Raw genomic sequence first — 57,671 nt, 5'->3', positions numbered from 1 at the left:
CATTCGCTGACCACCGAATCCGCAATCATCCGCACCCTGGCGAAGGAAAGCGACTCCGAGACCGCGGACCGCCTCCTCGCCGAGTTGGCGCTGGTCAACGCCGAAGCCACGAAACGGCTCCGACAGCTGGTGACGAGCCTGAGCAAGTGGGAGACCGAGGCCTGCACCGGGGACTCCGCCACCTCTCGGGTCCGATTCCGCGCCGAGGCGGAGCAGCTGTCGATCGCGATCGAGGACGGGTGCGCGGCCGGTTCCGTTCCGCTGACCACCGAACTCTCCCCGCTGCCGACCCACGCGACCGGCACTCTGTCACACCATTTCCGGGCCGTGATGCTCGAGCTCGCCACGAACGTCATCCGCCACTCCGTTCCGGGCACCCCCGCCACCCTCGCGGTCGAAATGCGAGGTGAGCGCGGTGACCGGGCCGAACTGCTCTGCCGCAGCACGAACGAATCCCCGACCGCCCTGACCCAGGCGCCGCGGTCCCTGTCCCGCCGGGCCAAGGCCGTGGGCGGCGTCTGCCGGGTGGACGCGGATGATCGGAAGAGAACCGTCGTCGAGGTGGCCCTGCCGATCCGTTTCATCTCCCCGTCCGCACAGGCCACCTCTGCCGCCGACATGATAGACGTCGTCGATGACGACTTCGAGACCGGTGCAGTGACATCAAGCACCGAGGCACCAAATGACGTGGCTGCTGGTGATGAGTCGCCACATGTGCAGGCACCGTCTGCCGGTGCACCCACCACCGATCGCAGCGCCGATTCCGTGCCGGACACAGGCGGGGCGACCGACTACCGCAGCCAAGGTCGCCGCAAGAAGGGCGACCGCGACAAGGTCGACGCCTGATGACGGCGCGCCACCAGCCGACGCCATCCACGGGCGCGGAGGCAACCCCGCCAACCAACTCGTCGCTCAACCGGGACGACACCTTTGACCCCGCCGAGCGCACCGCCGCACTCACCTCCGTGCTTGTCGTCGATGACGATTCGTGGACGACACGAGCGGTGGCGGCGGCGCTCGATGATGCGGGTTCCTTCCGTGTACTCGACCCCGTGCACTCCGGCGAAGAGGCCATCGTCGCTTTCGACGCCGAGCGTCCCGACCTCGTCCTCATGGACGTCAATATGCCGCCGGGAATGAGCGGCGTCGATGCGACGGCGGCGATCATGGACCTCGACCCCGAGGCCCGCGTTGTGCTCCTGACGACCGTGTCGCCCGGTCCGGGAATCGCCCGCGCGCTCGAAGCCGGCGCACTCGCCGTGATCAACAAGACGGCCGGGGAGAGGGAACTCGTCTCGCTCGTGCGGGCCGCCTCGGCGGGGGAAAGCCCCGAACTGCTCAGAGGGTTGGCCGAGGACATCGTCATCAGCGGAGATGCCCTGCCCGACGCCCCCGACGCGGCACCGCAGCTGACCGCGCGCGAGCTGGAGCTGCTCACCCTGCTCTGCCAGGGCCACAGCTACGAGGAGATCGCGGCCGACCAGTCGGTGGCCATGTCCACCATGAAGTCGCATGCCCGCAACCTGCGCCTCAAACTGGGGGCGCGCAATCTCGCCCAGCTCGTCGTCCGCGCTCTCCAGTTCAAATTCTTCTCCCCGGAATGATCTGCCCCCGCGGAGGCGGCTGGCTGATTCGACTTAACCCCACCCCGCCGAGGCGGCTGACCCGTCCGCTACATCCCACCCCGCCGAGGCGGCCGGTTCCGTTGATGCAGGCCCTCCCGACCGTGGGCGCTCGTTGACTACAGTGGGAGCATGACCGACACCGCGAGTCCGCGACTGTCCCGACTGATCCGGGACACAGAGGGGTTCCTCCTGCCGCTGACCGAGGTGGCCGACGACGTCGCGGTCGCGCGAGTCGAATTCGGCTTCGACCTGCCAGCCGCGCCCGCCGAGGCGGCCGACCACGGCTCCTTGAACGGAACCGTCGTCCTCGTCACCGAACCGGTGCGCAGCCCTGCCGGACTCGACGCTGTGCTGACCGACTATGCGGGAGCCGCCGCCCTCGTCGTCCCGCCCGGAACGCACAGCCACCTCGGTGACGGGGTCGACCTGCGGGGGAGTGCGGGCCGGGCTCCGATCCTCCTCGAACGATCGCCGCATGTGACGTGGTCGGAGATCCTCGTCCATCTGCGACAGCTCATCGAAGGGGCGACGAGCGCCCTGGCCTGGCCCGATGTCGACGACCTCAGCGCCCTGGCCGCCGCCATCGCCGAAACCACGGGCGCGTCGATCACGATCGAGGACCCGGCCTCGCGAGTGCTCGCGCATGCCAACCTCGGCGACGAACTCGATGAGATCCGTCGCGAGACGATCCTGTCCGGGGCCATTCCCGACTGGCGGATCGCCGAACTCGAGGAATCCGGGTTCCTCGACACGATCCGCCGTTCCACCGATGTCGTCGAACGTCCCGCCGAAGGCACATCACCGGCCCGATCGGTCATCGCCCTGCGCAGCGAGGGCGAACTCATCGGGACGATCTGGGCGGCCTACCCGGCCGAGGTCGATCCCGAACCGCTGCGCGAGGTGCTGCGCGATGCCGCTCGCGCGGCCCTGCCAGTGATGCTGCGGACCCTGCGCCGGTCACCGTTCGAGAAGCGCATCCGCCGGGAGGCTCTCGGCGGGATCCTCGCCGGCTCGGCCGATCTCGGGCCGGCGGCGACCCTGCTGTCGCTGCCGTTCTCGGGCAGCTTCTGCGTCCTTGCCTTCACCGAGGTGGCCCCCGACCGAGAGCCCGTCCTGCGGTTCCATCTGCGGGCCGCCTTCGCCGATGCCGTGCTCGCGCACGTGAGCTCCGCCGGTGCCGCACACGCCGGACATGGTTCTGTTCCCGTCAGCCCGGCAGATGTCAGCATGGGTCGATCCGGAACCGGGGAGCGGGTCCGCCTCGCGGCATTGGTGCAGATGAGCGAGCCGATGAACGCCGATCAGGTGCGCGACCACGTCATCGCCGCTCTGCGCAGGTCCCTGCCGAAGTCGGAGACCCTGTGCTTCGGAGTCGGCGCCCCGGTCGACCGCCTCGATGCCGTGCACCGGTCGTGGACCGAAGCCGCATACGTCGTCGACGCCGTGCAGACCGTCACCGAGGCGGGTCCTGGCGCGGACGACGAGGACGTGGACCCGACCGCACAGACGAGTTCAGGCACACGCGCAAGTCCGAGTACTCGCGGCCGAATCGTCGGGGCGACCATCCGCGACGTGGCAGCGAGGGTCGTCGGTCTGCAGGTCGCCGATACGCTGCTGGCCGCAGATGAGCGCGTGATCGGCGGAGGGCCCGGACCGGCCGGCGGGCGAGCACTCGCCGGCCAGCGGGCTCTGTCGGGCGCCGGAGTGCTCGGTCCGGCGCAGGCACTGGCCGCTCACGACAATCGGCACAACGGCAGCCTGCTCGAGACCCTGCGCGTCTACTTCGCCACGGTCGGCAACTCGGCCGAGGCCTCCCGCCGACTGCATGTGCACACGAATTCGCTGCGACATCGCCTCGGCCGGATCGAGGTGATCACCGGTCTCTCAACGGCGGAACCGGCCGAGCGGCTCTGGCTCGAACTCTCCGTGCTCGTCCACGACCGGTCGTGAGAAACCTACAATCAGCTTCTGCGAACGTTGGCGAATTATCGTGCGTTCTTCGAGGTCAGCCGTCCTAAGGTGACAACAGATCTCGAACAAAGGACGTTATGCCCAGTCATCACCATGCGATTCCGAACCGTCGCGCCCGAGCAATCCGAACGATCGCAGAGAACAGCGCGTCGCCTCACCGCGCAGCCGCCCCGGCACAGTCGGCACATGCTTCCGCGCGGCCGGATTCGGCTCCGACACAGTTGGCACACGCCTCCGCCCCTTCTGACTCCGTTCCCGCGCTGACCGATGAGGCGGCCGTGCTCGGACTCATGGATCTCGACTGGGTCGACACCGCCTTTGACCGGCTGACCTCGGCATTCGCATCAGATCGCGAGGTGCTCCACGCAGTGGCGTGCAAGGCGGTGCCGCTGCCGTCGCTGCTGCGCCGATTCGCCGAGGCGGGAGCGGGCTGCGAGGTCGCCAGCCCCGGCGAACTCGAACTCGCACTCTCGGCCGGGTTCGCCCCCGACCGCATCGTCTTCGACTCCCCGGCCAAGACCTGGGCCGAACTGTGCCGGGCCGTCGACCTTGGCGTCTCGATCAATGTCGACAACTTCGACGAACTCTCGCGCCTCGACACGATCCTGGCGGAGCGTAACAGCACGGACGCCACGGCCGCCTCGGCGAAGATCGGAATCCGCATCAATCCGCAGTCGGGCACGGGCGCGATCGGCGCGCTGAGCACCGCCACCGAAACCTCGAAATTCGGTATCGGACTCGCCGACCCGGGCGCCCGCGAGGCCCTCATCGAGGCCTACCTCGCTCGCCCTTGGCTGAGCCAGATCCACGTCCACTCCGGTTCGCAGGGCATCAGCCTCGGCAAGGCCGCCGTCGGAATCCGCGCCGCCGTCGACCTCGCCGAGGAGATCAACTCGCGTGCCTCGACCAGGCGGATCACGCGCATCGACATCGGCGGGGGACTGTCGGTGAACTTCGACGGCGAGGACATCACCCCGACCTTCGCCGACTACCGCTCGGTGCTCGAAGAGGAGGTGGCGGGCCTGTTCGACTTCGACATCGTCACCGAATTCGGCCGCGCCCTCCTCGCCAAGGCCGGCACCATCCTCACCCGCGTCGAATACGCGAAGACCACCGGCGGGCGCCGCATCGTGATGACCCAGGCCGGTGTCCAGGTCGCCACCCGCACCGCCTATGCCCCGAACGACTGGCCCCTGCGGATCTTGCCGTTCACCCCGGACGGGAACCCCAAGACCGCCGAGGAGGCCGACACCGAGATCGTCCCGACCGACGTCGCCGGACCCGCCTGCTTCTCCGGCGACCTCCTGGCCCGGGATCGGATGCTGCCGCGTCTCGACGCAGGTGACCTCGTCGCCGTACCCGAGACAGGCGCCTACTACTTCTCGAACCCGTTCTCCTACAATCTGCTCCCGCGGGTGCCGATCTTCGGCTACCGCACCGCTCCCGACGGCGGCATCGAGTTCAGCCTCATCCGCCGCGGGCAGGCGATCGCTGAGATCCTCGCCGAGGCGGGCGAGACCGAACTGCGCCCGCTGAGCCCGGTGAACCGCGGGCTGAGCCCGGACGGCCGCCCGGTGAGTCCGCACGATTGCGAAACCGCTGCCGAACTTGCCCACGGCAGCTGATTTCGACTCGCCTGTGGCATCTGCACAGTGACCGGCAGGCATATTTGTGTGTTGTTGTGCCGTTTTCACGTCACTTCGAACGTAGAGTGATGGAGAACACATCTGCTCTGACCCGGGAGAACACCCAGATTCACCCAGGCCAGGGGAGGACAAGTGAATCACCGCACGAGAAGAAAGACGAAGATGCTCACCTCACACTCACTGCGCAGAGGCTGGCAACGGTGCCTGGCCGGCGTCGCCACACTCGCCCTTGCCGGATCGATGGCCGCCTCCCCGGCGCAGGCTGCCACCTCGGAGGCTCCGGCCTCGGAGAACGTGCTGCGGATCGCCACCGACGGTTTCATCGACTCTTTCAACCCGTTCACGTCTTTCTACCTCGTGCCGACGAACACCTTCCGGTATATGTACGAGAATCTTGTGGCCAACGACGCCAAGGACGGTTCGATCACCGAGGGGCTCGCCACCGAATGGAACACGGACTCCGAGGGCAAGGTCTGGACCTACACGATCCGTCCGGACATGAAATGGTCCGACGGTGAACCGCTGACCGCGAAAGACGTCGCCTGGACCTACAACCAGATGATGGAGAAGGAAGAGATGGCGGTGGCCAACGGCAGCCTCGTCGAGAACTTCGGCAAGGTCGAGGCCCCCGACGAGGGCACCGTCAAGATCACTCTGAAGAAGCCGCAGGCGAACAACCCCGGCCAGGAGATCCCCGTCGTGCCCGAGCACGTCTGGTCGAAGATCGACAAGCCCGGCGAATTCAAGAACGATGAGAAGTCCGTCGGCTCGGGGCCCTTCCAACTCGAGAGCTACGAGGCGAACAAGTCGATCACACTCAAGGCGAACCCGAACTTCTGGCGCGGCAAGCCGAAGCTCGACGAGATCCAGTACCGCTACTACACGAACTCCGATGCGCAGGTGCAGGCGATCCGCTCCGGCGAAGTCGACTTCATCACCGGGCTCAGCCCCGACCAGTTCACGGCGCTGGAGAACGCGGACAACGTCGAACTCAACGACGGCAACGGTCGCCGGTTCAACGGAATCTCCATCAACCCGGGCGTCGCCGACGCCACGGGCAAGGAATTCGGCACCGGCGATGAGGCGCTCAAGGACAAAAAGGTCCGCCAGGCAATCCGCGCCGGCATCGACACCGAGACCCTGCGCAAACAGGTCATGCAGGACTATGCGCAGCCGGCCACGAGCTTCATTCCCGCCGTCTACCCCGACTGGACACTCAAGTCCGACAACTCCGTCATCAGTGGATTCGACGTGGCCGAGGCGAAGAAGCTCCTCGACGACGCCGGTTGGAAAGAAGGATCCGGCGGCATCCGCGAGAAGGACGGTGAGAAGCTGCAGCTGCGCTTCCTCACCGACGCCGACGCGCCGATCGAACAGAGCACCGCGAAGTTCCTCAAACCGTGGATGAAGGACATCGGCATCGACCTGAAGAACGAGTCCTCTGACGTCGACACGGTGTCCGAACGCACCACCAAGGGCGACTACGATATGTACTTCACCGGCTGGTCGATCAATCCCGATCCCGACTACCAGCTGAGCATCAACACCTGCGGTCAGCGCCCCGACGCCGACGGCAACGGCGGCACCAGCCAGGACGGCTGGTGCAACAAGGAATTCGACAAGCTCTATCAGGCTCAGCACGTCGAGCTCGACCAGGCCAAGCGTCAGGACCTCGTGCAGAAGGCCCAGGCCATCCACTACGAGGAAGCCCCCTCGGTGACGCTGTGGTACCCGAACCAGCTCGAGGCCTACCGCTCCGACCGGTTCGACAACTTCACCAAACAGCCCAGCGACGGCGGTGCCATCGCCAACCAGGTCGGCTACTGGGGATATTCCTCGGTCGAACCCGTCAGCGAAGAGGAAGCCACCGGCGGCGGAATGGGCGCCGGAGGCTGGATCGGCATCGCGGCAGCGGTCATCGTCGTCCTGGGCGGAGGCGGCTGGCTGCTCAGCCGTCGCAAGAAGTCCGACGACCGCGAATAGTCCCCTCACCCACAGTCCGGGTGCCGCACCATCCGCACCACCTGCGGCACCCGGACTCACGGGCCAGTCCGCACCACCTGCGGCACCCGGGCCCACGGGCCCGTCCCCACCATCTGGAGCACCACAGTGAGCACACCCACCCACGATCCCCAGTCCGGGGATCGCCCTGACCGAGGACCGGGCACGGCGAACCCGGGCACCGACCCCACGAACCCCAGCCCCGCCTCGGCGAAGGGATCCGCGGCAACCGCCGACGCGAACCCCGCCGACCCGGCGAACCCCGCCACCGTCGATATGGACGAACCACCGGCCGGCGGATCGTTCACCCGCTACTTCCTGCGCAAGCTCGGCGGGGCCGCGACCTCGATGGTCCTCGTCATCGTGCTCGGCTTCTTCGCCTTCCGCATGCTGCCCGGCGACCCCGTGCTCAAGATCGCGAAGGAACGGCCGATGTCGCCGGCGCAGATCGCCGAACTGCGCAGCCAATACGGACTCGACAAACCCGTGATCGTCCAGTTCTGGGACTACCTCATCGGCATCGTCACCGGCGACCTCGGCGAGTCCTACGTGTACCGGAAGTCCGTGTCGGCGCTCATCGGCGAATACCTCGGCCCGACCCTGCTGCTCACCGCCACCGCGGCCGTCATCGCCATCGTCCTGGGCCTGTGGCTCGGACAGATCTCGGCCTGGCGTCGAAATTCCCTGTTCGACAAGCTCGCGTCCTCGACCTCGCTGATCTTCTGGTCCGTGCCGACGTTCTGGCTCGGCCTCATCCTGCTCATGATCTTCGGCGGCACCCTCCAATGGCTGCCCACCGGCGGCATGATCACCCCCGGCCTCGACCCTTGGTCACCGGCCGGAATCATCGACGTCATCAAACACCTCATCCTCCCCGTCGTCTCGCTCGTCGCAGTCGTCTATGCGCAGTTCCTCATGATCATGCGTGCCTCCCTGCTCGAGGAGATGAACGAGGACTACCTCACGACCGCCCGCGCAAAAGGACTCACCGAGGATGAGGTGCGCCGCCGTCACGCTGTGCCCAACGCGCTGCTGCCGACCGTCACCGTCGTCTTCCTCCACATCGGCGGGCTCATCGCCGGCGCGGTCACCGTCGAAGCCGTGTTCTCGTGGCCGGGACTGGGCAAACTCACCTTCGAAGCCATCCGCGGCCCCGACCTGCCGCTGTTGCAGGGCACCTTCGTCGTGTTCTCGGCGATCATCATCGTGATGAACCTCGCCGCCGACATCGTCTACCGATTCCTCGATCCCCGCGTCAGGAGGGCCTGATGAGCGCGAACACCCCCGCCGAGGCGGCCCCCGGCCCCTCATCGAACGAACCGAATCCGCGTGGTTCTGAGACACGGGGATCCACCCCCGTCGTCGACGGCGCGAAGCTCGTCCGCGAACGCCGCCTGAACAACGCGGAGAAGAACTGGGCGCTCTTCCGCTCCGACGTCCCGGCGCTCATCGGCGCCGTCGTGCTCCTCTTCTTCATCGTCATCGCGATCGCCGCACCGCTCATCGCCCCGGCCTCGATGCTCGATGTCACGAAGCAGCTCGACGTGCCGCGCTATGCCCCGCCGAGCCTCGACCACCCCTTGGGCACCGATGACCTGGGACGGGAGCTGTGGGTGCGCATCCTCTGGGGAGCGCGCGTGTCGATCCTCGTCGGCGTCGCCGCGACCGTCATGTCGATGATCATCGGCACCATCATGGGCCTGGCCGCAGGTCACTTCACGGGACTGTTCGGCGGCATCATCATGCGCATCGTCGACTTCTTCGTCGTCCTGCCGTCCCTGCTTCTCGCGATCGTGCTGTCCTCCGTGCTCGAGCGCGGTGTCTTCACGATCGTCGTCGCCATCGGACTGACCTCATGGGCGTCGACCGCACGGATCGTGCGCTCGCAGACGTTGAGCGTCGAATCTCGGCTCTACATCGAAAGGGCGCGCATCCTCGGTGCCGGACATTCCCATATCCTGTTCCGTCACCTGCTGCCTGCGGTGATGCCGCTCGTGCTCGCGAACACGACGCTGACCGTCGGTGGGGCGATCATCGCCGAATCGACGCTGTCGTTCCTCGGCCTCGGGGACACGTCGAAGGAATCGTGGGGCACGATCCTGAAGAACTCGATGGACGTGTCCGCGGCGACCTCCGGCTACTGGTGGTACGTGCTCACCCCGGGCATCGCGATTCTGCTCGTCGTGCTCGCATTCACGATGGTCGGGCGCGCTTTCGAGGCCATCATCAACCCTGCCCTGAGGAGCCGCTGATGACCGATCTTCATTTCGAGAACGTCTCGATCACCTACCGCTCCTCATCCGACCGCGGCGATGTCGTCGCCGTGCAGGGCGTCAGCCTCGACCTGCCCGCCGGTGCCACCCTGGGCATCGCAGGGGAGTCCGGGTCGGGGAAGTCGACCCTGATCATGTCGGCTCTGCGCCTGCTGCCGAAGTCGGCTCGCCTCGAGGGGCGGGTCCTCCTCGGCGGGCAGGACATCCGGGAACTGAGCTTCGGCCAGATCCGCGCGGTCCGGTGGGCACAGGCCTCGATCGTGTTTCAAGGAGCTCTGCACTCTCTCAATCCCGTCCGCGAGGTGGGAAGCCAGATCATCGAAGCCCTCGAGCATCACTCGAAGGGCACGTGGACGACTCCGCAGAAGCGCCGGGACCGGATGTTCGAACTCCTCGCCGAGGTCAACCTCGAGGCATCGAAGTCGAGCGCATATCCGCACGAGCTCTCCGGCGGGCAGAAACAGCGCATCATGATCGCCATGGCGCTCGCCTGTGAACCCGATATCATCATCGCCGACGAGCCGACGACTGCTCTCGACGTCATCGTGCAGAAGCAGATCCTGTCCGGCCTGGCCCGCCTCGTCGCCGAACGCGGAATCTCCCTGCTGATGATCAGCCACGACCTCGCCGTGCTCTCGGCCGTGTGCGCGAAACTCGCGATCATGCGTCACGGCCGCCTCGTCGAATACGGACCGAGCGACGAAGTGTGCCTGTCTCCGCAGGAGGACTACACGAAGCAGCTGGCCGGTGCGTTTCCGCAGATCGGGGACCCCGAATCCCGGCTGAATCCCCGAACACTCAAACCCGCCGAGGTGGTCCGGGCCGAACCATTCACCATGACGGATGAGGTAGTGCTCGAGGCGAAGGATCTCAGTGTCTCCTTCGACACCCGGCGGGGTCGTGAACGTGCGGTGCGCGGTGTGGACCTGCAGCTGCGGAAGGCGGAGATCCTCGCCGTCGTCGGCCAGTCCGGCTCGGGGAAGACGACTCTGGCACGGTCGCTGCTCGGTCTGCAGGAGGTGGAAGCGGGTTCGCAGCTGTCGTTCGCGGGCAAGGCTCTGCCGAAGAAGGCGAAGGAGCTGCGAGCATTTCGGCAGAAGGTGCAGATGATTCTGCAGGATCCGGCCGGATCGCTCAATCCCAAACGCAGCGTGTACGAGGCCGTGGTCGAGGGCCTGAAGGTGCAGGGGATCAAGGACCGGGAGTACGAGAGGGTCATCGGCGCGCTCGAAGCCGCCGAGCTCACCCCGGCCGAGGACTATCTCGAGTCGATTCCGCAGGAGCTCTCCGGCGGACAGCGGCAGCGCGTCGTCATCGCCGGCGCACTGGCTCTCGACCCGCAGGTGCTCATCGCCGATGAGCCGGTGGCATCGCTGGATGCCTCGGTGCGCGGGGAGATCCTTTCGCTGTTCCTCGCGCTGAAGAAGAACTTCGGGATGAGCGCGCTCATCATCACCCACGACCTCGGCCTGGCCTGGAACATCGCGGATACGGTGGCGGTGATGAAGAGAGGGGAGATCGTCGAATACGGTGAGGTCGACAGGGTGCTGTCCGATCCGCAGCACGAGTACACGCAGGAGCTGCTCGCCGCGGTTCCCCGATTGGGAAGTCAGAGTCTGGTGAGGAATGAGTGAGTCGGAGTTCGTTGAGTCCAGGCCCGACGATGCGCCCGGGTCTGCCGGCGCGGGGGAGCCGAGCCCCTATCTCGATTCTGCACCGCTGGCGCCCGGTGACACCGTTCGCCTCATTGCGCCGTCGGGACCCACCGACGAGGAGTCGCTGCAGCGGGCCATCGCCCAGCTGGAATCCTGGGGCTTCGACGTCGTGCCGGGGGCCAACGTCCGCAGCCGGCACCCGCGGGTGAAGTATCTGGCCGGCACGGACGCCGAGCGCCGGGCCGATCTTGTCGACGCGTGGTGCGATCCGGACACGGATGCGGTCATCGCGCTCCGCGGAGGGTTCGGAGCCATGCGCCTGCTCGACGGCATCGACTTCGACCTCATGCGCCGGCACATGCTGCGCAGGGACGGCCGTCCCAAGCTGCTCACCGGCTCCTCGGACATCACCGCACTCCACCAGGCCTGGGAACACCACCTCGGCGTCGCGACTCTGTTCTGCCCGATGGTCGGCAATGACCCGTTCAAGAACTCGACGGTCGTCCCCGACGAGGTGGCCTCGTGGCTGTTCCATCCCTGGGGCGGCCGCGAACTCGGCTTCCCCGCAGAGGACGTGACCATTTCGACCACTCAGGACCGTGCGACGGAGGGCACCGCTGCGGCGGAGCAGACCGCTGCGACCCGCCCGCTCAGCCGGGCGCAGACGTTGGTTCCGGGGTCGGCGAGGGGCCGCCTCGGCGGGGGAAATCTCAGTCTCATCGCCGCGGGGATGGGCAGTCCCGAGCTCATCGACGTGCGGGAACGACGCGAGCGTCGGGGGCCTGGCATCCTCATGCTCGAAGACGTCGATGAGGAGCTGTACCGGCTCGACAATCTCATGGTGCAGCTGGTCCGCGGCGGGTGGTTCACCTCGGCGGATGCGGTGGTGCTCGGCTCGTGGGAGGACTGCGCTTCCGTCCACGAGGTGGAGGCGCTGATGATCGACTACCTCGGCGGTCTGGGAATCCCGATCGTGTCTGAGATGGGCTTCGGCCACGATCCCGATGCGCCGAGCGCCCCACTCGGAATCGACGTCACGCTCAAGGCGGAGCCCGGGGAACGGCCGCGGCTGTGGGTGGATCGCGCGAATGGGCAGACATGAACGAAACGAGACTGACAGGAGCACGCTGATGAGCGAACTGAAATTCGATGGACTGCCCGGAGTGCGATTCAGCGCTCTGGCCTTCGACGTCGACAGTGGGGAACGGGTGTTCGCCCACAATGAGAACGACGAACTCGACACCGCCAGCATGGGCAAGGTCTTCCTCCTCCACACTGCCTTGCAGATGTACAAGGACGGCACGCTTGACCTGGAGGAACGCCTGCATCGGCGGCCTTCGGAGAGGGTCGACGAATCGGGGATCTGGTACATCATGGAGCAGGACGATCTGAGCATCTTCGACGTCGCTCTGCTCATCGGGGCGTTCAGCGACAACTTCGCCACGAACGTGCTCATCCGCAGGGTCGGGCTGGAGAATGTTGCGGATCAGGTGGAGAAGCTCGGGTACAGGAACTCGGGTCTGCACGACTTTCTGCGCTGGCCGCGCCCGGCCAAAGCGCCGCGGACACTGTCGACGGGCACGGCCGCGGAGCTCAGTGATTTCATGGCCAGGCACGCCAAGGACGAATTCTGGGACGAGTCGACGAACGAGGTCTTCCGGCGCTGGTTGGGAGCCGGCGCGGACACCTCGATGGTCGCCTCGGCGTTCGATCTGGACCCGCTCGCTCACTACAACTACCAGCGGGACGTGTGGGTGTGGAACAAGACCGGCACGAACGGGACGATCCGGGCCGATGCCGGGATCGTGATGACGCCTACGCGTCGCGTCGCCTATGCGGTGTTCGCGAACTGGGAACCGGGCACCGACCGCGTCGTCGACGTCATGCCGATCATGCGGCAGGCCGGCAACACGATCCACCGGTTCCTCTGACGTTGATTGATTCCCAAGACCCCTCGGCGCCGAGAGCCGTGGGGTAGTCTGGTGGGCGATGTCCGATACGATCTACCTCACAGGCGAAGCGAAGGCTCCGTCGAACAACCCGATCACCAACCAGTTCGGTCTGTTCTACGTGGCGTTCGAGATCCAGCCGGACACCCACCGAATCCTCGATGTGGACTGCACGGCGACGTTGGCTCTGACCCGGAACTTCATTCGGAGCCTGTTCGTCGATGCCGACATCACGGACCCTGGTCGACTGATAGAGCGCATCCAGCGCCGCTACCACGGATCCTCGCAGAAGGCGCTGATCACAGCAGTGAACAACGCCGCGAAGAAGTACCGCGAGGTCACCGCTTAGGCAGCGCCTTCGACCACCCCGATTGCCCGGGCCCTCACCGGACCGGATCCGATCGACAACTGCACATTGCTCCATCCCGGAGGCATCCTCGGTGCCGCCCGTGGCTCTGCCACTGGCCCAACCGGTGCTGCTGCCATCCGCGCCGTGCGGCGCAGCCAGATGCGGCACCGTCGGCTCTGCCTCTGCCGGGATGGACGGATTCAATGAGGAAGTGTCGTTAGTGATCACGGACGGTTTTCTATTCATCAGCCTGCTTCTGGCGATCTCCGCAGCGCTTGTCGTCGCGGACCGGAGCGGGCGCTTCAAGCTCTTCAAATATGTGCCCGGCTTCGTCATCCTCTACATCGTGGCGGCGCTGCTCAACACCTTCGGCGTCTTCGACCACGACGGCGGAGACATCACCGCGGTCGGTGACACCCTGCGCGAGGTCATGCTGCCGGCGATGATCCTGCTCATGCTGTTCAAGTGCGATATCCGACAGATCATCAAGCTCGGTCCCAAACTGCTGCTCACCTTCGCGGTGACCGCGGCGAGCATCATCGTCGGCTTCATCATCAGCTACCTCATCCTGCATTCCAGCCTCGACCCGGAAGCGTGGAAGGCCCTCGGCGCTCTCAACGCCTCGTGGACGGGCGGTTCGGCGAACATGGTCGCGGTGCAGGAGGTCGTCCAAGCTCCCGAGAATGTGTTCGGCTATGTCCTCATCGTCGACACGGTGCTCTACTCCTTCTGGCTGCTGCTCGTCTTCTCCTCCGTCACGGTCTCCGACAAGTTCGACAAGTGGACGAGGGCCGATATGTCGAAGCTCGACTTCACCGACAGGGTCTCGGCCGAGGAGGAGAAGCCGATGACGCTGTCATCGATCTTCGGACTCATCGGATTCGCACTTCTGGCCTCGGCCCTGGCGATTCGCCTCGGCGAACTGCTGCCCGAGGTCGGAGCGGTCATCGACGGCACCGCGTGGACGATCCTCATCGTCAGCGTCCTCGGCCTGGCCATCGGATCGACTCGGTTCGGCAAGACCGCCGGATCCAATGAGCTCGCGACGATCCTGCTCTACCTCATCATCGGCATCATCGCCTCGGGCTCGGACTTCACCTCCCTGGCCGAAGCGCCGCTCTACCTGGTGGCGGGCATCATCGTCCTTCTCGTCCACATCGCCATCATGCTCATCTACGCCAAGTTCACCCGGACCGAGCTCTTCAGCGTCGCCGTGGCCAGCACCGCGAATATCGGCGGAATCGCCTCGGCGCCGGTCGTCGCGGGAGCCTTCAACCGACAGCTCGTCCCCGTCGGTGTGCTGTTCGCGCTGATGGGAACGTTCCTCGGCACGTTCCTCGGCCTGTGGTCGGCCCAGATCCTGTCCGGGCTGGCATGATGAACGAACCGACCCCGCCCCGCCGAGGCGGCCGACCACCCCACCGCGTGCGTGCCGCTCCGTGCGCCCACCCCTGCACCGACCCAATCCGCCCGACCGGAAGGACCCGACCATGACCGCACCCAACACCGAATCCGCAGCCGGACCCGACACGGAATCCGCACCAGACGCAGCATCCGCACCCGCCGTCGACGTCTTCGACGGACACAACGACCTCGCCTGGTACCTGCGCGAGGAACGCGACTACAGCGTGGAGGGGCTCAACGACCCGGCCGTCTCGCCGTTCACCACGATGGATCAGCTGGCGGCCGGACACGTGGCCGCGCAGTACTGGTCCGTCTACGTTCATTCCTCGATCACCGGCGCCGACGCGATCAAGGCCACATGGGAGCAGATCGACGCGGTCCAGCGCGTCGTCACCGCCTACCCCGAACGACTCGCCTTCGCGCGTACTGCCGCCGATGTCCGCGCCGCCCGCGCTGCCGGTAAGGTCGCTTCCCTGATGGGCATCGAAGGCGGTCAGCAGATCGACGAGTCCCTGGCCGTGCTGCGGTCCTACGCCCGTGCCGGGGCCCGCTACATGACACTGACCTGGTCGACCACTCATTCCTGGGCTGACTCGGCCACCGACGAACCGGTCCACGGCGGCTTGAGCGACTTCGGCCGTGAGGTCGTGGCGGAGATGAACCGGATCGGCATGATCCTCGACCTCTCCCACGTTGCGCCCTCCGTCATGCAACAGTCCCTGGATCAGAGCACCCTGCCGGTGCTCTTCACCCACTCCTGCGCGTACGGCCTCAACCCGCACCCGCGCAACATCCCGGACGACATCTTGGACCGCGTGCCCGACAACGGGGGAGTGGCGATGATGACGTTCGTGCCCTCGTTCGTCTCGAATGCCCGCCGCGAATGGGTCGACGCCGGAGAACAGGGAACCGCCCCCGAGGTGACCGTGGCCCAGGTCGCCGACCACTGCGATTACGTTCGCGAACGGATCGGCATCGACCACATCGGACTGGGCGGCGACATCTGCGGAGTCGATGAGCTGCCGACCGGACTCGGTGATGCCGGCCAGTATCCGAACCTGTTCGCCGAGCTCGCCTCGCGCGGCTGGTCGCAGACCGACCTGCGCAAGCTCGGCTTCGACAATGCGATGCGCGTCCTCGACGCGCACGAGGATGCGTACACGGCGTTCCTCGGCTCGGCGGTCGACGCACCGTCCGCGGCCAACGCCGGTTCCGCGGCCAACGGCACGGCCGCCTCGGCGACGGGGAACGGCGGCGGCAACGTCGGTTCCGCAGGCAATGGTTCGGCCGCCTCGGCGGGGGCGGAATCATGACGCGGCTGCTCGTCATCGTCAATGACATCGAATCTCAGCCGGGACTGCTGACACGGTGGATGATCAGTGAGAACGTCGAATTCGATCTGCGCATCGGCGGGGTTTCGCCCCTGCCGGCGCCCTCGGAACTCGATGGCTATGACGGGCTCATCATGCTCGGCGGCGGGTACATGCCTGATGAGACGGATCGGGCCCCATGGTTGGCCGATGAGGCCGAACTCGTCCGCCGTGCCCTGGCCACGGATCTGCCGCAGTTCGGGATCTGCCTCGGCGGGCAGCTCATCGCCCACGTCATCGGGGGTGATGTGCGGGCTCAGACCGGGGCACCGGAGAAGGGTTACACGAGGATCGACACCACCGCCGAGGCGGCCGCGGACCCGGTGTTCTCCGCGATCCGACCGCGGACGTCGTTCGTCGAAAGCCATGTCGACCGCATCGTCGCCCTCCCCGAAGATGCGACCCTGTTGGCCACGAGCGAGACCTGCGAATTCCAGGCATTCCGAGTCGGCCGGGCGTGGGGGACGCAGTTCCATCCGGAGTCGACGCGGGCGAATATCGAGCGCTGGGATGCGGAGAAACTGCAGACTTTGGGGTTCGATAAAGATACCCTGTTGGAAGAAGCGATGGAGCTCGGGCCCGACAGCGAACGTGATTCGAAGGCCCTGTTCTCGGCGTTTCTCACGGTGGTTCGGAACTGAAGCTTGTGTGTCAGGCTCGTGACTGCGGCATACTAGGCGAGGCTCTGACCACAGTCAGGGTTGCCAGGTATGCGGCACAGCCGCCGCATTGGACACGGAGGAATCGTGAGCGACAAAGAACCCGCGACGACAATCGACCCCGGTGACGGACACCAGCCCGAGACCCTCAAGCGGGTCATGGGGCCGAAGCTGCTGCTTCTGTTCATCGTCGGTGACATCCTCGGAACCGGCGTCTATGCTCTGACTGGCAAGGTGGCCGGGCAGGTCGGCGGTGCCGGTTGGGCACCGGTGATCCTCGCCTTCCTCATCGCGCTGATCACCGCCTTCTCCTATATGGAACTCGTGACGAAGTATCCGCAGGCTGCGGGTGCAGCGCTCTATACGCACAAGGCGTTCGGAGTCCACTTCGTGACGTTCCTTGTCGCCTTCGCCGTCCTCAGCTCCGGAATCACCTCGGCATCGACGGCGTCGAATGTCTTCGCGGCGAACCTCGTGGCCGGCTTCGGTTGGGACGTCTCCGGCACAGGGGTGATGTGGATTGCGCTGGCGTTCCTCACCCTCATCGCGCTCATCAACCTCCGCGGAGTCGGCGAGAGCGTATGGTTCAACGTCGTCCTCACTCTCATCGAGCTGAGCGGTCTGCTGTTGGTCATCGTCGTCGGCTTCTTCGCACTCGGTTCGGGTGACGCCGACTTCTCTCGCGTGATGATCTTCGAGACCGAGGGCGACAAGAGCGTCTTCCTCGCGGTCACCGGTGCCACTGCGCTCGCCTTCTTCTCCATGGTCGGTTTCGAGGATTCGGTCAACATGGTCGAGGAGACGAAGGACCCGCGCGTCTTCCCGAAGATCATGCTCTCCGGCCTGACGATCACCGGCATCATCTATGTGCTGGTCTCCCTCGTCACCGTCGCGGCCGTGCCGATCGGCGTGCTCACCGAGAGCGAGACGCCGCTGCTCGAAGTCGTCCGCGAGGGTGCTCCGGGTCTTCCGATCGATACGATCTTCCCGTTCATGACGATGTTCGCCGTGGCGAACTCGGCCCTGATTAACATGCTCATGGCCAGCCGTCTGCTCTTCGGAATGGCCAAGCAGAACGTGCTCCCGCCCGTGTTCGCGAAGGTCTTGGCCGGCCGTCGCTCGCCGTGGGTGTCGATCATCTTCACGACGCTGATCGCCTTCGCGCTCATCTTCTTCGTGTCCACGATCCTGCCCGAGACGGTGACCGCGTCCCTGGGCGGCACCACCTCGCTGCTGCTCCTGGCGGTGTTCGCCGTCGTCAACGTCGCTGTGCTCATCCTGCGCAAGGACAAGTTCGGCAACGCCGAACACTTCAAGGCACCGACGATTCTGCCGTGGATCGGCGTCATCACCTGCGTGTTCCTCGTCGGTCCGTGGGCCCGCCTCGATGAGCTCATCCAGTATCAGATCGCAGCGGCGCTCGTCGGCATCGGCGTCGTCCTGTGGGCCGTGACCTGGTTCTGGAACCGTTCGACGAAGGGCACGAGCACCCGATTCCGCAATCCCGAAGAGCTGTCGTGAGCTCATCCACCCGCCGAGCCATGTCTGCATCGCCCGATATGCTGGGACGGTGGGTTCCCGGCCTGCGCGCTCGGTTCTGTACAGCTCAATCCAACGAAGGTGAAAAATGACAGTACTCGTCGGTTACGTCAACAATCCCGCCGGACACGCTGCTCTCGATGCCGGCATCGCGCACGCGAAGAAGGACGGCAAGGAGCTCGTCGTCGTCAATGCGTCACGGTCGGCGCAGCGCAGCGACTCCTACCGCCTCGGCGAGGGGGAGCTCAAATCCGTCAACAACTACCTGACCAGGGCGGACGTCGAGTTTCGCGTGCTGACCTTGGGCAGCGAATACGACCCTGCCGAGCAGATCCTCGACACCGCCAACGAGGTGGGAGCCGAACTGATCGTGCTCGGAACCCGGAAGCGCACCCCGGTCGGGAAGTTTCTGCTCGGGTCGACGATTCAGAAGGTCATCCTCGACGCCGAAGCCCCGGTGCTGTGCGTCAAAGCCGCGCACTGAGGGCTTGAGATAGCGAGTGCAGCGGCGTGCCCCGCGGCGACGGGTCATGCTGTGCGTGCTGTGCATGCGTGGCGTCTGCGTGGCCTGCGGAAGCGGGCCGCGCCGCAATAGCGCGACAGCTGCGGAGGTGGCCGACGAAATGGGTCACCCCGTGAATTCGTGACGCCTGCGCTTGCATTGCTACGGGCCGAAGCCAAGCTCGCTGCGCTGTCATGCACCCCCAGCGCGCACGTCTCAGCCGAGCCGCTCCATGATGAGGTCGGCGTTGACGTGGGCACCGGCCAGAACGCCGCTGGCGGTGCTGGCCACGACCATCGCCGACACGTCTGCGCTGTTGCCGACCGCCCAGACGCCGGGTACATCGGTCTGCCCCGCCATCTGTGTGGGGATATAGGTGCCCATTCCGCTCGGGTGAGCGACGACCTCGCCTCCGAGTTGGGCGAACAGTTCGGCGTTCGCTCGCGCATACGCACCGACGGTGAGCGCATCGCAGGTGCGAGCGTTCGCTCCGTCCGCAGATTCGTCGGCCGTCAGGGAAACGACGGTGTCGGACTCGGTGCGGGCCACCTCGGTGACGGTGGAATCGATGAACTCGATGCCGAGCGTCTCGAGCATTTCCGCCTGCTTGGAATCAGGAGCGGGCGCGTCGTGGCGGATGAAGCTGACGTCGTCGCTGAGCTGGGAGAACAGCATCGCCTGGTGGTACGACATGGCCGTCGTGCCGATGACCCCGATGCGCTGTCCGCGCACCTCGAAGCCGTGGCAGTAAGGGCAGTGCAGGACGGTCTCGCCCCAGCCTTCCGCGAGGCCCGGGATGTCCGGAAGTTCGTCGCTCAGCCCGGTGGCGATGATGATGCGGCGGGTCCTGACATCGACCCCCGCCGAGGTGGTCAGTTCGAACCGATACCGTGGAGCCGCCTCGGCGGGGTTGGGTTCCGAATCGATCGTGCGTGTTTTCTGCACGGTCGCGTCGATGAAGGTGACGCCGTACTCCTCGGCCTCGGCGCGGCCTTTCGCCACGAGATCCTGGGGCCGGATGCCTTCGTGGCCGAGGACGTTATGCGCGTGTGCGCTTGCGGAATTGCGCAGCTGGCCTGCGTCGATGACGACGACGGAACGCAGCGACCTGGCCAGGGCGATCGATGCGGCGAGACCTCCTGCGCCACCGCCGATGACGGCGACATCGTAGGAGTTCTGCACGGATTCGGCCGACGAATCGGGGGCAGATGGCTGGGAGTTCGCGGATGGGGCGTGGGTAGTCATGATTCTCCTGTGGGCTGATGGATGGTCGAAGCCTGGGTGGTGCTGGGATGGCACGCCGGTGCTGGACCGGCAGGAACCTCGGTGCCAGCCGTGCTCCGATTTCGGTGACTGTTCGAGTGTGCTCCCGACGCGCGCGCAGACGCAAAAGTGTTTGCAGAAATGGCAAATTCTGTCATGATGAGGGCATGGAAGAGTCAAGAGAGGCAGGGGAGCGTGCCGCTCATGTGACGGGTCGGATGTCGGAGATCCTCTCCGATGGTTCCGCCCCGGTCGGGGCGCAGGAAGCCATCAGGCAGTCGTTGGCCGGTGTCGGCGCTCGACTGCGAGGGCTGCGGCAGGAGCAGGGCCGCACCCTCGACGAGGTGGCCGAGCTAGCCGGAATGTCGACGAGCACACTGTCGCGCCTGGAATCCGGGAAGCGGAAGCCGAGCTTGGAGCTGCTGCTGCCGCTGGCCGGAGTCTATGGGCTCCCGCTCGATGAGCTTGTGGGGACCCCTCCGATCGGGGATCCGCGCATTCATATCTCACCGCGGAAGTTCCACGATCAGACCATCTTGCCGCTCAGTCGCGGAGCGATCGGAGTGCAGGCCTTCAAGCACATCGTCGACGGTCGGCAGACCCCGAAGCTCGGTGCGCTGAAGACCCACCCAGGGTTCGAATGGGTGTATGTGATCCGCGGTCGACTGACCCTCATCCTCGGCGATCGGACGATGGTCCTCAGCGCTGGAGAGGCTGCGGAGTTCGATACGCGCACTCCGCATTGGTTCGGGGCAGCCGATGACGGCGGGGTTGAGTATCTCAGCCTGTTCGGACCCGAAGGACAGCGCGTTCATATGAAGAGGTGAGTGGAGTTGCGGGCCGGCGCGGGCGCTCGTTGATGCGGTTGGGTGTTGGTTGTGCGTGCTCGCGTCAGTGGCGAGAAGTAGTCTTGGCCCACTTCGTCGACACCGTAGGTGCGAGGCCTCTCTTCTGGCCGTCGTCGGCGATCATTGTCAAACACGGCACTCCGACTGAAATCTCCATTTGACCAGCACAAATAGTACAAAATAGTAATTCAGAGAAAAAATCTCAACTAAATAGCACAGAACTATCGACTCTGTTCTATTTCTGGATTAGAATAGAGCCAAGCCGAAGACATCAACGATGATGAACGGATAAAGCGAAGATGGCTCTCATCCCCGACCGAAGGTACGACGAGCACAACGACCGCGAAGCAGGAAAGGCTTCGCAGGCACCACCCCCTCAATGTTCACCGCCCAGTGACCTCCCTCCAGCTGCCGCCGGCTCTTCTGCCCAGTCTGCCGACAGTGACTCCTCCAGGTCGACTTATCGGGAGCTGCTCGCTGAGGCCGGATTCGATCTGACCGGTCATCCTCTCGCCGACAGGTTCGACGGGATCGCCGACAACCTGACCGACGGCGAGGCGATCGCCGACCAATCTGGTGACGGACAGAATGACGCCGTCGAGGACAGCGGCGATGCAGTCGTCGACGGCGGCGCAGCTGCGGAAGGCGGCAGTCCGGCAACCGCTATCGAGGCTGACGCAGCGGCGCCTGCTCTTCCGAACGGCGATATCTACGCCGGGCATGGGCCCTGGTCGAGCAGGACGACGATGCCGGAGACCGAGGCAGAGGTCCAGGCATGCATCAAAGAGATCGAAGCACGCCAAAGCGCGTGGATGAAGGCAAAGCGCGAAGAACGCGAGGCACAGAAAGCTGCAGAGCGTGAGGAGTTCCTGAAGAAGAACCCGCAGGCCCGCGCAGAGGACGCAGAACTCGCACGTGAAAGAGCGGAGTGGAACGCCCAGGTTGAGCGGTACGAGGCGAAGAAGCGAGCGCAGAAAGAAGCCGAACGTATCGCTGAGGCAGAACGCGCGGAGCGACACAAGGCACTCGCCGAACGCTATGACTCCGAAGCTGACACGCATCCCCTGCTCGACGAGTTTCGCTGGTCAGACTTGAAGCACGCAGCCCCGGAAGTCACAGAAAGCATCTGCGCACTGCAGGGCCTGCTCGACGGGCTCCACGACTTCACCCGCCCCATGGGACCCGACGATGCGGTGACTCTTCTCGACGGTCTTGAGACCTTGAACCGTCTGACAGAGTCCCTGTCGGTCGTGACCCTCTCCGTGTTCGAACGTGTCGGCACGCCCCGCGACTACGGCGCGAAGACGACGAAGGCGCTGGTCCAACATCGGCTCAACCTTTCCGCACAAGAGGCCTACCGCCGCACTCAGCTCGCTGAGTGCCTGGGAAAGCGGACCAGCATCAGCGGGGAATCGATCGAAGCGCAGTTTCCGATTCTCGCAGCGGCCCTTCGTGAAGGAGTGCTCTCGGCAAACCAGGCGTCGACGATCTCCAAATGCTTGAAGAACCTGCCGGTGAACGTATCGGAGGACGACAAGATCAAGGCTGAAAGCCTGCTTGTCGAAAGGGCTCAGGCGGTTCGCGTCTGCGATATCCATGCGCTCTTCGAAGAGATCCTGGGCTGGATCGATCCCGACGGCCAGGAACCGAAAGAAGCGGCAGACCGGGACAGCTTCGCTGTCAACCTGCGCCAGGCGAAGGACGGAACGTGGACTCTCAAAGGTCGACTCGACGAGGAGACCGGTGGGATCCTCAACGGCCTGCTGACTTCGCGCATCAGAACCGATTCTCAGTCGGACGAGGACAGCTGCGCGAACGCGGCAGGAATCGATGCCGGCAATGCCGGTCGCTCGGGTCTTGCCGCTGACAACGGCAGCGAAAGCAACAGCGACTTCGATCAGGAAGTCGTCGACGCCTATACGGAGGTTCTGCGTGGCGACCGCGCGGACTGTCTCGACCCCACGCTCGACTTCACTCCGCCGCAGATCGGCGCGAATGGTGAGATCCCGCCGGGAGCCGGGGTGACACAGGACGGCTCACTGGTGGCGATGGCCGCTGAACAGCCGAGTGTCCGGCGTCGCATCTACGAGCGCTTCTCCAGCGTCATCGGCAGCATCGAAATGAATCGCATCAAGGCCGGGGCGGCGTACGCACTGGTCGTCACAGCCAAGGCAGAGGACCTGGCGAACCGGACCGGCAAGGCCGTCACGGGAGCCGAAGCGCCGTTCCCGATCGATTCCGCTGCTCTGGAAGGACTGAACGGATCGGTCTTCTTCCACCTCATGGGCGAGAAAGCGAAATCGTTGGCACTGGCGACAGAACGACGGTTGGCCACAGAGAAACAACTGGCAATTCTCGCCAGCCGTGACCAGGGATGTACGTTCCCCGGATGCGACACTCCTCCCGGCTGGTGCGAAGCGCACCATATCGTCCCATGGGCGCAGAACGGCAAGACCGACGTCAACAATCTCACTTTGGCCTGTTCAGCGCATCACCACCTGCTTGATTACACCGATTGGGACTGCAGAATGCTCATCGACGGTCGGCCCGCGTGGGTGCCACCGGCGACCATCGACCCAGCACAAGAACCGGTGCTCCACGCTCGGTTCATTGCGCGGGAAATCGGAGAGACTCTCTTCGGCTGACTAGCACTTTGGCTCGGCTGACGGGCACTTTGGTTCGGCTGACGGGCACTTGGGTTCAGCTGACAAACGCTTAGATTCGATTGGCAAGAGCCCCTGCAGTGTGGCCGCTATTCGCATGACACATGGCAGGGACCGATGGTGCGGTTCGTCGGCGGCGTGGTCCGCGGGGAACGGAATGTTCTTCTCACATGCACTGTTGCCTTGTTATGAAGCTTTCGATCCTAGACCTTGTTCCCGTTCGTACAGGACAGACGACAGCAGACTCCTTCGCCGCCTCTAAGCAGATCATCGACACGGCCGACAAGCTCGGATTCACCCGCTATTGGGTCGCCGAGCACCACAACATGCCCTCGATCGCATCGACGATGCCTGGGCCGGAGCTGATGCACCTCGGCCAGGGAACACAGCAGATCCGCCTCGGCTCCGGTGGAGTGATGCTTCCCAACCATGCCCCGCTGGCGGTCGCCGAGCTGTTCGCTCTGCTCTCCGCTGTCTACGGCGACCGGATCGATCTGGGTATCGGACGCGCACCGGGAACGGACCCGATCACCTCGGCGGCAATGCGGGGCCACCTCGGCGAGGGGCGGATGGTCGACGGCGAAGGACGGGCAATCGATCCCGTCGAACAGTTCCCCCAGCACGTGATCGACACTCTCAGCCTCATGCGGCCCGAGGGCATGCGAGTTCCGCTTCACGGTGGACGTGAACATGTGCTCAAGGCGACTCCCGCGGCAGTACTGGGAACGCAGCCGTTGCCGTGGCTGCTCGGTTCATCCGGTTACTCGGCCAGGCTGGCAGCTGAACTCGGCATGCCCTATGTCTTCGCCAACCACTTCGCATCCGGTGCCACCACCGGAATGAAGATCTACCGCGACAATTTCACTCCCGGAGCCTACGGCGACAAACCGCAGACCTTCGTCACGGCCAACGTCGTCGCCGCACCCACCGAGGAGGAAGCGTGGCTGCGCTCGGAGCCCTTCATGCTGCAGATGGCCAGAATGCGTACTGGCGGACCGATGGAGAAGCTGCACCTGGCCGGCGACGACGTGCGGTCGGTGATGACCGACCAGGAGCGCATGGTCGGCGAAGAACTTTCCGGCAACTGGATCATCGGTGACACGAAATCCGTGTCCGCGCAGCTCGAGGAACTCTCCGAGCGCTTCGCCGTCGACGAGATCATGATCCAGCCGATCGCCGGCGCCATGGAAGGCGAAGACGTACGCGAAGACCCGGGACGGATCCAGACGATCAACCTGCTTGCCGCGGAATTCCTCGGTTCCACCGGTGCTTCCGGAGCCGCTGATACAGGCATCGATATGTGACACCTGACTGATGACTTTCCCAGGTCCCGATCCGGGCCGATACCGGACATCGGCACCGAGCCGAAGTCTCAGCTCAGCATCGATTCGGGCAAGTGGACTTCAATCCACGACCAGTCCGCGTTATCCTGTCACAGTGTCATGAAAGCTGACAGTCGTGTGACAGCCAGTAGAATCGACACCGTGCAGAACCTCGCTTACGGCGAGGCCGCTCCTTTCGGAGAGGTCGAAACGGAGGCGAATACTGTACGCCGAAAGCGTTCGCGCACCTTCGGAGACTTCCCCCACGCGGGCCCCGGCCTGCAGACCGAAAGAGAAATAATGCGTACCAAAATTGCTGTTTCGGCAGCACTTGGGGTCGGACTGGTTTTCGGCGCCGGTGCTCCCGCGCTGTCGAGCAATCTGTCGTCGACCGACGCCGCAAAAACGTCCGGCATCTCCGCTGATGTCGTGCCCGGCCAAGAACTCGAACGAATCACCGACGGCAAGATCGAAAAGGGCGAGACTGCCTACGTCGATGTCACGGTTGCGACGCTGTGGACCGACCCGAAGGCCCCTCGCAAGGTCGACAAGCCTGCACTCCAGCACCCCGTCGACCTCAAGAAGTGGAACAAGAACCTCGAATCCACCGATGCGCGCCGAGGCCTGACTGGAAAAACCGAGACCCAGGCAACGTACGGTTCGGAAGTCTCCGTCCTCGAAACCAAGGGCAGCTGGGCCAAGGTCGCCGTGACCGACCAGAAGACCCCGAAGAACAAGAAGGGCTACCCGGGTTGGCTGCCCAAGAAGCAGCTGGTCGAAAACGACCGCTTCGGAAAGCTCGCCGAAGAACAGCCCCGCGCAGTGGTCACGAAGCCCAAGAGCGAACTCGAAGGCATCGAATTCACCAAGGACACCGGTGCCGACGTCAGCTTCAACGTAGACCTGCCGCTCATCGCCCAGGACGTCGACGACGTCCGGGTCGCCCTCCCCGGAGGCGGAGCCGCCTGGATCGACATCGATGACGTGGATGTCTATGATGTCGGCGACAAACCCGAGAAGCCCAGCGGCAAAGGCCTCGTGAAGACCGCGAAGCAGTTCGAGGGCCTGCGCTACCTGTGGGCCGGGGTCTCCGCCTACGGATTCGACTGCTCCGGATTCACCTACTCCATCTACAAAGCCCACGGCATCGACCTGCCTCGCGACTCGGGAGAACAGGCGAAGGCTGGCAAGGCGGTCTCCTCGTCGAACCTCAAGCCCGGAGACCTGCTGTTCTTCTCGACCAGCTCGGGAACAGTCCATCACGTCGGAATGTACGTCGGCGACGGCAAGATGATCCACTCGCCGAACGCATCGAAGGACGTCTACGTCACCGACTGGAAGAAGTGGGACACCGGAAACGAATTCTCCGGAGCTCGCCGCATCCTCTGACCTGGATCGAGTCTGATGGTTCCGATTCCAACCAGGATCTGACCAAGTCTGTCGAATGACCAGCCGACACACTGATGGCCGGTGCCCCAATAGGGGACCGGCCATCAGTGATTTCAGTAGGGCCTAGCTGGGAACATCGCCAAGGTCGCTGAGCACGGCTCTAGCCGGGAAGCCTCGCCAGGTTTGCTGAGCATGGCGATTGTCGAGAGGCCTGGCCAGGGGAGGGGCCTGGCCTTGGGAGGGGCGCCCGCCGAGGCGGCTATCGAGCAGAATCGACCGGAATGACCGGCGACCCGATTTCATCGAAACTCACCTACCGAGGCGACCGCCGTATGGTTTCCCCGAGGCAACCGCCGGTCAGTGCCGCGAGCTCTGAGTGGATTTCAGGAAGATGGCGCGGGCCAGATCATCGCGACGTTCGATGACCAGCCGACGCAGGGCCGCAGGCGCATCGTCGTTGGCTGCCAACCACGCATCGGTCTTCTCGACCACAGCCTCCTCGTCGACGGACCACCGGGGATAGAGACCGAGCACCAGGCGGCGAGCGATCTCAATCGAATTGTCCATCCAGAACCCGAGCAGACCATCGAAGTACTCATCGACATACTCCTCGATGAGCGGCATCGCACTCGGCGCGATGAACCCGGCGATGATCGCCGACAGAACATCATTGCTCAGCGCTCCCGCCTCACGGATCGCCTCCCAGGCACGGATCTTGACGATCGGCAGAGGCAGTGCGGCACTGGCCGTTTCGGCGTGAAGCCGACCCGAAGAGCTGGGATCCGAATGATTCTCCCGTGCGATATCCGTCTGATCCGCCCACCCGAGGCAGACGAGCGCCGTCAGCGCATTCCACCGCAGCGCATGATCATTGATGAGACCCCGGAACGGCAACGTCGCAGTCGAATGCTCGGCGCCTCGACCCGTGCGGGCACCACCGGAAGCTTCGGCCGGCTGACTCACCGAACCGGCCCGATCGGCAGAACCGGCCTGCCCGGCCGAACCGGCCCGATCGGCAGAACCGACCTGCCCAGCCGAACCGGCCTGCCCGTGAGCTCCGGCATACATCCGATCGATCTCTTCCCCGACCGGCACCGCCAGGATCTGGCTGGCAAACCCACGACCCATAGCCACCGCGGAGCTGCCGGCGGCACAGCGAGCCGTCCGCGACGTCAGCGCCAACACGAGATTGGCCAGATGCAGCTGCGCATCCGAACCCGCCTTCGCTGCCGCCAACGCATCCAAGGCGGCTCCCAGCAGCCCCATGATCGCGGCATCGAAATTTCGATCGGCCACCCACTGATCGATGCAGGTCAGAGCGGTCTGACTGAGCCCCGCCATGATCCCGGCATGACTCTCCTTGCCCAAGCTGCGGGCATAGGCGGTGAGGTACTTCTGCACCGGCATGAGCCCATCGCGGACCGCATTGTCCAACGCCGACCACACCAGGGCCCGTGACAGAGGATCCGTGATCCGCGACGCCGAGGTGACCGCCGCCTCCGTCGACTCCGGGTCGAGGCGCACCCGCGCATAGTCCAAGTCGTTGTAATTGAGCAGAGTGATCACGCCGGCGCTGCGACCGATCAGCTGCTCGACGTCAGCTGACTCGCTCGAGAACTCGAAACGGAAGGAATCGAGGGGAACGATCGCCCGCCCCGACCGCCCGAGCGTGGCGATCTCGATCGTGTGCGGCCGCAGCAGGGCCGTGCCCTCGGCCGAATCGGACTGAGTGATCGTGGCACCCGTGACCTTTTCCGAACCGGACCGTCGCCGAGGCGGCTCTACCCTGTCGCTCGACCCGGGCCCTGCCTCGTGAGCGGCTCCGGCCGCCCCGTCGAAACCGTCGTCGACCGCATCCGGGCTGCGCAGCCTCGCGCCCGCGCTCGAAGCCACGAGTCTCCCGCGTCCCGCGCTCTGCGCCGGGACGTCGGAACCGGCCGACGTCCCTTCGGCCCCGATTCCGGCCCCACCCTGCGAGACCGCTGCCGACCCGGCCGCGGACCCGGTCGGCCCGACCGCGGACCCAGCCGAGCCATCCTGGGGCCCAGACGAACCGTCGGCCGTCGTGAGCTGCAGGGACAGCTCCGAGACTCCGGACGTCCCCAGCCACGCGGCCGCCCAGTTCGCGATGTCCCGGTCGGGAGCCGCCTCGGCGAGGCATTCGAGGAAATCTGCGAGCTCGGTGTTGCCGTATTCGAACCGTCTGAAATACAGCCGCGAACCGGCGAAGAAAGCCTCCCGGCCGACGAACGCGACGAGCTGCTTGAGCACGGATGCGCCCTTGGCGTACGTGATGCCGTCGAAGTTGAGCTTCGCGGCCTCGACATCGGGGATGTCGGCGACGATCGGGTGCGTCGTCGGATACAGGTCCTGCGTGTACGCCCACGCCTTGCGGCGCAGCGCGAAGGTGACCCACCCATCGGTGAATCGCGTCGCTTCGGCCAGCGCGAGCCCGCCCATGAAATCGGCGAAGGACTCCTTGAGCCACAGATCATCCCACCACTTCATCGTGACGAGATCGCCGAACCACATGTGCGCCATCTCGTGCAGGATGACATTGGCGCGTGACTCGTAGTTCGCGTCCGTGACCTTGTCCCGGAAGATCAGATTGTCCGTGAACGTCACCAGGCCGGGGTTCTCCATCGCGCCGAGGTTGTACTCGGGAACGAAGATCTGATCGTACTTGCCCCACGGGTAGGGGTAGTCGAATTCGGAGGTGAAGAAGTCGAGGCCGGCCTTTGTGACACCGAAGATATCCTCCGCGTCGAGGTGGTCGACGAGGCTCGCGCGCGTCCACGCGCCCAGCTGCACAGTCTGCCCGGTGCGCGGATCCGTCCATGAATCCGTCGCTCCCTCGTAGGGGCCCGCGGTGATGCAGGTGATGTAGCTCGACTGCTTGAGCGTCGGTTCGAAGTAGTGAGTGACCGCCGAACCATCGGCCGGTTCCGTCCGCGCCTCGGGCCGGTTTGACAGGACCTGGAAATGTGCGGGAGCAGTGACTGTGAAGTTGAACTCGGCCTTGAGGTCGGGCTGATCGAAATTCGCGAAGACGCGACGGGCGTCGGTGGGTTCGTACTGCGTATAGAGATAGGTCTTGCCGTCGGCCGGATCCGTGAACCGGTGCAGGCCCTCGCCCGAGGTGGAATAGCGGGCCTGCGCCTCGATCGTCAGGGAATTGCGGCCGGCGCGGACGGGGAACGTGACTCGGGCGCCGTCGAAGACGTCGGCGGGGGAGAGGCTCTCGCCATTGATCAGAACGGAGGTCACGGAGTCGGCGATGAGGTCGATGAATGTCGAATCGACGAAGCGGGCGGAGAAGTCGACGACAGTGCGAGACAGGTACGTGTCGGCATCGGTTTCGGCGTTGCTGACGTCGATATGGACTGAGTAGGAATCGACCTCGAGCAGCTGTGATCGGCTCTGCGCTTCGCTTCGGGTGAGATTCGTTGTCATTCAATAGCCTCCTCGGCGGACAGACTTTAGCATGCCACATTTCCGGTATTCTGAGTACAGCACCAGCGAGCGGCAGAGGGGACTGATGGCGGACAATCGGGTCAGCGAACTGCCTCGGCGGGGGTTCAACGTCGTCGCCCACCGCCTGCGCTTAGGGCTCAAGCGAGTATGGGTGAACTCCGGTCAGCTGATCCAGATCCCCATCGCCGCGACCGCCGCCTACGCCTTCTGCGTCTACGTGCTCGGCCACCCGTATCCGTTCCTCGCCGCGGTCGCCTCCGCCGTCGGAATCGGCCCCGTCGTCGACCGTCGCCTGCGCCGCGCCCTCGAGATCGGCATCGGAGCGACGTTCGGGGTGCTCGTGGGCGAGATACTCGTCAACTTCTACGGCTCCGGCATCTGGCAGCTCGCCCTGACCCTGATCATCGGCCTGACGATCGGCACGATACTGAACTCCGGCGGCATCTTCATCACCCAGATCGCCGTCCAATCCGTCTACGTCGTCGTAGTCCCTGCCAGCGCCACCACCATGCCGTTCCCGCGCACCCTCGACGCTCTCACCGGATCCGTCTGCGCGATTCTGCTGGCACTGCTGATCCCGCGCGATGCCCGAAAGGCTCCGCGTCGCTTGGCCGCGGACATGCTCGAGGAGGTCGACGCCGTCCTCAGGATGATGAAACGAGCCCTGCGCGAAGCCGATGTGACGATGGCCGGGCGAGCCCTCGAACGTGCTCGCGAAACCCAGGACATCATCGATTCCTGGGGCTCATCCCTGCGGATCTCCCGTGAAGCCGCGAAGATCAATGCACGCGCCCGCCGGCACGCGGCCGAAGTCACCCGCCTCTCCCGTGCCCACACCTTCTCCGACCGCGCGATGCGGACTATGCGGGTCATCGCCCGCCGCGTCGTCGGCATCACCGAGCTCGGCGTCGCCAAACCCGTCATCGCCGATTACGTCGGATCCCTGGCCGACGGTGCGAAGAAGCTCGAGATCGCCCTGCGCCGCGGCACCGACCGTTCCCTCGCCGAGGCGGCCCTGTCCGAGGCGGCGGGAGCCTTGGACCCGCGGGCGAAACCCGATTGGGACATCCACGACGAATCGATGGTCCTGCTCCTGCGGACAGTCGCCGTCGACCTGCTGCAGGCCGCGGGACTCACCCGTGAGGAAGCTCAGTCCCGGCTTCCACCGCTGGCCGTGAACGCCGATGAGGACGACGGGCCGGCCGTCGAATAGCAGTCGAAGCTTCGCGCGTGCTGCGGAGAGCACGCCGGTTGCGGTGTGCGTCGAACCGGGCGTGCCCGAGGCGGTCAGCTGCTTTCGACGACGAAGACGGCGTTCGTGCCCGGTTCCAGAGCCGTGAAGCGATGAGGCTGATCGCCCGGATGGGTGAGATAGTCGCCGACACCCAAGTCGTAGGACTTCCCGAGCACTTCGATGCGTGCGGCCCCGCGGCCGAGGACGACATGTTCGATCGTGCCCTGCGGGTGCGGCTGAGACTCCCTGGGCTCACCCGGTTCGGCCTGGATGAAGTACACATCGCGTCGGGCATTCGTCGGCGACGGTGAGAGCAGGGTAGCCACATAGTTCGCAGTCGTCGACGGCAGGCTCGGCATATCGCCGACGTGCTGGAAGGCGACCTCGTGCGGGGGCGGGTCGAGCAGGCGGGCAAGTGGGATGTCGAGCGCAGCGGCCAGCGCCCACATCGTCTCCAGGCTCGGATTTCCGCTTCCGGTCTCAAGCCCGGACATCGTCGACTTGCCGATGCCGGCGCGCCTGGCGACCTCGGAGAGGGAGAGTCCGGCGCGCAGTCGTTCGCGTTTCAGCGCTGCCGCGATCTGCTGACTCGGCGAGAGCGCTGAGCCGGGAGCAGCGGCGGCTGCCTGATCGGGGGCGGGTTCGTCGGCAGCTCCGGCAGTATGCTCGATGATCGCCTCGGCGGGCGAATCGGGGTCGGGACCGCCCCGAGAGTGATTCAGCGAATAGTCGTTGCTTCGAGAAGTCATGGGTTCACTATAGCGGTTAGGTCGTTCGGGTTGACGAACGATTGCCGAGAGTGCACTGTGTAGAACATGGGTTCATTATTTCGCACGGCTGATCGGGTGCTCCCCGGCTCGACCTATCGTGCGGTTGTCATCGTCACCATCACGATCATCGCAGTCGCGCTGTCGTACGGGGCGATCTCCGCGGTCTCCGGCTTCGCCTGGTGGCAGACTCTGCTGCTGGCGATGTTCGCCCTCGGCGGCGCCGCCGAATTCACCTTCGTCGGCGTCATCGCCGCCGGCGGTGCCCCGATCCTCGCGGTGCTTGCGGGTCTCCTCGTCAACTCCCGGAACTTCGCTTTCGGAGTCGCCGTCGGCCCCTTCTTCCCGCAGGACTGGCGCGCTCTCATCGCCTCTCACTGGATCAACGACGAATCCACCGCCATCTCGCGTCTCGGGCACAACGACCGGGCGAAATGGCATGCGTTCCTGCTCATGGGTGCCGCAATCGCCATCATGTGGCCCGGCGGTGCCATGGTCGGCCAGTGGCTGGGCAGCGTCATCAACGCGGACCTGCTCGGCCTCGACGCGGCCTTCCCGATCATCCTCTTCTGCCTCATCCGCGGGGACCTGAAGAATCGGGTCACACTCTCGCTGACCGTCATCGGCATCCTCATCGCCGTTGGCCTGACCCCGCTGCTGCCGCTCGGTCTGGGTGCCGTAACCTCACTGTCCGTCTTCGTCTTCGTCGCAGCCGGCTGGGCCGTGCGGTGGTTCATCCGACGCTGCCGCCCCGGAAACAACAGCGCAGACCAGCACGATGCCGAACACTCGCAGCGCACAACTCGAGAGGAGAGCCGCCGATGAGCGCCGTCAGCTTCCTCATCGCCCTTGCCGGGCTGAGCCTCGGAACCTACCTCATGCGCTTCGCCGGCGTGAAGGTGGGAGCGGCCATCGCCACGAAGGGGCGCCGGCGGACCCCGGCGACCGCCTCGGTGGGGGCTGGCTCCTCCGCGGGTGTGGACGGACGGGGCGCAGCCGCCCCTGCAAGTGGCGACGAACAGGGCACAGCCATCCCTGCACGGCGCGACGGACAGGGCACAGCCGCCTCGGCGGGGGCAGGTGATTCGGCCGACTCGACCGAGCGTGTGACGATGTGGATGGACCGGGCCACGGTCGTACTCATCGGCGCCGTCTTCGCCACGACCGCGGTCTTCGACGGCACAGACATCGCCGATCCGGCCCGTCTCATCGGCGTCGGCGCCGGCGTTCTCGCATCAATTCTGCGCGTGCCGATGCTGCTCGCCGTCGTCATCGGCATGGGAGTGTGCGCGCTCATCCGCACCACCGGGATCCTCTGAGCAGGGGCGGCACGCACTGACCGCAACCACGGGGCAGCGAGCCGGCACCGCAAACGTTGGCCACCGCAGACGTGGGCCGCCGCCTCGAGGCAGTGCGCACCCACTGTGAAAGCCGTGGGATGCGGATGGGCAATTGCCGAGGATCTCCCGCCCGGAACTGCCCCGAAAGCCCGAGATTGCTAGGCTGGGACCATGGAATACATCGCGGGCTTTCAGCGTCTCGTCTTTCTTGCCCTGACGGTGGCCGCATTCGTCGTCCAGCTCTGGGCGTTCATCGACTGCCTCCGCTTCAAGGACGAGAACTACCGCGCCGTGGACAAGCAGAGCAAGAAGTTCTGGGTCATCCTCCTCGGCGTCGGACTCGCGCTCGCCCTCATCGCCCTGCCGCCGATGGGCATGAGCATGATCTTCCTCAACATCATCGCTCTCGTCGCCGGCATCGTCTACCTCACCGATGTGCGCCCGAAGGTCCGCGCCGTCGACCCGCGCTACCGCAACCGCTGACCGGATCGACGCCGCAGCAGCATTCGCGGACCCGATCGGCAAGCGCCCAGCGCACGCTGACTAGACTCACTCTATGAGCACCGACCTCAACCTGCCGGGACCCGAATCCGGCTTCATCGCCACCTTCGGAACCGGCGAGCCGCACACCCTCTTCGGCCACGGATTCGCTGGCGCGATCCGCGATACCCGCCCCTTCGGCACCGGCATCACCGGCACCCGCCACTTCCTCCACCTGCCCGGCCACGGCGGCCGCCCATCACCCGGCCCCGGCTGGACCTACCCGCAGATCGCCGAGGTGCTCGCCGACGCCGTGAGGACCACCTCGGCTAGCCGAGCGCTGGGCGTCTCGATGTCCGCCGGAGGACTCCTCCACCTGCTGAGCATCGCCCACCCCGTCACCCGCAGCCTCGACAAGGTCGCCCTCGTCCTCCCAGCCTCCTTCACCGGATTCCCCGCCGAGGTGGCCGCCGCCAACCGCTCCTACCTGGAGAGACTGCGCCTCCTCATCGCCGATGAGGACATCGACGGCATCGTCGACCTCATGCTCTCCCGCGAACCCGCCGAGGTGGCCCAGATGCTTCCCGCGCGAGCCTGGACGAAGGCGAAGGCCGAGAACCTCGTCCGCACGGACATGTCCGACGGACTCGGACTCGCCCTCGAAATCGCTGTCGCGGACACGGATGAGGCAGCCGAGAACGTGCGCTCCTTCCCCGGCGACGTCCTCGTGCTCACCCACGAAGACGACCCGGCACATCCGGTCCCCGTCGCCGAAGACATCCACCGTGCGATTCCGCACTCTCGCCTCGAGGTGCTGCCGGCCGGATCGATCCTGTGGCGCGGCCGTCACGATGTGCGGCGCATCCTCGGCGAGTTCTTCGACTAGACGCTGGCTTCGGTTAGGGGCTGGCTTCGGTTAGGCGTTCACTTCGATTGGGCGCTGGCTTCGGGGGCGTGCTGGCTTCGGCTGGTCACCGGACCGAGGTCGTTGGCTAGACTGTCTCCGTGCGCATCTCCGTCCTCTCCCTCCACACCTCGCCCGTCGCCCAGCCCGGCCAGGGCGACGCCGGAGGAATGAACGTCTACGTCGACCAATCCGTGCGCGCGCTCGCCGCCGCCGGACATCGAGTCGACGTGTTCACCGCCGACCCCGGCGGACTCGACGGCACGGGAGGCAGCGAAGGCGTCGCTGTCGACGGGACCGGAGCTGGTCAGGGGCGCGGCGCGGGCCCCGCCGCAGGTCGGAGCGCGAGGCTGGAGATCACCGAATCCATCACCCTCCACCACCTGCCCGTCGGCGCCACGACGAAGGACGAACTCGCTGACGCGATCGACGAACTCGCCGACATGCTCAATGCCCACCCCGACTTCCGCGCAGCCGATCTCATCTGGACCCACTATTGGATCTCCGCCGAGGCGGCCCTGCGCGCTCGTGACATCGCCGTCGACACCATCGCTGAATCCGGTGACATCGGCGCTGAGTCCGGCGACTTCGGCGCTGAGCCCGCTTCCGGGCAGACCAGACCTGACCGAGCACCGATCGCGGTGAGCATGCACACGATCGGGGCCGTGAAGAACCGCGATTCCGACACCAGCCACGAACGTCCCCAACGACTCGAAGCCGAAAAGCGCATCGCCGCCGAGGCCGACCTGCTCGTCGCAGCCACCCCCGCCGAACGCCGCGACCTCGTGTCAGAACTCCACGCCGATCCCGACTCGGTCGTCGTCGCCCGACCGGGTGTCGACCACGCGCTCTACGCACCTGGCTCACAGTCGGGAGCGCGGAAGCGTCTGGGATTCGACTCGGACGAGGCGATCGTCCTCTACGTGGGGCGTATGCAGTTCATCAAAGGCACCGACGTCGCCGTCGACGCCCTGGCCGAACTGCGGGAACGCAACCCGCACCTGGCCTCCCGGACCCGCGGTATCCTCCTCGGTGCCGCCTCGGGGGAAGGCGTCGAAGCAGGTGGGGGAGCGGTCCGGCAGTCCTCGACGTATCTGCGGGAGCTGACCGCGGCGATCGCGAGCGAACCGAGCGTCGAGGTCCGCCCGCCCGTTCCCTCCCACATCCTCGTCGACTACTACCGGGCCGCGGACGTGCTCGTCGTTCCCTCGCGCAGCGAATCCTTCGGACTCGTGGCCGCCGAAGCGGCCGCCTCCGGTCTGCCGGCGATCGCCTCGGCGGTGGGAGGACTCCCGGAGATCGTCGAACACGGACATTCGGGACTGCTCATCGCCGATCACAACCCGCACCACTGGGCGACGGCGATCGAAACGCTGCTCACTGACACGCAGCTGCGAGCCGAACTCGCCGGCCACGCCGTCGACCGTGCCGAACGCTTCGACTGGGGCCGCACTGTGGCAGCCGTCCTCGACGCTGTGCCGGACATCTCCGGCTCGTCAACGCGGCGCTCGGAAGCGCTGGGGGCATGCTGAACGACTAGAGTCGGCGGTGAGCACGAGAGCCGAGCGAAAGGCGTGAGAGCATGAGCACCGACACCGAGGCGATCCTGTCCGGAGTGCGCACCTGGGCCGAGAACAACGACGTTCCCGTCGATTCGATCGAGGATGCGGAGATCGTCGTTACCCTGCCGGGGGAGAAGAAGCTCAAGACCAACGTGGCGATCAGCGTCTTCGCTCGCACCGCCCATCTGCAGGCGTTCGTCATCCGCCATCCGGACGAGAATTCGGCCGCATTCAACCGGTGGCTGCTGCAGAAGAACCTCAAACCCGGGCCGGTGGCGTTTGCGATCGACAGCCTCGGCGATGTCTATCTGCGTGCGAGCGTGCCCCGAGAGCATCTGCTCGATGACCTCGACGGACTTCTCGGGGCGATACTCGCCACGGCGGATTCCTCATTCAACGAGCTTCTCCAGATCGGGTTCCTCACCGGAATGAAGAAGGAGTGGGCCTGGAGGGTCGGCCGAGGTGAATCGACGCGCAACCTCGCGGCCTTCGAGAAGGTGCTCAGCGGGGATGACAACGAATTCCTCGGCACCTTCGGCGACGCCGATTCCGAGCCTCCGGCGGTGTCGGTCGATCGTGCGAGCGAGGGCCCGCGCCCATGAGTGCGGCCGCCTCCAAGCCCGCGAATGTCGACGAATACATCGCCTCATTCGACGACGAACGACACCGAGCCTTTCTCACCCGGCTGCGCAAGCTCAGCCGTGGTGCTGCACCGCAGGCCGAGGAGAGCCTCAAATGGGGCAGCCCCGCCTATGCCCTCGGCTCGATCCTGTTCGTGTTCGCCGGGTACAAGAAGCACGCGAATGTCGTCTTCACTCCCAGCACGAAAGACGCCTTCGCCGACCGTCTGCAGGACTTCGACACCGGTAAGGGGTCGATCCAACTGCCGTATGACGGAGAGATTCCGACCGAGCTGCTGACCGAGATGATCGCCCACCGGATCCGCGAATTCGAGGTCGACGGAGTGAAGTGGATGTGAGGGTGCGCCGGTCTCAGTCGAGCGGCAGCTTCATTCCCTCGTGGCTGGCGACATAGCCGAGCCGATCATAGAAACGCTGAGCACCGGTGCGTGACTTGTCAGTGGTGAGCTGAACGAGTCCGGCGCCGAAGCGGCGACCGCATTCGTGAGCCCATCCGAAGACCGCGGTGCCGAGCCCGATGCCCTGAGCAGAGGGGCCGACGCGTACCGCTTCGATCTGCAGTCGGAGCGTACCGCGGCGCGACAGGCTGGGCAGCAGACTCAGCTGCAGGGTCCCGACGACGGCCGAGCCGTCGTGCGCCTGGCCTGCTGATAGAGGCTGGCCTGCTGATCGGGGCTGGCCGGCTGATTGGGCCTGTTCGGCTGACTCGGTCCGGTCGGCGATGTCAGCCCGGCCCGGCGGGTCAGCCCGGCCGGATGCTTCGGTGATGGCAACGAGGAGCTGATTGGGATCGGCGTCGATGAGCGCGAACGCACGAGCATAAGGGGCCGCATCCTCGGCGTTGGGGATGGCAGGTGCAGAGCCGGCTGCGACAGCGTCCGCGCGGTCGTCCACTTCGACATCGGCCTCACGGACGGCTCCGAGCACGTCGTCACGCAGGAGTGCAACAATGGCCGGCACATCGGTCTCGGTCGCGCGACGGACGACGAACGTCCGGCCCGCCAGATCCAGGGTCTGAGGGGAGAACCCGTCGAAGCCTCGGCCCGATTCGCCCCGACCCGATTCGCCCCGACCCGATTCGCTCTGACCCGGTCTGCCCTCGCCCGGGGCCGCCTCGGTGGTCATCGGCTCGCGGTCCCAGCGGAGGTCGCTCCGGCAGCGGCCGGCTCACTATTGGACGCACCGACCGGCGGTTTGCCGTAGGGGCGACGAGCGAAGAGCGAGGCCAACAGGGCCCCGGAGACGTTGTGCCACACGCTGAAGACCGCTCCGGGCAGTGCTGCCAGCGGTGAGAAGTACGTGGTGGCCAGGGTCGACGCCAGACCGGAGTTCTGGAGTCCGACCTCGAAGGACAGCGCGCGACGGGTCGGAGTGTCGAGGCGGCAGGCCGCGGCGACACCGTAGCCGACGCCGAGCCCGAGCAGATTGTGCGTGACGACGGCCAGCAGAACGAGCACACCGGCAGTGGCGATCGAACCCGCGGAACCGGCTACGACGATCGAGACGATATAGGCGATGGCGATCGAGGCCAGCCATGGCAGCACCGGCGAGATTTTGTCGACGAACTTCGACGCGAACACCCGGACAAGGACGCCGACGATGACCGGGACGAGCACGGTCTGGCAGATCGAGACGAACATCGACCAGAACGGCACGTCCATATACGAACCAGCCAACCACAGAGTCAGCAGCGGGGTGAGTACGGGAGCGCACAGAGTCGACAGGGTCGTGATCGACACCGACAGCGCCGTGTCGCCTTTGGCCAGATAGGTCACGACATTCGACGCAGTGCCGCCGGGAGCGCAGCCGACGAGGATGACGCCGACCGCGATCTCGGGCGGCAGCCCGTAGACAGTCACCACGAGGAGGCCGAGCAGCGGCATCGCCACGAACTGAGTGACGACTCCGAGCACCGCGATCCACGGCCGCTTCGCGATGCGGGCGAAGTCGGGCAGCGTCAGGGTCAGGCCCATGAAGAACATGACCACGCCGAGCGCCCACGTGATCGACGGCGCCAGAGGCGTGAAGGCATCGGGCAGCAGGAACCCGAGCACTCCTGCGATGACGACGAGGACCGGCAGGGCAGTGACGGCGATGATCGAGCTGCGGTCGGCAGAGGGAGCGGCGGTGCTCCCGGAGGCCTGGGGTGCTGGCGTTTGTGACATGGGTCCAGGCTACTCCGTCGATTTTGTCATTCGAGACAGTTGCCCAGGAATTGAGACCCGATCGGCGAGGAGGATCGGCGGCGAGGAGGATCGGTGGGGGAGGAAGAGCGGTGGCGAGGAGGATCGGTGTGGCGTTGGCGGGCCACCGCCGGAGGAGACCGCAGCGATGACTGGCAGTGATGACGGTCAGTGATGACGGTCAGTGATGACGGGCATCGGCGTCTCCGGCCGAACGGTCGTGTCAAAATGGAGCCATGACGTATAACCTCATCCTGCTGCGCCACGGCGAAAGCGAATGGAACCAGAAGAATCTGTTCACCGGATGGGTCGACGTGACCCTCACGGACAAAGGCCGGGCCGAAGGCAAGCGTGCCGGCGAACTGCTGCGCGAGAAAGACCTCATCCCTGATGTCGTCTACACCTCGCGCCTCAAGCGTGCGATCCTGACCGCGAACATCGCACTCGAGGCAGCGGATCTGTCCTGGCTCGACGTCCACCGCAGCTGGCGCCTCAACGAACGCCACTACGGCGCACTGCAGGGCAAGAACAAGAAGGAGATCCGCGACGAGTTCGGCGAAGAGCAGTTCATGACTTGGCGCCGCTCCTTCGATACCCCGCCGCCGGCCCTGGCCGACAGCTCGGAATTCTCACAGGCCGCTGAAGCCCGCTACGCCAACCTCGGCGATGCGCTGCCCCGCACCGAGTGCCTCGCCGACGTCATCGATCGCCTCCTGCCGTACTGGTACGACACCCTCGTGCCCGAACTCACCGTCGGCAAGACCGTGCTCGTGGCCGCCCACGGCAACTCGCTGCGCGCACTGGTCAAGCACCTCGACGGGATCTCCGATGCCGACATCACGGGGCTGAATATCCCCACCGGCATTCCGCTGCACTACGAGCTCACCGAGGACTTCACCCCGGTCACCCCCGGCGGAACCTACCTCGACGCCGAGGCGGCCGCGGCCGCCATCGGCCAGGTCGCCAACCAGGGACGCTGAATCTCGGGCCCATCGTAGAAGGGGCAGGGTTCGTTCGGGCTCCGTTCGGGCTCGGGCGTCGAGACAGCACTCGGACGCCGAACCCCGGCCTCACTCATGCACTGATCGTGTCGGCCTTCCCGGCGATCGCCTTCATCTCTTCGAGCAGAAAGACGATGGCGGGGGAGGCCGACATCGATTTCCGCCACACCAGTGAGATCGTGCGGGCAATGCTCGGATCATCGAGCGGCACCGCCACGACATCTGCCGGCAGATGCGGCCTGCCTAACCGCGGCACGAGGGCCAACGCCCCGACAGCTCGGACGAACTCGATCTGCGTGTCGTACTCGATGGCCCAATAGTCGATCTGCGGCTTGCTGTCCAGCTCCTCGAACAGCGCCGTCAGCCAGCGATGGCACACGGCATTGCGCGGAGCCGACACGAACATCTCGCCGAGCAGATCGGCGCGGGTCACCTCGGTGCATGCGGCCAGATGATGATCCCGGTGCATGACGATATCCGCCCGATCCGCGGTGATCGTCTCCGAGATCAGCGTCGCGGGCAGATGCAGCGAGGACGAATCCCAGCCGAAGACAAGGGAGGCATCGATCCTGCCGGCCGTGACCATTTCGATGAGCTCATCCGGCTCCTCCTCGAAGTTCGACACCGTCAGCTCCGGCGCCGAGGCGGCCAACCGCGGCAGCGCGGGCACGAGCAGTCCGCGGATCCCCGTCGAGAACCCGCCGACCGTGATCCGCCCCCGCGGCTCACCCGACTGCGCTCGGGCCGCGGTCTCCAGACTCTCCAACTCCTCCAGCAGGCCCGCCCCGCGCCGGCTGAGCTCCCGCCCCACCGGTGTCAGCGCGATGCCGCGGCCTGTCCGCTCCGTCACCGGTGCGCCGAGGTAGCGCGAGAGCTTCTGCAGCTGATGGCTCACCGCAGCCGGCGTGTATCCCAGGGACTCGGCCGTCGCCGTGACCGAACCGAGCGAATCGAGGGCGACGAGGGTGCGCAGCGCAACTGTATCGATCATCAAATTATCTTAATGAAACAGTGGACGGACTTTTAATGGAAATTTGACGACAGGGCCGGAATGCATGGAGTCATGCGCTGGGTCCACTCCATGCTCGCCCTCCTCGTCGTCGTACTCTGGGGCGTCAACTTCATCTTCATCGATCTCGGCCTGCGCGACTGGCCGCCGCTGCTCCTCGTCGCCGCCAGATTCACCTTCGTCGTGGTGCCCGCGATCTTCTTCGTCCGCTTTCCCCGCGGCTCTTTCGGTCGCGTCCTCCTCATCGGCACCTTCATGTCGGCCGGCCAGTTCGGCCTTCTCTACGCCTCCATGGCGCTCGGGCTGCCCGCCGGCCTGACCTCGATCGTCATCCAGATCCAAGCCGCGTTCACCGTGATCGTCGCGGCCCTCGTGCTGCACGAGATCCCGACTCGCCGCCAGATCATCGGCATCCTCATCGGGCTCGTCGGCCTGGCCGTCATCGGTCTGAGTCTGCAGGCGAACGTACCGATCGTCGCCTTCCTCGTCGCTGTCGGGGCCGCCCTGTCCTGGGCGACGGGCAACGTCATCGCCCGCGGCGTGAAACCCGGCACGAACGGAGTGCAGATGACCGTGTGGTCGGCTCTCGTCGTCCCGATTCCGATGGTCGCACTGTCGATGCTCATCGACGGACCCGCCGAGGTGGCCCACGCACTCACGCACCCGACCTGGGGTGTCGTGGCCTCGGTCGTCTACACCGCCGGCTTGGCATCGCTGGTCGGCTACGTCATCTGGAACTCGCTGCTCGCCCGCTTCCCGGCTTCGCAGGTCGCCCCGTTCTCCCTGCTCGTCCCGCCGGTCGGAGTGATCTCCGCCTGGATCGTGCTCGGAGACCGTCCGAGCATCGCCGAACTCATCGGCGGAGTCCTGCTGCTCCTCGGCGTCGCCGTGACGACGGGAGTGCTCAAGACCCTGGCCCGCGGTATCAAGAACGGGCCCAGACGACGCCGCAAGGTCGTCGTCAGTCAGGCGCCGGAAGAGGTCTCGGCCTCCAGATAAGCGAAGCGCCCCGACAATGTCGGGGCGCTTCGGTGGATTCGTGCTTCGTCGAGCCCGATCCCTACTTCTTCGACAGGTAGGGTTCCCAGTTTCCGGTGAGCAGGTACTCGACTTTCTGCGACACGGACACTGCGTGATCACCGAAACGCTCGTAGTAGCGCGAGAGCAGGGTGACATCGGCGATATGACGGGGAGCCAGCGAACCAGCGGGAGCTTCGCCGAGCTTCCCGAACACGCTCAGGTGGAGTTCGTCGAGCTCCTCGTCGATGGAGTTGATCGTGGGCACATCGGACAGGCCGGGATTCGAGAGCAGGCTCTGCGTCGCCTCGGCGATCTTCTCACCGGACTCGCCCATCCGTGCGAACACGGATTCGAAGGCCTCGGGGATCGCGGACTCCGGATAGCGGATGCGCACCTGCTGTGCGATATGACGGGCGAGGTCGCCCATGCGCTCGAGGGATGCGGACATCCGCAGCGAGCCGATGACGGCGCGCAGATCTGCGGCCACCGGGGCCTGCAGGGCGAGCATCTCGGCGGCCTGCTGATCGAGGGTGAACTGCATATTGTCGATGACGGAGTCGGCCTCGATGACCTTCTCGGCCAGCTCGAGATCATTCGAATGCAGCGCCTGGTTGGCCAGGCGGATGGCGTCGAGGACCTTGGTGGACATGCCGACCAGCTGGGTGGCCAGGTCGTCCAATTCGTTTCTGAAGACTTCGCGCATGAACTGCGGTTCCTTAACTCTCGATTGTGACAATCTGGAGTGACTGTCGGCGGTGCTTGGTGTCTTGAGGAGTGCCGGCGCTTCCGGTCCGCACTCTCAGCGGGGGAAAGCGGAAGGTGGGAACGACGGGGAACGCAGGCACACAGACGTCAGCATCGCACGATCGAGTGAACTACTCCAGACGGGAAGGTGAATTCCTCGGCAAATACCGCCAGCAGAAGTGAATTCGGTGCGCCGGGACGGTAGACACCGCCTAAGCTTGAGGCTGTGGATCTCTTAGTAGTGGCGGTCCTGACCGGCGTTGTCGGCCTGGGCCTGGGTATAGCGGGAATTCTTGCGTTCCGATTCAGCGAACGCTCCCGCGATGCTGCCGATCTGCATTCCGAAGACGACCTGCCCGAAGGCATCGCCGAGGTGCTGGCCGTCCTGCCCTCGGCCGCGATCGTCATCGACGCCGGTGACGATGTCGTCAAGGCGTCCCCGGCCGCATATACGTTCGGCCTGGTCAGAGGTCATTCCCTGGCATCGCCCGAGATGCTGCGGGTCGTCGGCCGCGTTCGTGCACGCGGTCTCATCGAAGAGATCGACCTCGAGCAGACACGGGAGAACTCCGATTCCGTGCTCCGCTACCTCCACGCCCGCGTCGCTCCCTTGGGCACCTCCTTCGTCCTCGTCCTCTGTGACGATCAGACCGAATCCAAGCGCGTCGACGCCGTCCGCCGGGACTTCGTCGCCAACGTCTCCCATGAGCTCAAGACTCCGATCGGTGCGATGGCCCTGCTCGCCGAGGCGGTCACCGACTTCGCCGACGATCCGGCCGCGGTCGAACGCTTCGGCGGGCGGATGCAGCGGGAGTCGAAGCGGCTGACCCAGCTCGTGCAGGAGATCATCGACCTCTCCCGCGTCCAGGACCACGCCGCTCCCGCGACGACCGAGAAGATCTCCGTCGCCGAGGTGGTCGACGATGCCGCTGACCGTGCCCGGACCGGGGCGGAAGGCAAGAACATCCATATCGAGGTCTCCCCGCCGAGCGATCTGCTCATCGAGGGCAACTACGAACTGCTCGTCAACGCGGTCCGCAACCTCATCGACAATGCTGTGAATTATTCGCCGGAGGGCACCCGCGTCGGAGTCGGGGTCGACCTCGTCGACGAGCGCATCGAGATCGCCGTGACCGATCAGGGCATCGGCATGACCGCCCAGGACACCGAGCGCGTCTTCGAGCGCTTCTACCGAGTCGACCCGGCACGCTCCCGGATCACCGGCGGCACCGGGCTGGGGCTGAGCATCGTCAAACACATCGTCGCCACCCACGGCGGTGAAGTGCGTGTGTGGAGCCAGCTGAACAAGGGATCGACATTCACGATCGTGCTCCCGTTGGCCGGAACTGCGACCGAAGCCTCCGCGACTGATTCGGCCCCGGCCGGGGTCCTCATCGAACATTCCGCGGATCCGACCGGGACCGCCTCGGCGGATGACGACGGGCGCGGAACCGCCGCGTCCGGCGCGGACGACCCGCTCGGCGACAACGACGCGTCCTCCGGTGATAATGGAGGCGGCGGGGCGACCGCCGACCCACCCGAGGATCTGACCGAAGAAAGCGAACAAAGGAAGCTCACAACGTGACTCGTATTCTGCTTGTCGAGGACGAAGATTCGTTCTCGGACCCGCTGTCGTACCTGCTCGGTAAGGAAGGGTACGAGGTGACGGTCGCCGATGACGGGCTCAAGGCTCTGGCGGAGTTCGACCGCACCGGCGCCGATCTGGTCCTGCTCGACCTCATGCTGCCCGGCGCCTCCGGCACCGAAGTGTGCCGCGAGCTGCGGGCGAAGTCCAATGTGCCGATCATCATGCTCACGGCCAAGGATTCGGAGATCGACAAAGTCGTGGGGCTCGAACTCGGCGCCGATGACTATGTGACGAAGCCGTACTCCTCACGTGAGCTGCTGGCTCGCGTGCGGGCGGTGCTGCGCCGCAATGTCGAGACCGAGGAATTCGAAGACGAGTCCGTGCTCGAGGCCGGGGGAGTGCGCATCGACGTCGAACGCCACGTCGTGTCCGTGCGTGGTGAAGAGCAGTCCATGCCGCTCAAGGAGTTCGAACTGCTCGAGATCCTCGTGCGCAACTCCGGCCGCGTGATGACCCGCGGTCAGCTCATCGACCGGATCTGGGGCGAGGACTACGTGGGCGATACGAAGACGCTCGACGTCCACGTCAAGCGACTGCGCGCGAAGATCGAGGAGAACCCCTCGGAGCCGCGTCTGCTCACCACGGTGCGCGGACTCGGATACAAGTTCGAAGCCTGAGGGCGCCATCCGGCGAAGCCTGGGATTCAGATCGTCGAAGAGTGAGGTTCGGTGCCGGCGAGACCCGCGCCTGCTGATCGGCGAGGTCGGTGGATGCCGGCCAGGTTCGTGAGGCCGGGTTCGTCGGGCCGGGATCGGCTGGCCGGACGTGAATGCAGAAGGAGCCGCTCACATGACGTGAGCGGCTCCTTCTGTGCTCTCGCGCGGGACTGGTCCCGGTGCTTGAGGAAGACGGATCAGCCGTTGGCCGTTGCGGTTCCCTCTGCTGCTCCGGCATCCTCGGTCGGCATGTCCGACGGGGACTCGGACGGCGATTCCGACGGCACGTACTCTTCGTAGTACGGCAGGGTATCGGTGAGGAGCTGGGTTTCGATGACCTTCTCGTCGCCGCCGTTCTTGACAGTGATGTCGACGAGGTCGCCGGGCTTCGCCTTGAGGCTGTCGACCGTGACGACTTCCTTGGACGAGGTCTCGGGGCTCTTCGGGTCCTGGACGAAGGTGTCGCCGGCCTTGATCGATTCGCTCACCGTGGTGTCGGCGACCTCGATGGACACCTTGGCGGTGGAGTCACCCTTGTTGATGAGGGTGAAGAACAGCTGCGCCGGACCGGAGCCTTCCTCGTCCGTGATGAGCATGAGCCCACGGACTTCGACGTCGCCGACGGCTCCCGAGGCTCCATCGCCGCCGTTGTAGTGGTATTCGGCGGTCTGATGGGGAGACAGCAGGCTTGCACATCCGCTGACGGGGATAACGAGAGCGAGTGCGGCAACGGCGAGAGCCGCGCGGTTGTGCCGTTTCATTATGCTCCTTGAAGTGGCAATACAAGATCAGTCTGTATACTACCCGGTTTTTGACCCGCTGTAGAACCGGGTGGCCGGAGTGGACGAGGTTCCGCGACGCTCGGGCGCGTCGCGGTTGAAGTTTCGGTGAAGAGGCGGCGAAGTTCGGCCCGCATCGCGTTCGGTCGAGGTTGAATGCCGAGCTTCGTGGCAATGCGCCCTCTCCGATGTTCTCGCTGGCAGAGGCGTCAGCCGGGGTCATCACGGTGTGCGGCAGAGGCGGAGCCTAGCATGAAGATTCGCTACCCTGAACGATTTCTGTGGCGAGCCTCATGGTAAACTGGTATTCCGCGAAAGGGGTTTGAAGAGAATATGAGTTTCCAGGTCGGCGACACTGTTGTCTATCCACATCACGGTGCAGCGACAATCCAAGAAATCAAGAAACGTGCCATCAAAGGTGAGGAGAAGCTGTATCTCAAGCTCCAGGTCGCCCATGGCGATCTCGTGATCGAAGTTCCGGCAGAGAACTGCGATCTGGTCGGTGTGCGAGATGTCGTCGGTGAAGAAGGCGTCGAGAAGGTCTTCAACGTCCTGCGTGCCGAATTCGTCGAAGAGCCCGCGAACTGGTCCCGTCGGTACAAGGCCAATGTCGAGAAGCTCCAGTCCGGTGACGTCATCAAGGTAGCCGAGGTCGTCCGTGACCTCTGGCGTCGAGAGCAGGACCGTGGCCTGTCGACCGGTGAGAAGCGCATGCTCTCGAAGGCTCGCCAGATCCTCGTCTCCGAACTCGCACTGGCCGAGAAGAAGGAAGAGTCCGAAGCAGAAGCTCTGCTGGACGAAGTGCTTGCATCCTGAGCACCTGTGTCATCATCCCGGCCGCAGGGTCGGGATCCCGTCTGGGTTGCAATGAGCCGAAGGCTTTCGTCCGTGTGAACGGACGGACCCTTCTGGCCCGCAGCCTCGAGACGATCATCTCCTCGGGAGTCGCCTCCGCAATCGTGGTGGCCGCTCCCGAGGATTTTCTTTTGCAGGCGCAAGAAGAAATCGCCGAAGCAGTCACGCGGATGAAATGCGAAATTTCAATTACAGCCGTAGCAGGTGGCAATGATCGCAATTCCTCGGTGCAAACAGCCTTGAAACTTAAGCGCGATGCGGAATACGTTCTCGTCCATGATGCGGCGAGGTGTCTGACCCCGCCCGATGTGTTCACTCGAGTGGTCGCCGCGCTGCATTCCGGCGCCGAGGCGGTCGTTCCGGTTCTGCCGATGGTCGATACCGTGCGGAGGGTCGTTCCGCACGCAGCCGTCGGTGCGGACTCGAGCGCAGGGGCAGGCACGGGCACGGAGGGCGCATCCGACGGAATTGTCGGGTCGATCCACGACGATTCTGGCGCTGAAACCACCGCAGATCGACCCAACAATCCGGATCTTGCCGTCGCTGTGGGCGCCGGCGGTCGTGCAGTGGTGCGGGGCGACCTCGACAGGGCCGTGCTGCGACGGGTCCAGACGCCTCAGGGGTTCCGCGCCGAGGTGCTCCGGCGGGCCCATGACGTGTTTGCCGCCGACGGCTCAACCTCTGCTCATGGAGTTGGTCCGACCGGTGGGGCTGGCTCCGCAGATCGAGCGGGCCTGACCGATGGTGCGGGCTCGACGACCGGGGCCGACCGGCAGGGCAGTGCCCTGCCGACGGACGATGCGGGGCTCGTCGAGTGCCTCGGCGTCGACGTCGTCGCCGTCGACGGTGACGAAGAGGCGCTGAAGATCACCTATCCGCTCGACCTCGTCCTCGCAGAACAGCTCGCCCGAATGCGTGATGATGCCGTCGCCGCTGGACCGGGCGCCCCTGGACCGGGCGCGCCGGATTCGGCAAAGGAGCCACGATGAATCAGGTCATTCCCCGCATCGGCACCGGCGTCGATGTCCATGCCTTCGCCGCCGATCCCGCACGTGAGCTGTGGGTTGCGGGACTGCTGTGGCCGGGCGAACGAGGACTCGAAGGACACTCGGACTCCGATGTTGCCGCCCACGCCTGCTGCGACGCCCTGTTCTCCGCCGCGGGACTCGGCGACCTCGGTGAGCACTTCGGCGTCGACCGTCCGGAATTCGCCGGCGCCTCGGGATCGGTGCTGCTCGCCGAGGCGGCCCGCATCGTCCGCGAGGCAGGCTTCGAGATCGGAAACATCTCCGTTCAGGTGATCGGCAATCGACCGAAGATCGGCACCCGCAGAACAGAGGCCCAACGGGCGCTGTCGGCTGCTGCCGACGCACCCGTATCGGTATCGGGCACAACTTCTGACGGCCTCGGCCTGACCGGTCGCGGCGAAGGAGTCGCCGCCATCGCCTCGGCACTGATTCATCCGAACTGATTCACCAGCTCTGAACCACCCGTACCGTGTCACCTGCACTGATCTGCTCGAACCGAGTCACGAGAGTCGAGGAAGGAACAAGCAGTGAGAGTCCTCTTCCAAGGGGCCGGCGCTATCGGCATCGCAGGGGCCGCGCTCTTCACCGATGACCATGAGGTCGCCGTCGTCTCCCGCGCTGCTGGTCCTCATGGGCGGTCGTCCTTTCCACGGCGCGTGAGCACCTTCGACCCGACCGATTGCAATGGCTGGCCGGTGACCAGAGTGGCCGCGACTCGGCGGGTGGTGATCACAGACTGGGCCGCTGCTGCCGCGCACGGACGCTGGGACCTCATCGTGCTGACGACTCGACCGGGAGATCTCGACGCGGAGGTGGTCTCGGCGATTCGGGACATCGCGCCCGCGTTCATTGCGACCACGAGCCAGGTCGAGGGAGACCTCGAGCGAGTACAAGCCGTTTTCCCCGCCACCCAAGCAGTCATCTTCGGACCCGCGTTCCTGTCCGAGCGACTGGACCCGGGTCCGCCGGCTGAAGTCGTGCGCACGGCCGGCAACGGGGTCGGGGAGGTCGACAGAGGTGTGCGCACAGCCGGCGGTCGCGAGGGAGAGGCCATGCGGGAGGTCGAACCGGGGCGAGAAGTGACGTACTGGGCACCGGTCGGCGCGCCGCGCTTCCTCGTCGCAGGACCTTCGACCGCGGTGCGTGTGCTTGTCAGGAGGTTGGGTCGACTCGCTCTGCCGGTGCCGATGGAAGCCGTGCTTCTGCCGCCGACGGTATTCATTCCCTTCGTCGCCGAACTCAGCATCCGCGACGGCAGCTGGGCTGCACTGAAATCACACCTTGACCGTCCCGCGAAGGCCGCGAGCGAAGCCGTGCGGAACCGCCTCGGGGTGCCGATTCCCGTGTTCGGCATCGCCGCGCACGTCGTGCTCGAAGCGCTGGAGAGGATCGTGCCGATCGACGTGACGAACTATGCGGGCAGGCACTTTGCCCGGCACGTGGGCCAGACACGGGACATGCTCGCCGGCTGGGCGGAATCGGCAGATTCGGCCCACTGCCTGCGGGAGCTCATTGCCGCGTTGGATGCACTTGACGATTGAGGCTCGGCGGCTTCAGATGTCCGCATTGGACGAAGGCTGCGGCTGAACGCCGGCCTTGGGGGATCGCGGCGAGTCGGCTGCGATCCGGCCGCGAGGACTGCCGTGGTCCGGCCGCGACGACTGCTGCGGGGGACTGTCGCGGTCCGGGCGCGGGGGACTACCGCGGTCTGGCCGTGAGGACTACGGCGAGGACTGCCGCGGTCCGGGCGCGGAAGTGACAGCCGCCTCGGTGGCGGTGAACGCCGGACTCAGACCTTCGCGTTGGGATGGCGCTTCGTGACGACGAGACCGACGAGGTAGAGCGCGACGACGAAGATGAGCGTGCCGACGATCTGGAAGCGCACGGATTCGACGGTGAGGCCGAGCCCGATGATCACGGCGATGCCGGCCAGGGTGACATACGACAGCCACGGGTAGCCCCACATGCGCAGCGGCAGGGACTGACCGGCCGCCTCGGCGCGACGTCGCAGAACGATCTGCGATACGAGGGTGGCGACCCAGGTGACGATGAGCGTCGACCCGACGATGTTGAGCAGGACCCCGAGGACCTCGGCGGCCCAGAAATAGTTGAGTGCGACGGCGACGAAGCCGAACGCCGAGGTGGCCAGCACCGCTGCCACGGGCACACCGCGGCGATTGGTGCGGCCGAGTCCGCGCGGCAGCATGGACCGCTGCGACATCGAGAACGACATCCGGGACGCCCCATAGATGTTCGCGTTCATCGACGACAGCAGCGCGATGACGATGACCGCGGCCAGCAGCGAGGCGACGAAAGGCAATCCGGCGGTCTCGAGAACGGCCACGAACGGGGACTCGGCCAGGCGGTCGTCCGTCCACGGCAGGACGAGGACGATGATCGCCACGGACCCGATGTAGAGGAACAGAATGCGCCACACGATCGTCTTGATCGCCTGAGAGACGCTGCGCTCGGGGTTCGCGGTCTCGGCCGCGGCGACCGCCACGATCTCGATGCCGCCGAAGGCGAACGCGACGACGAGCAGGCCGGCGGCGATGCCGGAGATGCCGGTGGGCATGAACCCGTCGGCGAAGATCTGCGCGGGCGGTTCGGCCGGGGTCCACCCGAACAGGTACGCGGCACCGAGCACCACGAAGAGGACGACGAAGGCGACCTTGATGAGCGAGAACCAGAACTCGAACTCACCGAAGCTGCCCGAGGTGGTGAGGTTGATGGCCGTGAAGACGAGCATGATCGCCAAGGCGATGACCCACTGTGGGACCGCCGGAATATAGGAGGCGGCGATCTGCGCGGCGGCGGTGGCCTCGGCGGCGACGACGAGGCACAGCTGAACCCACCACAGAGCACCGACGGCGAACGCCGCGGCCGGCCCCATGGCCTTGCCCGCATAGTGCGAGAACGCACCCGGGTTCGGATCGGCGGCGACGAGTTCGCCCAGCGCCCGCATGACGAAGATGACGATGAGACCCGCGACGACGTAGGAGATGAGCACGGCGGGTCCGGCCGCCTGCACTCCGGCACCGGAGCCGACGAAGAGACCGGCGCCGATGGCCGAGCCGAGGCTCATCATCACCAGATGGCGGGGCTTCATCCCCACCTTGAGGCCGTTGGACGTCGTGGCGGAAGCGCCGGTGGCCGAGGCAGACGCTGACTCGGCGGGCTGCGAAGACTGTGATTCAGGCACCCGACGAGTCTATCCGTCAGGGGCGGAAAGCGCAGACGCGGGTCGCGGACCACTGGGGGTCGCGACCCGCGTCTGCGAGTGGCACTGGTCGGTCAGAGACTGACCGGAGGCCTGCCGGCGATGCGCTCTGCGTGTTCGCCGGCGAGCGGTCAGAGCCGGATCAGCTGCCGATCAGCCGTCGGTCTGTGGCGGCTCAGCTGCCGCGTTTGATCCAGTCCTCGAGGGCCGGACTCTCGGCGCCGATCGACGTCGAATCACCGTGTCCGGTGAGCACGACGGTCGCTTCCGGCAGCGGGAAGAGCACGTCGCGGATCGATTCGATGATCGTCTCGAAGCTCGAATGCGAACGTCCCGTGGCTCCGGGGCCGCCGTTGAACAGGGTGTCTCCGGAGAACAGCACCGGACCGACGGCCCGTCCGGCACCGGCCGATGCCGGAACCGGCAGGCCGGTCTCGACGAAGAAGCACGTCGAACCGGGGGAATGTCCGGGAGTGTGCAGGGCCTTGAGCTTGATTCCGCCGACGGTCCAGGTGTCGCCGTAGGCGATCTGTCCCTCGGGACGGTAGTTCTCATAGGTCATATCCCACAGGACATAGTCATCGGGATTGAGGTACACGGTGGGGTTGCCCACCCGCTGTGCGAAGTCGCGGACGACTCCCACGTGGTCGTCGTGACCGTGCGTGAGGAGAACGGCTTTGACGTCTCTGGATCCGACCGCCTCGGCGATCGCATTGACGTCGTGGGCGGGGTCGATGACGATGACCTCGGAATCATCGCCGATGATCCACACGTTGTTGTCGACGTTGTGCGTCTCCCCGTCCAGGGAGAAGGTGCCCGACGTGACGAGATGCTCAATAGCTGTCATTACAGTTCCACCACCGATCGCAGGACCTGGCCCTTGGCCATCTTCTCAAAAGCGGATTCGACGTCGCCGAGGCCGATGCGTTCGGACACGAACTTCTCCAGCGGGAAGCGTCCCTGCTGGTAGAGGTCGACGAGCATCGGGAAGTCGCGGTCGGGCAGGCAGTCGCCGTACCACGAGGACTTGAGCTTGCCGCCGCGGCCGAACACGTCGAGCAGCGGAACCGTGAGCTCCATCTCCGGGGTCGGCACGCCGACGAGGACGACGGTGCCTGCGAGGTCGCGGCCGTAGAAGGCCTGCCGCCAGGTGGCGGGGAGTCCGACGGCGTCGATGACGACATCGGCACCGAAGCCTCCGGTGCGCTCCTGGATCGCGGCGACGACCTCGTCCTCGCTCATGCCCTTCGTCGACACCGTGTGCGTGGCACCGAAATCGCTGGCCCACGACAGCTTCTTCTCATCGATGTCGAGGGCGATGATCGTGTTCGCCCCGGCCAGCGCCGAACCGGCGATCGCCGCGCAGCCTACACCGCCGGCGCCGATCACGGCCACGGACTTCCCGCGGGTGACCTCACCGGTGTTGATGGCAGCGCCGATACCGGCCATCATTCCGCAGCCGAGCAGACCCACGACGGCCGGGTCCGCCTCGGGGACCTTCGTGCACTGACCTGCGGCGACGAGCGTCTTCTCGGCGAACGAGCCGATGCCCAGAGCGGCTTCGAGCTCGGTGCCGTCGGTCAGTGTCATCTTCTGCGAAGCGTTGTGGGTGTCGAAGCAGTACCAGGGTTCGCCGCGCTTGCAGGCACGGCAGTCGCCGCAGATGGCGCGCCAGTTGAGGATGACGAAATCCCCGACCGCGACCTCGGTGACTCCATCGCCGACCTCGGAGACGACTCCGGCGGACTCGTGGCCGAGCAGGAACGGGTAGTCATCGCTGATTCCGCCTTCGCGGTAGTGGAAGTCCGTGTGGCAGACGCCGCACGACTTCACATCGACGACGACCTCGCCCGGACCCGGATCCGGAATGACGATGTCGGTGAGTTCGACTGGGGCTCCCTTGCTGCGGGAGATGACGCCCTTGACGGTCTGTGGCATTGCGTCTCCTAAATGTCTTCGGCGACGGGGTCCGACTGGTGGGAACACCCGACGTGGACTGAGTGCACCCCCGGACGGGGTGCTCACAATCCCCACCCTAACCAAGCACGCTGGGCTCGACCAGTGGCGGATGCGGTGGTGAGACGATGCGCTGGAAACGGGCGGGGCAGGTCCGGTGGTGGACTCCCCAAGGACGGGTGAAGGTGGAACGACGAAGGCGGCCCGATGCTGGGGATGCATCGGGCCGCCTCGGTGAGGGTGAGCCGATCCGCGTCGCCGAGGCGGCACTGCGGATCCGACTCAGCCGGACGTGATCACGGGGTGGGATTCACCCCGCAGCGATCAGTCGGCGACGTCTTCGTCGGGGTGCTTGCGCAGGTGCAGAAGCGCCGCGATGAGGCCGCCCCAGACGGTGACCATTGCGATGACCATCATGACGATTGCTGATGTGCCCATGTCAGACTCCCTTGTTCTCGGTGCGGAGGTTCTCTTCTGCGACGGAATCGGCGACGGCCGCCTCCATCTCGTCGATCGTCGCCTTCGGCCAGCGGACCAGGGTGAGGATGATGGATCCGATGATGAGGAGTCCGATCATGCCCCAGCCGTAGACTCCGAGGATGAGCGGCGGGTAGCCCTCGTAGCCGTCGTTGATATAGGTGAGGATCTGGGTGATGAGCATGTACACGAGCACGACGCCGGTGATCGAGATGAGCGTCATCCAGATCGGTCCGAGCTTGAAGCTCGAGACCGCGTTGAGGTGACGACTGAAGACCGGCAGCTTCCGCATGGCCCAGCCGACGACCACGATCGACATGATGGCCGAACCGACGATGCCGATGTTGTTCGCGAACGCATCCATCGTGTCCAGTGCGTACAGACCGGTGATGGTGGGCATGAGCAGGATGGAGACGACAGCCATGCTGCCGACGATCCACGCGGTCGAGGCCTTGTTGCCGACGCGGAACTTGTCGCGCAGCGCCTGAATCGGCACCTGGATGATCGAGATCAGCGAGGTGATTCCGGCGAAGACGAGGCAGAGGAAGAAGACGAATCCGAAGATCGCTCCTCCCGGCATCTCCGAGATCAGGGTCGGGAAGCCGACGAAGGCCAGACCGATGCCCGAGGAGGCCACATCGGCGACCTCGACGCCCTGCGCCGTGGCCATGAAGCCGAGTGCAGCGAAGATGCCGATGCCGGCGAGGATCTCGAACGCGGAGTTCGAGAAGCCGACGACGAGACCCGAACCGGTGAGGTTCGTCTTCTTCTTCAGGTACGAGGCGTAGGTGATCATGATGCCGAATGCGATCGACAGCGAGAAGAAGATCTGCCCATAGGCCGCGATCCACACGCTCGGATCCGTCAGCGCCTTGAAGTCCGGAGTGAACAGCGCATTGAGTCCCTCGGCGGCGCCGGGCAGGAACAGTGACCGGACGACGAGAGCGAGGAAGAGGATGATGAGCAGCGGAATGAAGATCTTCGAGAAGTTCGCGATGCCGTTCTGCACACCGAGGAGCAGAATGGCGAGGACGATGATCCAGACGATGATGATCGGGATGAGCACGCCGGGTACGAAATCGAGCGAGATTCCCGGGTCACCCATCTTGAGGTATTCGCCGAAGAAGAAGCCTTCCGAATCGTCACCCCAGGCCTCGGTGAGCGAGAAGAACATATAGGAGCCGGCCCAGGCGATGATCGCGGCATAGTAGATGCCGATGATGATCGCGACACCGGTGGCGAACCAGCCGATGGGCTCGGCGCCCTTATGTGCCATTCTGTGGGCCAGCGGTGCCGATCCGCGCGAACGGTGCCCCATCGCGTAGTAGAAGAACAGCAGCGGAATGCCTGCCGTCAGCAGCGCGACGAGGTAGGGGATGATGAACGCGCCGCCGCCGTTGTCATACGTGACATAGGGGAAGCGCCAGATGTTGCCGAGGCCGACCGCCGACCCGATGGCCGCGAAGATGAACGCGCCGCGGGAGACGAAGACCTCCCTCTGGGGTGATGACTTGGGTGACATGATGTCCTTTCTTGACCGGTCGCGGATCGTCGCGACCGAACGGGGCCACCGAAGTTTCGTCTGTGAGACCGGTGACCCGGTGTGAAGTCCGAATAGCGAGAACGACTCTCGAGTCGAGCTTCGTTGCTTGATCCCATTTTACTGGGAATTCACTGTGCGATGTGCTGCGCATCACGTGAGCCGCATAACAGTCTAGTATCGAATTCGCCGAAACCGCGAAAAGCCCCAGGCCCGGTAGACTTGAGGGCGTGACTATCTCGCTCTATAACACCGCCAGCCGCACGACCGAAGAACTGCGCCCCGTCAATGACGGTCAGGTCGGTATCTACGTCTGTGGCGCCACGGTGCAGGGCGAACCGCATATCGGCCACCTGCGGTCGGCTTCGGTGTTCGATACCCTTCGCCGCTGGCTGCTCTACAGCGGCTACCGGGTGACCATGGTCCGCAACGTCACCGACATCGACGACAAGATCCTGTCGAAGTCCGTCGAAGAAGGACGGGAGTGGTTCGCTCACGCGTATAAGTACGAGCGCGCCTTCACCGCCGCCTACGACGCGCTCGACGTTCTGCCGCCGAGCAGCGAACCGCGCGCGACCGGGCACATCACGGAGATGATCGAACTCATCTCCCGCCTCATCGAAGCCGGACATGCCTACCCCGCGCTCGACGGCAGCGCCGATGTCTACTTCGACGCCGCCTCGTGGAGCGACTACGGGGCACTGACGAACCAGAAGCTCGATGACATGGAGCTCTCCGAGGGCGCCGAGCTGCGCGGAAAGAAGGACGCCCGGGACTTCGCGCTGTGGAAGGCGCACAAGGACTCCGAGCCGATCACCGCCTCGTGGCCGTCGCCCTGGGGGCGGGGCCGACCGGGCTGGCACATCGAGTGCTCGGCCATGTCGACGAAGTACCTGGGGTCGAACTTCGACATCCACGGCGGCGGACTCGACCTGCGCTTCCCGCACCATGAGAACGAGCTGGCGCAGTCCCGTGCCGCAGGGGATCAGTTCGCGAACATCTGGATGCATTCCGGTCTGCTCAATGTGGGCGGGGACAAGATGTCGAAGTCTCTGGGCAACTCGGTCTTCGCCTCCGACCTGTTCGCCACGTTCAGCCCGCTGGCCGTGCGCTACTTCCTCACCGGTGCCAGCTATCGGTCTATCCTCGACTTCTCGAACGAGGCGATGGAACGCTCCGCGGCCTCGCTGGAACGGCTGCAGAACTTCCTCCAGCGAGCCCGCCAGGCACTCGGCGCGGACGCGCCGGCGTTGCCGGACGTCAGCGACGCCTACGCTTCACGCGGCGTCGACGTGCCCGCCGAATTCGCCGCTGCTCTCGACGACGACCTCGGTGTGCCTCGTGCCCTGTCCGTGGTCTTCGCCTCGGTGAGCGAGGGGGCGAAGCTCCTCGACTCCGGCAGCGACCGGGAGGGCCTGGCGCGGATCGTCGCCGAGGTGGAGCTCATGCTCGACATCCTCGGTGTCAATCCCAGCGCTGCGGTCTGGGCCGGTTCTGCCGCCGATGCCAAGGCGGAGTCGGCGCTCGACTCCCTTGTGGCCGCCATGGCCAAGCGACGGGCCGAGGCGAAGGCGGAGAAGGACTTCGCCACCGCGGATGCTCTACGGGACGAACTGGCCGCGGCCGGCGTCGTCATCGAGGACACGGCCGACGGATACCGCTACCACCTCGGCGAGGGCTGAGGGCGACGATTTTCGGCCACGGGCACGAGCTCGCGGCCCCAACGTATTTGAAGGAATCAGATGGCTTCCAATCCCCGCTCCGGCGGTTCGAAGAAGGGTCCGACCAAGGGGTCGGGCGGTAAGAACAAGCGCGGCCTGCGCGGCAAGGGGCCGACGCCGAAGGCCGAGGACCGCGTCTACCACAAGGCGCACAAGGCCGCACAGCAGCGCAAGAGCTCGAACGCCTCGGCGCAGGCGAAGCGGAAGAAGAAGGAGCTCGGACCGAATATGGTCGCCGGGCGCAATTCGGTCCTCGAGGCTCTGCGCGAGGGCGTTCCGGCCACCGCGATGTACGTCTCCGGACGCATCGACTCCGACGATCGGGTCCGCGAATCCATCACTCTCGCGACCCAGCGCGGCATCTCGATGCTCGAGGCGAGCAAGCCCGACCTCGACCGGCTCACCGATGACGCGATCCACCAGGGAATCGCCCTGCAGGTCCCGCCCTACGACTACGCCGATCCCTCCGACCTGCTCGAGTTCGCAGCCGAACGTGCCGAGACGCCGCTGCTCGTGGCCCTCGACGGGATCACGGATCCGCGCAACCTCGGTGCCATCGTCCGGTCGACGGCGGCCTTCGGCGGTCACGGTGTGATCATTCCCGAACGTCGCGCCGCCTCGATGACTGCCGCTGCGTGGAAGACCTCGGCCGGTGCCGCATCGCGCATCCGCGTGGCACAGGTGGTCAACCTGGCCAGGGCGATCGACGAGCTGAAGAAGCAGAACGTCTTCGTCGTCGGCCTCGACATGGACGGCGACGTCGAGCTGCCCGAGCTGACCTTCACCCGCGACCCGCTGTGCATCGTCGTCGGCTCCGAGGGCAAGGGCCTGTCGCGGCTCATCACGGAGAAGTGCGACCAGATCGTGTCGATCCCGATCGCTGCGACCACCGAATCGCTCAACGCCGGCATCGCCGCTGCCGTCTCCCTCTACGAGGTGGCCAGAGCTCGCCGCCCCTGACCCCACTTACTACCTGACGGCGGCCCAGCAACCTCGCGCGAGGT

Annotated in this window: 51 protein-coding genes (1 of these 51 running past the window's edge); 38 read left to right on the top strand and 13 right to left on the bottom strand. The window is 65.5% G+C overall.

The features are described from left to right. From ACSBQT_RS15435 to ACSBQT_RS15360, 16 genes are all read left to right on the top strand, one after another. Positions 1-846 carry the 3' portion of a hypothetical protein gene (locus ACSBQT_RS15435; RefSeq protein ID WP_435002036.1) on the top strand. The gene continues 615 nt to the left of window position 1, outside the view, so the window shows 846 of its 1,461 coding nt (coding positions 616-1,461); its start codon lies beyond the left edge, outside the window; the stop codon is at positions 844-846. Next, positions 846-1,604: a response regulator transcription factor gene (locus ACSBQT_RS15430; protein ID WP_435002035.1), complete on the top strand. Its 759-nt coding sequence runs from the start codon at positions 846-848 to the stop codon at positions 1,602-1,604. Before ACSBQT_RS15435 ends, ACSBQT_RS15430 begins: the two co-directional genes overlap by 1 nt. Positions 1,605-1,754: 150 nt before the next feature. Further along, positions 1,755-3,575, top strand: coding sequence for a PucR family transcriptional regulator (locus ACSBQT_RS15425; RefSeq protein WP_435002034.1), 1,821 nt, complete (start codon positions 1,755-1,757; stop codon positions 3,573-3,575). A gap of 242 nt (positions 3,576-3,817) precedes the next feature. After that, complete coding sequence (locus tag ACSBQT_RS15420; RefSeq protein WP_435002033.1) at positions 3,818-5,221, top strand: diaminopimelate decarboxylase; 1,404 nt, start codon at positions 3,818-3,820, stop codon at positions 5,219-5,221. 183 nt (positions 5,222-5,404) lie between these two features. Beyond that, complete coding sequence (locus ACSBQT_RS15415) at positions 5,405-7,225, top strand: ABC transporter substrate-binding protein (protein WP_435002032.1); 1,821 nt, start codon at positions 5,405-5,407, stop codon at positions 7,223-7,225. A gap of 126 nt (positions 7,226-7,351) precedes the next feature. After that, positions 7,352-8,512 carry an ABC transporter permease gene (locus ACSBQT_RS15410; RefSeq protein ID WP_435002030.1) on the top strand — a complete coding sequence of 387 codons (1,161 nt, stop codon included), beginning with the start codon at positions 7,352-7,354 and terminating at the stop codon, positions 8,510-8,512. Beyond that, positions 8,512-9,495, top strand: coding sequence for an ABC transporter permease (locus ACSBQT_RS15405; protein ID WP_435002029.1), 984 nt, complete (start codon positions 8,512-8,514; stop codon positions 9,493-9,495). The genes ACSBQT_RS15410 and ACSBQT_RS15405 overlap by 1 nt, the downstream gene beginning before the upstream one ends. After that, positions 9,495-11,150: an ATP-binding cassette domain-containing protein gene (locus ACSBQT_RS15400; protein ID WP_435002028.1), complete on the top strand. Its 1,656-nt coding sequence runs from the start codon at positions 9,495-9,497 to the stop codon at positions 11,148-11,150. The genes ACSBQT_RS15405 and ACSBQT_RS15400 overlap by 1 nt, the downstream gene beginning before the upstream one ends. Then, on the top strand, positions 11,143-12,273 hold the full coding sequence (locus ACSBQT_RS15395; protein WP_435002027.1) for a S66 peptidase family protein: 1,131 nt from the start codon (positions 11,143-11,145) through the stop codon (positions 12,271-12,273). Before ACSBQT_RS15400 ends, ACSBQT_RS15395 begins: the two co-directional genes overlap by 8 nt. A gap of 28 nt (positions 12,274-12,301) precedes the next feature. After that, positions 12,302-13,102 (top strand): serine hydrolase, encoded by an 801-nt coding sequence (locus ACSBQT_RS15390; protein ID WP_435002026.1) that lies wholly within the window; start codon positions 12,302-12,304, stop codon positions 13,100-13,102. Between the two features lie 58 nt (positions 13,103-13,160). Next, a complete protein-coding gene (locus ACSBQT_RS15385; protein WP_139468103.1) occupies positions 13,161-13,469 on the top strand; it encodes a DUF3870 domain-containing protein in 309 nt (102 codons plus the stop codon). A 220-nt stretch (positions 13,470-13,689) separates the two neighbouring features. After that, positions 13,690-14,847, top strand: coding sequence for a DUF819 domain-containing protein (locus ACSBQT_RS15380; RefSeq protein WP_435002040.1), 1,158 nt, complete (start codon positions 13,690-13,692; stop codon positions 14,845-14,847). A 112-nt stretch (positions 14,848-14,959) separates the two neighbouring features. Beyond that, the gene (locus ACSBQT_RS15375; protein WP_435002025.1) at positions 14,960-16,186 is read left to right on the top strand and encodes a dipeptidase; all 1,227 of its coding nucleotides are present in this window, start codon (positions 14,960-14,962) and stop codon (positions 16,184-16,186) included. Next, the gene (locus tag ACSBQT_RS15370; RefSeq protein WP_410708793.1) at positions 16,183-16,884 is read left to right on the top strand and encodes a type 1 glutamine amidotransferase; all 702 of its coding nucleotides are present in this window, start codon (positions 16,183-16,185) and stop codon (positions 16,882-16,884) included. The genes ACSBQT_RS15375 and ACSBQT_RS15370 overlap by 4 nt, the downstream gene beginning before the upstream one ends. Before the next feature lie 177 nt (positions 16,885-17,061). Next, positions 17,062-18,423 carry an APC family permease gene (locus tag ACSBQT_RS15365; protein WP_435002039.1) on the top strand — a complete coding sequence of 454 codons (1,362 nt, stop codon included), beginning with the start codon at positions 17,062-17,064 and terminating at the stop codon, positions 18,421-18,423. Positions 18,424-18,529: 106 nt separating this feature from the next. Then, positions 18,530-18,925: a universal stress protein gene (locus tag ACSBQT_RS15360; RefSeq protein WP_410708792.1), complete on the top strand. Its 396-nt coding sequence runs from the start codon at positions 18,530-18,532 to the stop codon at positions 18,923-18,925. Positions 18,926-19,159: 234 nt separating this feature from the next. Here ACSBQT_RS15360 and ACSBQT_RS15355 read toward each other — a convergent pair whose 3' ends face one another. Further along, complete coding sequence (locus ACSBQT_RS15355) at positions 19,160-20,188, bottom strand: NAD(P)/FAD-dependent oxidoreductase (protein WP_435002024.1); 1,029 nt, start codon at positions 20,186-20,188, stop codon at positions 19,160-19,162. 185 nt (positions 20,189-20,373) lie between these two features. Between ACSBQT_RS15355 and ACSBQT_RS15350 the strand changes: the two genes are divergently transcribed. The 4 genes from ACSBQT_RS15350 (at position 20,374) to ACSBQT_RS15335 (ending at position 26,428) form a co-directional block, all read left to right on the top strand. Then, entirely contained in the window at positions 20,374-21,033 is a 660-nt protein-coding gene (locus tag ACSBQT_RS15350; RefSeq protein ID WP_435002023.1) for a helix-turn-helix domain-containing protein, read from the top strand. A gap of 320 nt (positions 21,034-21,353) precedes the next feature. After that, entirely contained in the window at positions 21,354-23,699 is a 2,346-nt protein-coding gene (locus ACSBQT_RS15345) for a DUF222 domain-containing protein (RefSeq protein ID WP_435002022.1), read from the top strand. Between the two features lie 206 nt (positions 23,700-23,905). Next, a complete protein-coding gene (locus tag ACSBQT_RS15340) occupies positions 23,906-25,021 on the top strand; it encodes an LLM class flavin-dependent oxidoreductase (RefSeq protein WP_435002021.1) in 1,116 nt (371 codons plus the stop codon). A gap of 318 nt (positions 25,022-25,339) precedes the next feature. Then, entirely contained in the window at positions 25,340-26,428 is a 1,089-nt protein-coding gene (locus tag ACSBQT_RS15335) for an NlpC/P60 family protein (RefSeq protein WP_410708787.1), read from the top strand. A 357-nt stretch (positions 26,429-26,785) separates the two neighbouring features. Here ACSBQT_RS15335 and pepN read toward each other — a convergent pair whose 3' ends face one another. Beyond that, positions 26,786-29,881, bottom strand: coding sequence for an aminopeptidase N (gene pepN / locus ACSBQT_RS15330; RefSeq protein ID WP_435002020.1), 3,096 nt, complete (start codon positions 29,879-29,881; stop codon positions 26,786-26,788). An 85-nt stretch (positions 29,882-29,966) separates the two neighbouring features. On the opposite strand from pepN, the gene ACSBQT_RS15325 reads away from it, so the two are divergent. After that, the gene (locus ACSBQT_RS15325; protein ID WP_410708785.1) at positions 29,967-31,115 is read left to right on the top strand and encodes an FUSC family protein; all 1,149 of its coding nucleotides are present in this window, start codon (positions 29,967-29,969) and stop codon (positions 31,113-31,115) included. A 74-nt stretch (positions 31,116-31,189) separates the two neighbouring features. Here ACSBQT_RS15325 and ACSBQT_RS15320 read toward each other — a convergent pair whose 3' ends face one another. After that, positions 31,190-31,885: a helix-turn-helix domain-containing protein gene (locus tag ACSBQT_RS15320; protein WP_435002019.1), complete on the bottom strand. Its 696-nt coding sequence runs from the start codon at positions 31,883-31,885 to the stop codon at positions 31,190-31,192. A gap of 66 nt (positions 31,886-31,951) precedes the next feature. Between ACSBQT_RS15320 and ACSBQT_RS15315 the strand changes: the two genes are divergently transcribed. The 7 genes from ACSBQT_RS15315 to ACSBQT_RS15285 all read left to right on the top strand — a co-directional run bounded on the left by ACSBQT_RS15315 (position 31,952) and on the right by ACSBQT_RS15285 (position 37,168). Beyond that, on the top strand, positions 31,952-32,728 hold the full coding sequence (locus ACSBQT_RS15315) for an AzlC family ABC transporter permease (RefSeq protein WP_435002018.1): 777 nt from the start codon (positions 31,952-31,954) through the stop codon (positions 32,726-32,728). After that, the gene (locus ACSBQT_RS15310; protein WP_410708782.1) at positions 32,725-33,222 is read left to right on the top strand and encodes an AzlD domain-containing protein; all 498 of its coding nucleotides are present in this window, start codon (positions 32,725-32,727) and stop codon (positions 33,220-33,222) included. The genes ACSBQT_RS15315 and ACSBQT_RS15310 overlap by 4 nt, the downstream gene beginning before the upstream one ends. A gap of 192 nt (positions 33,223-33,414) precedes the next feature. Next, positions 33,415-33,726 carry a DUF2516 family protein gene (locus ACSBQT_RS15305; RefSeq protein WP_092010787.1) on the top strand — a complete coding sequence of 104 codons (312 nt, stop codon included), beginning with the start codon at positions 33,415-33,417 and terminating at the stop codon, positions 33,724-33,726. Between the two features lie 73 nt (positions 33,727-33,799). Beyond that, positions 33,800-34,609, top strand: a complete 810-nt coding sequence (locus ACSBQT_RS15300) for an alpha/beta fold hydrolase (protein ID WP_435002017.1) — start codon at positions 33,800-33,802, stop codon at positions 34,607-34,609. A 119-nt stretch (positions 34,610-34,728) separates the two neighbouring features. Then, positions 34,729-36,159 carry a glycosyltransferase gene (locus tag ACSBQT_RS15295; RefSeq protein WP_435002016.1) on the top strand — a complete coding sequence of 477 codons (1,431 nt, stop codon included), beginning with the start codon at positions 34,729-34,731 and terminating at the stop codon, positions 36,157-36,159. A gap of 50 nt (positions 36,160-36,209) precedes the next feature. Continuing rightward, positions 36,210-36,791 carry a YbjN domain-containing protein gene (locus tag ACSBQT_RS15290; protein ID WP_435002015.1) on the top strand — a complete coding sequence of 194 codons (582 nt, stop codon included), beginning with the start codon at positions 36,210-36,212 and terminating at the stop codon, positions 36,789-36,791. Then, positions 36,788-37,168: an iron chaperone gene (locus ACSBQT_RS15285; protein ID WP_410708778.1), complete on the top strand. Its 381-nt coding sequence runs from the start codon at positions 36,788-36,790 to the stop codon at positions 37,166-37,168. The genes ACSBQT_RS15290 and ACSBQT_RS15285 overlap by 4 nt, the downstream gene beginning before the upstream one ends. 13 nt (positions 37,169-37,181) lie before the next feature. Here ACSBQT_RS15285 and ACSBQT_RS15280 read toward each other — a convergent pair whose 3' ends face one another. After that, positions 37,182-37,955, bottom strand: a complete 774-nt coding sequence (locus ACSBQT_RS15280; RefSeq protein ID WP_435002014.1) for a GNAT family N-acetyltransferase — start codon at positions 37,953-37,955, stop codon at positions 37,182-37,184. Beyond that, positions 37,952-38,995, bottom strand: coding sequence for a bile acid:sodium symporter family protein (locus tag ACSBQT_RS15275; RefSeq protein ID WP_410708776.1), 1,044 nt, complete (start codon positions 38,993-38,995; stop codon positions 37,952-37,954). Before ACSBQT_RS15275 ends, ACSBQT_RS15280 begins: the two co-directional genes overlap by 4 nt. Before the next feature lie 254 nt (positions 38,996-39,249). Here ACSBQT_RS15275 and ACSBQT_RS15270 point away from each other — a divergent pair, with 254 nt between their 5' ends. Then, complete coding sequence (locus ACSBQT_RS15270; protein ID WP_410708775.1) at positions 39,250-39,993, top strand: phosphoglyceromutase; 744 nt, start codon at positions 39,250-39,252, stop codon at positions 39,991-39,993. A 94-nt stretch (positions 39,994-40,087) separates the two neighbouring features. On the opposite strand, the gene ACSBQT_RS15265 is transcribed toward ACSBQT_RS15270, so the two are convergent. Next, the gene (locus tag ACSBQT_RS15265; protein ID WP_435002013.1) at positions 40,088-41,005 is read right to left on the bottom strand and encodes a LysR family transcriptional regulator; all 918 of its coding nucleotides are present in this window, start codon (positions 41,003-41,005) and stop codon (positions 40,088-40,090) included. A gap of 72 nt (positions 41,006-41,077) precedes the next feature. Here ACSBQT_RS15265 and ACSBQT_RS15260 point away from each other — a divergent pair, with 72 nt between their 5' ends. Beyond that, the gene (locus ACSBQT_RS15260; RefSeq protein WP_435002012.1) at positions 41,078-42,022 is read left to right on the top strand and encodes an EamA family transporter; all 945 of its coding nucleotides are present in this window, start codon (positions 41,078-41,080) and stop codon (positions 42,020-42,022) included. 61 nt (positions 42,023-42,083) lie between these two features. On the opposite strand, the gene phoU is transcribed toward ACSBQT_RS15260, so the two are convergent. Beyond that, on the bottom strand, positions 42,084-42,746 hold the full coding sequence (gene phoU / locus ACSBQT_RS15255) for a phosphate signaling complex protein PhoU (protein WP_410708770.1): 663 nt from the start codon (positions 42,744-42,746) through the stop codon (positions 42,084-42,086). Positions 42,747-43,013: 267 nt separating this feature from the next. On the opposite strand from phoU, the gene ACSBQT_RS15250 reads away from it, so the two are divergent. Next, entirely contained in the window at positions 43,014-44,372 is a 1,359-nt protein-coding gene (locus ACSBQT_RS15250) for a sensor histidine kinase (RefSeq protein WP_435002011.1), read from the top strand. Next, positions 44,369-45,052 carry a response regulator transcription factor gene (locus ACSBQT_RS15245; protein ID WP_039208435.1) on the top strand — a complete coding sequence of 228 codons (684 nt, stop codon included), beginning with the start codon at positions 44,369-44,371 and terminating at the stop codon, positions 45,050-45,052. The genes ACSBQT_RS15250 and ACSBQT_RS15245 overlap by 4 nt, the downstream gene beginning before the upstream one ends. 236 nt (positions 45,053-45,288) lie before the next feature. Here the strand turns inward: ACSBQT_RS15245 and ACSBQT_RS15240 are convergent, their stop codons facing one another. After that, positions 45,289-45,852: a hypothetical protein gene (locus tag ACSBQT_RS15240; RefSeq protein WP_435002010.1), complete on the bottom strand. Its 564-nt coding sequence runs from the start codon at positions 45,850-45,852 to the stop codon at positions 45,289-45,291. A 351-nt stretch (positions 45,853-46,203) separates the two neighbouring features. Between ACSBQT_RS15240 and ACSBQT_RS15235 the strand changes: the two genes are divergently transcribed. The 4 genes from ACSBQT_RS15235 (at position 46,204) to ACSBQT_RS15220 (ending at position 49,294) form a co-directional block, all read left to right on the top strand. Next, positions 46,204-46,686, top strand: coding sequence for a CarD family transcriptional regulator (locus ACSBQT_RS15235; protein WP_025779034.1), 483 nt, complete (start codon positions 46,204-46,206; stop codon positions 46,684-46,686). Next, the gene (locus tag ACSBQT_RS15230; RefSeq protein ID WP_435002038.1) at positions 46,680-47,714 is read left to right on the top strand and encodes an IspD/TarI family cytidylyltransferase; all 1,035 of its coding nucleotides are present in this window, start codon (positions 46,680-46,682) and stop codon (positions 47,712-47,714) included. Before ACSBQT_RS15235 ends, ACSBQT_RS15230 begins: the two co-directional genes overlap by 7 nt. Beyond that, a complete protein-coding gene (gene ispF / locus ACSBQT_RS15225) occupies positions 47,711-48,196 on the top strand; it encodes a 2-C-methyl-D-erythritol 2,4-cyclodiphosphate synthase (protein ID WP_410708767.1) in 486 nt (161 codons plus the stop codon). Before ACSBQT_RS15230 ends, ispF begins: the two co-directional genes overlap by 4 nt. An 84-nt stretch (positions 48,197-48,280) precedes the next feature. Next, positions 48,281-49,294, top strand: a complete 1,014-nt coding sequence (locus ACSBQT_RS15220) for a hypothetical protein (protein ID WP_435002009.1) — start codon at positions 48,281-48,283, stop codon at positions 49,292-49,294. 248 nt (positions 49,295-49,542) lie between these two features. Here the strand turns inward: ACSBQT_RS15220 and ACSBQT_RS15215 are convergent, their stop codons facing one another. From ACSBQT_RS15215 to ACSBQT_RS15195, 5 genes are all read right to left on the bottom strand, one after another. Continuing rightward, positions 49,543-50,862, bottom strand: a complete 1,320-nt coding sequence (locus ACSBQT_RS15215) for an amino acid permease (protein WP_435002037.1) — start codon at positions 50,860-50,862, stop codon at positions 49,543-49,545. Between the two features lie 286 nt (positions 50,863-51,148). After that, complete coding sequence (locus ACSBQT_RS15210; protein WP_435002008.1) at positions 51,149-51,820, bottom strand: MBL fold metallo-hydrolase; 672 nt, start codon at positions 51,818-51,820, stop codon at positions 51,149-51,151. Then, complete coding sequence (locus tag ACSBQT_RS15205) at positions 51,820-52,911, bottom strand: S-(hydroxymethyl)mycothiol dehydrogenase (protein ID WP_435002007.1); 1,092 nt, start codon at positions 52,909-52,911, stop codon at positions 51,820-51,822. The genes ACSBQT_RS15210 and ACSBQT_RS15205 overlap by 1 nt, the downstream gene beginning before the upstream one ends. A 342-nt stretch (positions 52,912-53,253) precedes the next feature. After that, the gene (locus ACSBQT_RS15200) at positions 53,254-53,367 is read right to left on the bottom strand and encodes a methionine/alanine import family NSS transporter small subunit (RefSeq protein ID WP_264799662.1); all 114 of its coding nucleotides are present in this window, start codon (positions 53,365-53,367) and stop codon (positions 53,254-53,256) included. Position 53,368: 1 nt separating this feature from the next. Then, positions 53,369-54,928, bottom strand: coding sequence for a sodium-dependent transporter (locus tag ACSBQT_RS15195; RefSeq protein WP_410708761.1), 1,560 nt, complete (start codon positions 54,926-54,928; stop codon positions 53,369-53,371). A 248-nt stretch (positions 54,929-55,176) separates the two neighbouring features. Here ACSBQT_RS15195 and cysS point away from each other — a divergent pair, with 248 nt between their 5' ends. Continuing rightward, positions 55,177-56,628 carry a cysteine--tRNA ligase gene (gene cysS, locus ACSBQT_RS15190; protein ID WP_435002006.1) on the top strand — a complete coding sequence of 484 codons (1,452 nt, stop codon included), beginning with the start codon at positions 55,177-55,179 and terminating at the stop codon, positions 56,626-56,628. Positions 56,629-56,688: 60 nt separating this feature from the next. Next, positions 56,689-57,627, top strand: coding sequence for a 23S rRNA (guanosine(2251)-2'-O)-methyltransferase RlmB (rlmB, locus tag ACSBQT_RS15185; protein ID WP_435002005.1), 939 nt, complete (start codon positions 56,689-56,691; stop codon positions 57,625-57,627). Positions 57,628-57,671: the final 44 nt, after the last annotated feature.

Origin of the sequence: Brevibacterium sp. H602 (assembly GCF_051172395.1) — a bacterium.
GTDB lineage: Bacteria > Actinomycetota > Actinomycetes > Actinomycetales > Brevibacteriaceae > Brevibacterium.
This window is presented reverse-complemented; position numbering and strand designations above follow the sequence as displayed.

Bases quoted from the DNA above. Each gene is read 5' to 3' on its own strand.
- ACSBQT_RS15265 (WP_435002013.1), bottom strand. From the start codon at position 41,005: ATGATCGATACAGTTGCGCTGCGCACCCTCGTCGCCCTCGATTCGCTC.
- rlmB (WP_435002005.1), top strand. From the start codon at position 56,689: ATGGCTTCCAATCCCCGCTCCGGCGGTTCGAAGAAGGGTCCGACCAAG.
- ACSBQT_RS15370 (WP_410708793.1), top strand. From the start codon at position 16,183: ATGACGCGGCTGCTCGTCATCGTCAATGACATCGAATCTCAGCCGGGA.
- ACSBQT_RS15235 (WP_025779034.1), top strand. From the start codon at position 46,204: ATGAGTTTCCAGGTCGGCGACACTGTTGTCTATCCACATCACGGTGCA.
- ACSBQT_RS15310 (WP_410708782.1), top strand. From the start codon at position 32,725: ATGAGCGCCGTCAGCTTCCTCATCGCCCTTGCCGGGCTGAGCCTCGGA.
- ACSBQT_RS15430 (WP_435002035.1), top strand. From the start codon at position 846: ATGACGGCGCGCCACCAGCCGACGCCATCCACGGGCGCGGAGGCAACC.
- ACSBQT_RS15205 (WP_435002007.1), bottom strand. From the start codon at position 52,911: ATGCCACAGACCGTCAAGGGCGTCATCTCCCGCAGCAAGGGAGCCCCA.
- ACSBQT_RS15215 (WP_435002037.1), bottom strand. From the start codon at position 50,862: ATGAAGCCCCGCCATCTGGTGATGATGAGCCTCGGCTCGGCCATCGGC.
- ACSBQT_RS15315 (WP_435002018.1), top strand. From the start codon at position 31,952: ATGGGTTCATTATTTCGCACGGCTGATCGGGTGCTCCCCGGCTCGACC.
- ACSBQT_RS15355 (WP_435002024.1), bottom strand. From the start codon at position 20,188: ATGACTACCCACGCCCCATCCGCGAACTCCCAGCCATCTGCCCCCGAT.
- ACSBQT_RS15325 (WP_410708785.1), top strand. From the start codon at position 29,967: ATGGCGGACAATCGGGTCAGCGAACTGCCTCGGCGGGGGTTCAACGTC.
- ACSBQT_RS15320 (WP_435002019.1), bottom strand. From the start codon at position 31,885: ATGACTTCTCGAAGCAACGACTATTCGCTGAATCACTCTCGGGGCGGT.
- ACSBQT_RS15345 (WP_435002022.1), top strand. From the start codon at position 21,354: ATGGCTCTCATCCCCGACCGAAGGTACGACGAGCACAACGACCGCGAA.
- ACSBQT_RS15260 (WP_435002012.1), top strand. From the start codon at position 41,078: ATGCGCTGGGTCCACTCCATGCTCGCCCTCCTCGTCGTCGTACTCTGG.
- ACSBQT_RS15360 (WP_410708792.1), top strand. From the start codon at position 18,530: ATGACAGTACTCGTCGGTTACGTCAACAATCCCGCCGGACACGCTGCT.
- ACSBQT_RS15350 (WP_435002023.1), top strand. From the start codon at position 20,374: ATGGAAGAGTCAAGAGAGGCAGGGGAGCGTGCCGCTCATGTGACGGGT.
- ACSBQT_RS15385 (WP_139468103.1), top strand. From the start codon at position 13,161: ATGTCCGATACGATCTACCTCACAGGCGAAGCGAAGGCTCCGTCGAAC.
- ACSBQT_RS15280 (WP_435002014.1), bottom strand. From the start codon at position 37,955: ATGACCACCGAGGCGGCCCCGGGCGAGGGCAGACCGGGTCAGAGCGAA.
- ACSBQT_RS15305 (WP_092010787.1), top strand. From the start codon at position 33,415: ATGGAATACATCGCGGGCTTTCAGCGTCTCGTCTTTCTTGCCCTGACG.
- ACSBQT_RS15340 (WP_435002021.1), top strand. From the start codon at position 23,906: ATGAAGCTTTCGATCCTAGACCTTGTTCCCGTTCGTACAGGACAGACG.
- ACSBQT_RS15375 (WP_435002025.1), top strand. From the start codon at position 14,960: ATGACCGCACCCAACACCGAATCCGCAGCCGGACCCGACACGGAATCC.
- ACSBQT_RS15415 (WP_435002032.1), top strand. From the start codon at position 5,405: ATGCTCACCTCACACTCACTGCGCAGAGGCTGGCAACGGTGCCTGGCC.
- ACSBQT_RS15395 (WP_435002027.1), top strand. From the start codon at position 11,143: ATGAGTGAGTCGGAGTTCGTTGAGTCCAGGCCCGACGATGCGCCCGGG.
- ACSBQT_RS15400 (WP_435002028.1), top strand. From the start codon at position 9,495: ATGACCGATCTTCATTTCGAGAACGTCTCGATCACCTACCGCTCCTCA.
- ACSBQT_RS15425 (WP_435002034.1), top strand. From the start codon at position 1,755: ATGACCGACACCGCGAGTCCGCGACTGTCCCGACTGATCCGGGACACA.
- pepN (WP_435002020.1), bottom strand. From the start codon at position 29,881: ATGACAACGAATCTCACCCGAAGCGAAGCGCAGAGCCGATCACAGCTG.
- ACSBQT_RS15200 (WP_264799662.1), bottom strand. From the start codon at position 53,367: ATGGGCACATCAGCAATCGTCATGATGGTCATCGCAATGGTCACCGTC.
- ACSBQT_RS15365 (WP_435002039.1), top strand. From the start codon at position 17,062: ATGGGGCCGAAGCTGCTGCTTCTGTTCATCGTCGGTGACATCCTCGGA.
- ACSBQT_RS15300 (WP_435002017.1), top strand. From the start codon at position 33,800: ATGAGCACCGACCTCAACCTGCCGGGACCCGAATCCGGCTTCATCGCC.
- ACSBQT_RS15390 (WP_435002026.1), top strand. From the start codon at position 12,302: ATGAGCGAACTGAAATTCGATGGACTGCCCGGAGTGCGATTCAGCGCT.
- phoU (WP_410708770.1), bottom strand. From the start codon at position 42,746: ATGCGCGAAGTCTTCAGAAACGAATTGGACGACCTGGCCACCCAGCTG.
- ACSBQT_RS15290 (WP_435002015.1), top strand. From the start codon at position 36,210: ATGAGCACCGACACCGAGGCGATCCTGTCCGGAGTGCGCACCTGGGCC.
- ACSBQT_RS15195 (WP_410708761.1), bottom strand. From the start codon at position 54,928: ATGTCACCCAAGTCATCACCCCAGAGGGAGGTCTTCGTCTCCCGCGGC.
- ACSBQT_RS15285 (WP_410708778.1), top strand. From the start codon at position 36,788: ATGAGTGCGGCCGCCTCCAAGCCCGCGAATGTCGACGAATACATCGCC.
- ACSBQT_RS15335 (WP_410708787.1), top strand. From the start codon at position 25,340: ATGCGTACCAAAATTGCTGTTTCGGCAGCACTTGGGGTCGGACTGGTT.
- ispF (WP_410708767.1), top strand. From the start codon at position 47,711: ATGAATCAGGTCATTCCCCGCATCGGCACCGGCGTCGATGTCCATGCC.
- ACSBQT_RS15275 (WP_410708776.1), bottom strand. From the start codon at position 38,995: ATGTCACAAACGCCAGCACCCCAGGCCTCCGGGAGCACCGCCGCTCCC.
- ACSBQT_RS15405 (WP_435002029.1), top strand. From the start codon at position 8,512: ATGAGCGCGAACACCCCCGCCGAGGCGGCCCCCGGCCCCTCATCGAAC.
- ACSBQT_RS15270 (WP_410708775.1), top strand. From the start codon at position 39,250: ATGACGTATAACCTCATCCTGCTGCGCCACGGCGAAAGCGAATGGAAC.
- ACSBQT_RS15240 (WP_435002010.1), bottom strand. From the start codon at position 45,852: ATGAAACGGCACAACCGCGCGGCTCTCGCCGTTGCCGCACTCGCTCTC.
- ACSBQT_RS15210 (WP_435002008.1), bottom strand. From the start codon at position 51,820: ATGACAGCTATTGAGCATCTCGTCACGTCGGGCACCTTCTCCCTGGAC.